Raw genomic sequence first — 55,249 nt, forward strand, 5'->3', positions numbered from 1 at the left:
GTCCGGCTGATCGCCCTGCTCAACATGGACTACGACACGGGGTTCTGGGTCAGCCCCGAGGGCCTCGACCGGCTGCGCCTGATCACCGGCGCGTATCCGCCCGGCCTGCCGCAGGCCTGTCGGATGCCCGGCTCCCTCACGGTGTTCGCCACGATCCTCGCCGGCGATCCGGAGCGGATGCGCATGGCCATCGAGGCCAACGTCGACACCTGCCGGCACCTCGGCTACGACTGGGAGCTGGCCAACGCGCTCCAGACGCGGGCCAATCTGCTCGCCAACCGCGCCGCGTCGGCCGTCCGTGCGGAAGCCGACGCCGACGAGGCCCTCGCGCTCTTCATCCGGCTCGACGACGCCTGGGGCATCGCCGAGGCGCTGTCCTCGCGGGCCGAGGCGCGCGAGCGGAGGCTCGAATTCGCGGGCGCCGCCGAGGACTTCGAGGCCGCGATGGAGTACGCGCGGCGGATCGGGGCCCAGTCCCAGATGGGGGTGCTGCGTGCCCGCCACGCCGACATGCTGGCCGAGACCGGCCGGCGGGACGAGGCCGAACGCATCCTGCGCGAGCTGGTGGAGGCCGACCACCGGCGCAGCCATCCGCCGACACTGGCCGCCCGGATCTTCCTGGCGATCCTCCTCGGCCGCTCGGGCCGTACCGCCGAGGCCCGCGTGTATCTGGGGGAACTGCTCGACGAGTTCAGGACGGAGGTGTTCTCCCTCTTCGAGGGGTTCACCATCGGCAGCCTGGCTTGGCTGGACAACCTCGACGGCGCGTACGCCTGCGGATTCGCCCGGGCCCGGCAGGCGTACGGCAAGGCCCTGGACAACCTGTCGCGGACGGTGACCCCGGAGATGCCGGCGACCCATCTGCTGACCGCGGCCTGGGCGCTCGCCGGGCTCGCCGGACCGGGTGGTCAGGGGCCTGATGGCCAGGGGCCTGGCGGGGAGGGGGCCGGCGAACCGGGGCCCGGCGCGACAGGGGTGGCCCGGAGCGCCGCGATGCTCCTCGGCGCGTCCGAGAAGCTGCTGCCGCCGCACCATCTGGCGTCTCCGTTCGAGCGGGAGAACCGGGAGCGGGCGACCGCGCTGATCCGGGCCGCGTTCGCCGGCGATCCGGCCGCGTTCGAGGCCGCGCGCGCCGAAGGCGGCGCCCTCACTCTGGAGGACGCCGCCGTCTTGCTCGAACGCGCCGCCGACGCGATTCAGGAGTGATCCGGGAGGATCCGGCGCGCCGAGTCCATGGTCCCCCGTTTCCCGTATCCGTCCCGTGCCTGCCCGGTGCCCGGTGCCCGTGGTCCGCGCGTTCCCGTGCTCCCGCGCTCCCGCGCTTCCCGGGCCGGGCAGGGCCGGACCGGGAAGCTCAGGTCTTCTTACGGAACTTGGCGACCGCGAGCGGTGCCATGAGGACGGTGATGGCGACCGACCAGGCCAGCGTCATGCTCACCGAGTGGCCGACGGGGCCGCCGTTGATCAGGCCGCGGGACGCGTCGGCCAGGTTGGACAGCGGGTTGTAGTCGGTGAAGGACTTCAGCCAGCCGGGCATCGTGCTCGTCGGAGCGAAGATCGACGAGCCGAACTGGAGCGGCATCAGCACGATCATGGCCATGCCCTGGACGGCCTGGGCCGTCTTCATGGTGAGACCGAGCAGGATGAAGATCCACATCAGGGCCGCGCCGAACACCATCGACAGACCGATGGCGGCGAGCAGGCCGAGGACCGAGGTGTGGATCGTCAGGCCGAGCAGGAAGCCCATGCCGAGGAGGATCGCGGTGGCGATCATCATGCGGCCGATCTCGACCACGATCTTCGCGATGAGGACGGAGGAGCGGGCGATCGGCATGGTCCGGAACCGGTCCATGACGCCCTTCTTGAAGTCGTCATTGACGCCGGTGCCGACGCCCATCGCGATGTTCATGCCCATCATGGCCATCAGGCCGGGCACGACGTAGTTCACGTACTCCTGGTTGTTGCCCTTGCCGGCGATCGCGCCGCCGAAGACGTACACGAAGAGCAGCACGAAGATGATCGGCATGAAGACGGCGTCGAACATCGACTCCGGGTCCTGCTTGATCTGGAGCATGTTGCGCCGGGCGAGGGCGCCGATGTGGCGGAGGTTGGCCCGCAGGCCGATCCGGCCGTCGTCGGCGCCGGTCGCGGCGGACGCGCCACGCCCCGCGGGCGCGGGGCTCTGAGAGTTCCCGGGAGACCGGGTGTCCGTGGGGGACTGGTGAAGCGTGCCGGCGCTCATGCGGCGACCTCCTCGTGCGTCGCGGTGGAAGGGGAGTCGGAGCCGGAGTCGGCGTCGGAGTCGGAACCGGACGCCTTCGCGCCGGTGATGGCGAGGAACACCTCGTCGAGGCTGGGCAGATGGGTGCCGATGTCGGCGATGGCGAAGCAACGGGCGCCGAACAGGCCCACGACAGCGGTCAGTTGCTCGTCGGCCAGGATCGGTACGAACAGCGTGCCCTCGTCGGGGACGACGGTGACACCGGACACCCCGTCGAGCCCCGTCTCACGCAACGCCGCGGCCATGGCGGGCAGATCGGCCGGGTCGGACGGGCGGATCTGGAGGGTGCGGCCGCCGACCCGCTTCTTCAGCTCGTCGACCTCGCCGCGGGCGACGACCTGGCCGCGGTCGATGACGGTGAGCTCGGAGGCCAGTTGCTCGGCCTCCTCCATGTACTGGGTGGTGAGCAGAACGGTCGCGCCGTCGGTGACCATCCGCTTGACCTCCGCCCAGACCTCGTTGCGGGTGCGCGGGTCCAGGCCCGTGGTGGGCTCGTCCAGGTAGAGGACGGCGGGGCTGCCGATCATGGAGGCGGCCAGGTCGAGCCGGCGGCGCATGCCGCCGGAGTACGTCATGGCCGGGCGCTTGGCGGCCTCGGTGAGCGAGAAGCGCTCCAGCATCTCGTCGGCGCGGCGGCGGGACTCGGCGCGGGAGAGATCGAGCAGCCGCCCGATCATGTAGAGGTTCTCCCGGCCGGACAGCTTCTCGTCGACGGAGGCGTACTGGCCGGTCAGGCCTATGGTGCGGCGCAGCTGGCGGGGCTGGCGCACCACGTCGTACCCGGCGACGACGGCGGTGCCGGCGTCCGGGACGAGCAGCGTGGACAGGCAGCGGACCAGGGTCGTCTTGCCGGCGCCGTTGGGGCCGAGGACCCCGAGGACGGTGCCCTCGCGGACGTCCAGGTCGACCCCGTCGACGGCCCTGGTCGAGCCGAAGTGCTTCACGAGGCCCCGTACCTCGATGGCGTTGGTGTGTGATCGCGTCATGTCCCCAAGGAAACCGGGGCCCACCGACAGGCCGCCGACAGCCGGCCGACACCGCGACCGACAGCCGCCGACAAGCACCCGCACGCGCAGACGCCTCCCGGTCGCCGGGCGGGACCGGGAGCCGGGGACGTGGTGGCCGAGGGGGCCCGGGGGGAGCCGCCTGCGGCGTACCCCCGCCCACGGGGACAGCCCGCCGACGGGGGACGGTCGGCGGGCTGTCGTGGTGCCGGAAGTGGTCAAGGTGCCCGCCGTGCCGTCCGACTGTCCGCGTCGGCCGGTACGGCGGGCAGGTGGCGCCGTACCGGCTAGTGGAAGGTGTGCTCCTCGGCGGGGAACGCCCCGCCGGCGACGTCCTCCGCGAAGGCCCGGGCGGCGTCGCCGAGGGTCTCGCGCAGGTTGGCGTACTGCTTGGTGAAGCGCGGCACCTTGCCACCGGTCAGCCCGGCCATGTCGGTCCAGACGAGGACCTGCGCGTCGGTGCCGGCGCCCGCGCCGATGCCGATGGTCGGGATGTCCAGCGAGCGGGTGACCTCGGCGGCGAGCTCGGCCGGGACCAGCTCCAGGACGACGGCGAAGGCGCCCGCGTCCTGCGCCGCCTTGGCGTCGCGCAGCAGCCGGTGCGCGGCCTCGTCGCCGCGGCCCTGCACCCGGTAGCCCATGGTGTTGACGGACTGCGGGGTCAGGCCGAGGTGGGACATGACCGGGATGCCGGCCTGGACCAGCAGCTCGGTCTGGGGCAGCGAGCGCTCGCCGCCCTCCAGCTTGATCGCGCCGACGCCCGCCTCCTTGACCAGCCGGGTGGCGTTGCGCAGGGCCTGGACGGGCCCTTCCTGGTACGAGCCGAAGGTGAGGTCGCCGACGACGAGCGCGCGGCGGGTGCCGCGGACGACGGCGGCGGAGAGCAGGGTCATCTCGTCCATGGTGACCGGCACGGTGGTCTCGTAGCCGAGATGACAGTTGCCCATGGAGTCGCCGACGAGGATCACCGGGATGCCGGCCTCGTCGAAGACGGAGGCGGTCATCGCGTCGTAGGCGGTGAGCATGGGCCACTTCTCGCCCCGCGTCTTCGCGGCGGCGATGTCGTGGACGGTGATACGGCGGGTGCCCTTTCCTCCGTACAGCGCCTTGCTGCTGTCGGCGGGCGGTTTCTGGGCAGCCTGAAGCGTCATGGTGAACGGCTCCTCTTGTCGTCATCTCGAGGCGCCCTGTGGCGTCCCCGGACCACATCCATGGTGGCACTTCGCCCGGTGGCCGGGGAAGCGGTGCGGCGGGGCCGGGTGGAGTGGCGCTGTTCACACGGAGGGCGGGCGCATTCCGGCCGGGTCCCGCCGATTCGGCCAGGCCCGGCCGGAGGCGGGGCGGGCGGGACTGGGGTGCTTCCCGAGGCGTCGTACCCCCGCCCACCAGGCAAAATCTCCGTCAGCAAGTTCATATACGAGACGGTCTCGTATCGTAAGCGCACTAGGGTGAGCGGCATGTCTCAGCCGACTTCCGACTCCGCCGCTTCCGGGGCGCCCCGCGTCCCGGAAGCCGTGCACCGCCGCCGCTGGGCGATCCTCGGTGTGCTCATGCTCAGCCTGCTGATCGTCGTCCTCGACAACTCGATCCTCAACGTCGCCGTCAAGACGATCGCGAGCCCCGCGCCCACCGGCATCGGCGCCACCCAGAGCGAGCTGGAGTGGGCCATCAACTCCTACACGCTCGTCTTCGCCGGCCTGCTCTTCACCTCCGGCCTCCTCGGCGACCGCCTCGGCCGCAAGAAGGTGCTGCTGTTCGGCATAGCCGTCTTCGGCATCGCCTCCGCGCTCGCCGCCCAGTCCGGCACCCCGGGCGAGCTGATCGGCTTCCGCGCCCTGATGGGCCTCGGCGCCGCGTTCGTGATGCCCGCCACCCTCGCCGTGCTCATGAACGTCTTCGAGCGCGACGAGCAGCCCAAGGCCATCGGCATCTGGGCCGGCAGCGTCGGTCTCGCCATCGCCATCGGCCCCATCACCGGCGGTCTGCTCCTGGAGCACTTCTGGTGGGGCTCGATCTTCCTCGTCAACGTGCCCGTGGTGATCGCCGCGCTCGCGCTGATGGCCTGGCTGGTGCCCGACTCCAGGGACCCGCGGCCCGGCCGGATCGACCTGCCCGGCGTCCTGCTGTCCGTCCTCGGTCTCGTGCTGCTGGTGTACGGCATCATCCGCGGCGGCGAGCTGGCCAGTTTCACGGATGTCACCGTGCTGCTCCCGGCGCTCGGCGGTCTCGCCGTCCTCGTCGCCTTCGTCCTGTACGAGCGGCGCGCCGACCACCCCGCGCTCGACGTCTCGTACTTCCGTAAGCCGGCGTTCTCGGCCGCCGTCGCCGCCATCGCGCTGGTGTTCTTCGCCCTCATGGGGGTGACCTTCTTCTCCGCGTTCTACCTGCAGAGCGTGCGCGGCTACAGCGCGCTCGAATCCGGTCTGCTGATCCTGCCGCTCGCCGTCGCCCAGATGATCTTCGCGCCGCGCGCCCGGCACGTCGTCGACCGCTTCGGCGCCAAGGCCGTGTGCACGGTGGGCATGCTCGCCGTCGCCGTCGGTCTGGCCGCCTTCGCCTTCTTCGGCGCCGACACGCCGGTCTGGATCATGGAGGTCGTCTTCTTCGTCCAGGGCGCCGGCATGGCGCACATCATGCCGCCGGTCACCGTCACCGTGATGCAGGCGCTGCCGCGCGAGAAGGCCGGCTCCGGCTCCGCGATCAACAACACCTTCCGCCAGGTCGGCGGCGCGCTCGGGGTGGCCGTCCTCGGCTCCGTCCTGTCCACCACGTACCGGGGCGAGATCGACGAGCATCTCGCCGGGCTCCCGGCGGGGCTGCGCGAGACGGCGGGCGAGTCCATCGAGGCGACGCTCGGCGTCGCCGCGAAGATCGGCCCGGCCGGCCGCGACCTGGTCGCGCCCGCGTACGACGCCTTCCTCGACGCCATGCACGTCACCGCCCTCGGTTCGGCCGCCGTCGCCGTCCTCGGCGCGATCGTCGTCGCCCTCTTCCTGCCCGGCCGCGCCCCGGCGGGGGCCGCGCCGGACGCCGCCGTTCCGGGCGCCCGGGCGGAAGCGGGAGAATCGGTTCCGAGGTAGGCCAGGGCGAAGGAGGCGGAACGGACGTGTCGTACGAGACGACAGGGGCGAGGACCACCGACCCGGAGCGGGTGGCGGCACGGGGCGCGGCGCCGGGCGGGCCGGTGGCCGGCGGGCCGGGGCCCTCCGGGACGGGGAACGCGGGCCGGAGTACGGGGGCGGGGGCCCCGGCGGCCGCCTCCGACGCATCCCTCACGCCCGTCCCGTCCGCCGCCTCCGCCCCGTGTACCGGGCGCCGGGGACGGCCGCGCAGCGAGGCGGCGGAGGCCGCCATCTTCGACGCGGCGATCGGGATGCTGGAGCACGGGGTCCCGCTCGCCGATCTGTCCATCGAGAAGATCGCCCGCACCGCCGGGGTCGGCAAGGCCACCATCTACCGCCGCTGGCCCGGCAAGGAAGCCCTCCTCATCGACCTGCTGCGCTCCGTCGAACCCCCGGAGCCGGACCTGCCGGGCACCTCCGCCCGGGACGACCTCGTCATGCTCCTGGAGACCCTGCGGCAGCGCGGCATGGTCAAGCGGTCCTCCGCGCTGCTGCACAACGTGTACTCCCAGATGCGGATGTATCCCAAGCTCTGGGAGGCCTACCACCGCACGGTCATAGAGCCGCGCCGCCGGCTGTCCCTCGACGCCATCCGGCGCGGCATGGCGGCCGGCGAGATCCGCCCCGACCTCGACGTCGAGCTCGTCAACGACCTCTTCACCGGCCCCCTGCTGCTCCGTACGGTCATCCGGCCCGACGCGCCCCTGGAGCCCGGCCTCGCCGAGAGAATCGTCGACACCGTCCTGGAAGGCGTCCGGCCGCGGGTCTGACGGGGTGGCGGGTCCGGACGAATGTGCGCGTTCTGTCACAGGCGTACGCCCCGCATCACCTGCAGGAACCCGCCACGCGCGTCAGTCGTCCCTCGATGAGTACGACTGGCGCGGTATCACCTAGGGTCGGGACCGGGTCGGACAGCAAGGCAGTGAGGACGGCGGCGATGACGCGCGTGGACATGACGGGCACCGAGAACGGCGGCACACCGGACCATCACGACACCACCTTCCCGCCCGCCGAACCCCCCGGAAGGGGCGGCCGTCTGGCACGGCTGCGCCACGACCGGGGCATCTGGCGCCGGGGCGCGATCCTGGCCGGATGGGCGGTCCTGATCGCGCTGGTGATGGCCTTTCACTCCAGCATCCCCAACCGGATCGGCAACCTCGGCAGCCTGACCGAGACCTTCCTGCCCTGGTTCGGCGCGCTCGTCCCGGTGCTCTTCGTCCTCGCCCTGCTCCGCCGTTCCGCGACCGCGCTGATCGCGCTGGTCCTGCCCTGCGTGGTCTGGCTCAACCTCTTCGGCGGCCTCGTCGTCGACAAGTCGGCCGACGGCGGCGACCTCACCGTGGTCAGCCACAACGTCAACGCCGCCAACCCCGACCCCGAGGGAACGGCCCGTCAGATCGCGGACTCCGGCCTCGACGTGGTGGCCCTGGAGGAGCTCAAGAGCGACATGGTCCCGGTGTACGAGAAGGGCCTGGCCGCCGCGTACCCGCACCACTCCGTCCAGGGCACCGTCGGCGTGTGGAGCAAGCACCCGCTGCGCGGCGTCCGGCCGGTCGACATCCGCCTCGGCTGGACCCGCGCCCTGCGCGCCACCGTCGTCGCGCCGTCCGGCGACATCGCCGTCTACGTCGCCCATCTGCCGTCCGTACGGGTCAAGATGAACGCCGGTTTCACCGCCACCCAGCGCGACGACAGCGCCGACGCCCTCGGCGCGGCCATCTCCCGCGACCCGAACCCGCGCGTCGTCCTCCTCGGCGACCTCAACGGCACCATGAACGACCGCGCCCTGACCGCCGTCACCTCCCAGCTCCGCTCCACCCAGGGCGCGGCGGGCGACGGCTTCGGCTTCAGCTGGCCGGCCTCGTTCCCGATGGCACGCATCGACCAGATCCTCGTCCGGGGCGTCGAACCGCTGTCCTCCTGGACCTTGCCGGAAACCCGCAGCGACCACCTTCCGGTGGCCGCGCGGCTCCGCTTCCAGCCTTCGCCCGACCAGCCCTGACTTTGCGTCAGTTCACCGAGTCGAGCTTCTTCCGCTGCTCCTCGGTCAGTTCGAGGTCGACCGCGCCCAGGTTCTCCTCCAGCTGGGCGAGCGACGAGGCGCCGATGAGCGGGACGACCGGTACGGCGCCGCCCATCAGCCAGGACAGCACCACCTGGTTGACGGTGGCGCCGGTCTCCGCAGCCACCTCGCGGACCGCCGCCAGCCGGGGCTGGGTGCCCGCGTGCTCGAAGCCGGGGCCGAGCGGCTTGTCGTCCCGTACGTACGCGCCCGCGATGAGCGGTGAGTACGCGACCTGCGTCAGCTCCGGGGTGGCCCGCAGATAGCTGAGCAGGTCGCCGCTCACCAGGCCCTGGTTGCCGTCGGGGGAGCGCAGGGTCGGGATGTCGGTGCGCTGGCGCAGATAGCTGTGGTGGTGCTGGAGCACCTCATATCCGGGTACGCCCGCCGCGGCGGCCAGGGCACGGGCCCGTTCGACGCGCCAGGCCCAGTGGTTGCTCGCGCCGAGCAGCCCGGCGACCCCGTCCGCCACCACGTCGGCGAAACCGTGGACGGTCTCCTCCAGCGGGGTGTGCTCGTCCATGACGTGCGCGTAGAGCAGGTGGATCCGCTCGATGCCGAGCCGTTCGCGGCTCTGCTCGGAGGACTCCCGGATCGCCCGGGCGGACAGGCCCTCCACGTCCAGGCCGAAGGTGGTGGCGGGCTGGTTGGGGCGGGCGCCGAGCTTGGTGGCGATGGTCATCTCGTCCCCGGCGCCCCGGCTCTTCAGCCAGCGGCCGAGCAGCTCCTCGCTCTCGCCGCCCTGCGTTCCGTTCACCCAGAACGCGTAGTTGTTGGAGGTGTCGAGGAAGGTGCCGCCGGCCTCGGCGAACCGGTCGAGCAGTGCGAAGGAGGTGTCCTCGTCGACGAGGGTGCCGAAGTTCATGGTCCCGAGGCTCAGCACGCTGACCTCACGGCGGGTTTCGGGGGAGCTTCCGATGACGCGGTACTTCATGGCGGGTACGGCCTTTCGGGGTGGGTCGCTCGACTCGTGCGCGTGAAGGCCGTCCGCGGGGCGTGAGCCCGGGGCCCGGCCGGGGCGGCGGCCGGCGAAGGGGCACCGCCACCGAGGGGTGGTCAACGCGACGTGGGGGCGAATACTTCCCTCCGGGACGTGTGAACCGACAAGTTCTTCCGGTCAACTCGTCTGGCCGGCAGGTGCGTTGCCTGGCAGGCCGGCCCGGCGGACCTGCCTGGTGGACCTGGGCGGTGGCCGGGTCGTGGGGCCTACACGGGTTCGGTCTGGTGATCCGCCCAGACGTAGCTCTCGGGCAGCAGCTCGGCGATCGGGACGGCGCGTCGGCCGTCGCCGTTGCCGACGACGACCCGGACGCCCGGGTAGTAGTCGAGGAGGGCCTGCCGGCACCGGCCGCAGGGCGGGACGACACCGCGCTCCCGGTCGCCCACGGCGACGATCGTGACCAGGTCGTACGCGCCCTGGGCGGCCGCCGCGCCGATGAGGACGAGCTCGGCGCAGGGTCCGCCCGTGAAGTGGTAGGCGTTCACCGCGGTGACGATCCGGCCGTCCCGGTTACGGCCCGCGGCCGCCATGGTGTGGTTCTCGCCCCGGCAACGGGTGCGGGCGATGTGCGCGGCGGTTTCGACGAGTTCGTGGTCGACGGGGTGCGTGGAGGTGTTCATCGGGCGACTCTGTCTCGTGTGCGGGTGGTCGCGCAATCGAGTTCGGGCGGCCTAGGGGCAGCCCCTAACTCCAGCCTTCCCGCCACTGGTTGACGATGGGTAGGCGCCGGTCCTTGCCGAAGCCCTTCGCGGAGATCTTGGTGCCCGGCGGATACTGGCGGCGCTTGTACTCGGCGGTGTCGACCATTCGCAGCGTGCGGGTGACCAACTCCTCGGCGAAGCCCGCCGCGACGATCTCCGCGTGCCCTTGGTCGCGGTCGACGTACAGCTCCAGGATCCGGTCGAGGACGTCGTAGTCGGGCAGCGAGTCCGTGTCGACCTGACCGGGCCGGAGTTCGGCGCTCGGCGGCTTGGTGAGGGTGTGCTCCGGGATGGGCGGGGTCTCGCCGCGCGCCTCGGCGGCGCCGTTGCGCCAGCGGGCAAGGCGGTAGACGTCCGACTTGTAGACGTCCTTGATGGGCCCGAACGCGCCGACCGCGTCGCCGTAGAGCGTTGAATACCCCACCGCCAGCTCGGACTTGTTGCCCGGCGCCAGGACGAGATGGCCCTCCTGGTTGGACAGCCCCATCAGCAGCGTGCCGCGCAGCCGGGCCTGGAGATTCTCCTCGGCGAGTCCGGTGAGGCCGAGCGCACCCATGTAGGCGTCGAACATCGGCTCGATGGAGACGGTGCGGAAGCGGAGCCCGGTGCGGCGGGCCAGTTCGGCGGCGTCGTCGCGCGAGTGGCCGGAGGAGTACGCCGACGGCATCGACACCGCGTGCACCTGCTCGGGTCCGAGTGCGTCGCAGGCGATCGCGGCGACGAGGGCCGAGTCGATGCCGCCGGACAGACCGACGAGGACGGACCGGAAACCGCTCTTGGTCACATACGCGCGCAGCCCCGTCACCAGCGCCGCGTACACCTCCGCGAGGTCGTCCAGCGGTTCGGCCCGGCCACCGCTCTCCGTCGGCTCGTACGCGGCCGGCGGCTCGCCCGGCAGGACGGCCCGCTCGATCCGCAGCCCGTCGTCGACGACGCTCCCGGACTCCGGCGCCGCCGGGTCGGCGGCCGGCAGGTCCAGGTCGATCAGCAGGCAGGTCTCGGTGAACTGCGCGGCGCGCGCGAGGACTTCGCCCCGCGCGTCGACCACGATCGAGTCACCGTCGAAGACCAGCTCGTCCTGGCCGCCCGTCATCGCCACGTACGCCGTGACGCAGCCGGCCTCCCGGGCCCGGTCGCTCACGAGGGCGAGCCGGGTGTCGTCCTTGTTCCGTTCGTACGGGGAGGCGTTGACCGACAGGAGCAGCCCGGCGCGGGCGGCTCGCGCGGCCGGCACCCGGCCGCCGTCCTGCCACAGGTCCTCGCAGATCGCGAGCGCGACATCGACGCCGTGCACGCGCAGGACGGGCAGGGTGTCACCGCGCACGAAGTAGCGGTACTCGTCGAACACGCCGTAGTTGGGCAGGTGGTGCTTGGCGAACCGCAGCACCGCCTCGCCCCGGTGCAGCACCGCCGCCGCGTTCAGCGGCGCCCCGGCGGGCCGCCCGAGGCGCGGCTGGGCCCGCTCGGAACGGTCGAGGTATCCCACGACCACCGGCACCTCGCCGAGCCCCTCGGCGTCGAGCCGCCCCGCGAGCGCCCGCAGGGCGGCCCGGGAGGCCTCGACGAACGAGGGGCGCAGCGCCAGGTCCTCGACCGGGTAGCCGGTCAGGGCCATCTCGGGGAACGCGACGAGATGCGCACCGCGTTCGGCGGCCTGCCGGGTCCGGCGGAGCACGGCCTCCGCGTTCCCGTCGAGGTCCCCGACGGTCGAGTCGATCTGCTGGAGCGCGAGTCGTAGCTGTCGTCGCTGAGGCACGGGTCCACTCTAATCGTCACCTCGACGGTATGGGGCCCGACGCGTCGTTCCCGCCGGTCCGGGAGACTGGAGGTCTCCGGTCCGCTTGTGGCGGAGGGGAATACCGCCCGCCGGCGGCGCGACCGGAAGTCTTGACGTGCAGGGGAAACGATTCGGCAGGACGAGGGGGCGGGCGAGACGTGAGGAAGTGGGCTGTCCGGCTGGGGTGGGGGATTCCGCTGGGGGTCCTCATCGTCCTGGTCACCCGACTGGCCAGGGAGTGGGGCGGCCTCTACGAGGTGCTGATCCCTCCCGCGTTCGCGATCGGCTCCGGCGCGCTGATCGGGAGCTGGGTCAAGTGGCGGCGCTCGCGGGCGGGTGAAGACCGTTGAACGGAGGGGCCGTGGAACAAGACGCGGTGAAGAAAGTGGTGTTGCGACGGGTCTCCTGGCTGGTGATCGCCTGGGTGCTCATCGTGGGCCTGGGAACCCTTGCGATTGCGGCGGTGCTCAATGTCACCTCCGTCCATGGGTTCCGGAGGGGCTGGCAAGGGATACCGGTATTTCTGCTGCTCGCCGGCATCGCCGGGAGAGTCGCGAACTGCAAGGTGATGTTGGGCAAGGACTTGCTCACGGTGGTGGGGCCTCTGCGTACCCACCGCATCCCGAAGGCGGCGATCCGTGGTGTCCCGGTCGACAGTCAGGGATCGCTCGATATCGACCTTGGCAAGGAGTCGAAGGTCTGGGTATTCGCTTTCGGTGGGTCGCTTGTCGATCACTACGTCGGTTCGACCCGCAAGGCACAGCAGGAGATCAAGGCGTGGCTGAGGTCCTCCCCTGCAGGGGGCGCGCCGCAAGCCACCGCAGAGCCGCAGACTCAGTGGACGCGATGCTGGAGTGCTGACGCGTCTCTTGCCTTGGGTCTCGGAACTGTGATGATCGGTGTGATCTGGATGGCCCTCACCGGCGGTTTCTGACAGCGAACGACGGCGGCCACTGCGGCGGCCGCCGTCTCCGTCCGGCTCCGCCGTGCGGTCCGGTGGTCCGGTGGTCCGGTGGGGCGAAATGAGGGGGGCGCTCTTTCGGGGGCGTCCACGGCGAGAGTTCATCCAGTCGGAGTGAAGCGCTTCGGCCGGTCGATGGGGGTTCGTATGGTGGTGCATGTGGTCGCGTCGGAGACGGCGGCGTCTGGTGGTGGTGTCGACGCCGTGTCCCTGATCGCTTTCCTGCTCTTCGGGACATTCGGGGTAGCCATGCTTCTGAACATCAGGGGTGCTGCTGACGAATTCTTTCGACTCGTCTCCTATCTGATGTTCGGGAAGGTCGGTCTCGCCACGGTGGGGACGCTGAGGATCGTAGGCGGTGTGATGGCCGTGGTGTCGATCGCCAATCTCGCCGCCAGGATCGGTCCGCTGTTCATCTAGCCTTACCGCTTCGGTCGGGTGGAGTCCGGTGCGGCCGTGGCGAGAGGCCTTTGTGTTTCCGCGCCGCAGCGTGAGTGATATGCGGGCGGAATGGCGTGTGTGGGGGGTTGTCGAGCGTGGTGCCGGAAGTCGATTGGCTGCTCGCCGTGGGCGAAGGGGGCTCTCTTCGCGTGGTGTGGCAGGGGGGCGCGGCTGTCGTAGGGATCGCCCTGGCGGTCAATGTGAAGGATTGCGCCTATCGAATGCACGCGTTCTTCATGAACCACGGCACGGTCGGTCCAGGCCCGGGATTCTCGCCGAACCTGATCAGATTCCTGGGCGTTTTTCTCGCCGTCGGTTTCGGACTGACTTGCCTCGTGAATCTCGCCTCTGGCTGAGCCTCGGACCAGTCCCCTTCGTGTCGCCTCCGCGCCTTATGCGGAGGCGACACGTCGCGGTGTGGCGGGTGCGGCGGGTGTGGGGCGGACCGCCGCCGGGAAAGCGGCCCCCTATTCCGCCCGGTAGCCCAGGGTCGTCATCATCCCGGACTCCGAGTGGTAGACGTTGTGGCAGTGGATCATCCACAGGCCCGGGTTGTCGGCGTCGAAGTCCATCGTCAGCTTGCGGCCCGGCAGGATGACCGCCGTGTCCTTGCGGACACCGCTGCCCAACGCGAACGTGTGGCCGTGCAGATGGAGCGGGTGCCACATGGACGTGCCGTTGGTGAACTCGATCCTGACCCGCTCGCCCGCCGAGACGTCGTAACGCCGGGCCGGGTCGTACGGCCGGCCGTCGAAGCCCCAGTCGTACTTCATCATTCCGCCGGTGAGCCGGATCCGGATCGTCCGGTCCGGGGTGCGGGCCGCGAGGGCCGTGCCGGGGGCGGGCTTGAGGCGGTCGGCGGTGAGGACGCGGCCGTCCAGTTCCTTCGGCCGGATGATCGGGGCGGGCGCGGCGCCCTTGCCGGTGCGCAGCAGGGCGAGGCCGGTGGCGCGCTTGCCCTCGGCGAGCGCGGTGAGCGGGAAGACGCCGTCCTTGACGGTGACGAGGACGTCGTAGCGCTCGCCCATGCCGAGCAGCAGCGCGTCGGTCTTCGCGTGGGTGACGGGGAAGCCGTCGGTGTGGGTCACCGTCATCTCGTGGCCGCCGAGCGCGACCCGGAAGGCGGTGTCGCCGCCCGCGTTGACGAACCGGATCCGCACCCGGTCGCCGGGCTTGGCCCTGAACTCGCTCGGGGCGTCCGGGATCCGGCCGTTGATCAGGTAGTACGGGTAGTTCACATCGCCGGCGTCACCGCCGAGGAGCTCACTGGTGGCACCCATCATCATGCGGGACGGCCCGGTCGGCGGCGCGGACGTCGCCGACCCGCCGGCGGCCGAACCACCGGCAGCGCTCCCGGACCGGGTCATGGACATCGAGTGGCCGGAGTGGCCGCTGCCATGGTCCATCCCCGGCATGTCCCCCATGTCATGCCCCTCGCCGCCGTCCATGCCACCCATGCCCTGGCGCAGTTCGGCGAGTACGGCCTCCGGCGTCGAGCCGTCCACCCCGTCGACCCAGTCGTCGAGGACGACGACCCACTCCTTGTCGTACTTCAGCGGCTCCTTCGGGTCCTCGACGATCAGCGGGGCGTACAGCCCCCGGTCCTGCTGGGTGCCGGAGTGCGGGTGGAACCAGTATGTGCCGGGGTGCGCGACCGTGAAGCGGTACGCGAACTCCGCACCCGCCTTGATCTCCGGCTGCGTGACGCCCGGCACCCCGTCCATGTCGTTGCGCAGGGCGAGTCCGTGCCAGTGCAGCGAGGTGGTCTGGGGGAGGTGGTTGGCGAGGGTGAGGGCCAGGGTGTCGCCGGCCGTGACCCGTACCTCCTTGCCGGGCAGGTCGTCCCCGTACGCCCAGGTCCGGACCGTACGGCCGGCGCCGAGGTCCACGGTGGCGGGGGTGGCGGTGAGCTTGACCGTACGGACCGGGCCCCCCTTGCCCGGGGTGCGCTTGGCCTCGGCGGCGGCGACCTCGGGGCCGTGCGGGGAGACGTACGCCGCGCCCGGCGACGGAGCGGGATCGCTGGAACATGCGGCCAGCAGACCGGTCCCGGCGACGGCCAGCCCGGCACCGAGCGCGGACCGGCGGCTGAACCCGCCGGAGGAGAAGAAGGAGGCGGAAGAGGCGGGGGAGGTGGAAGGGGTGGAAGAAGACATGACGGAACGCGGCCTCTCGTATCAAAGAGGAAGAAGGAAACGGGGATGCTTCTGCTGCCCGTTCCGTCTAGATCCGCAGGACCGCCACCCGGTCGAGGACCGCGAGCCCCGGAGGCGGCTGCGGCCGCGCGATCCGCCGCACACCTGTCGGGCCCGCCCCGAGCCGCCCGGCACGGCGGCGCGCCCGCAGCAGCGCCGCGCCGCCGAGGACCACGACGAGCGCGCCGAGCACCGCGAGGCAGACGGCCAGCGGGCCGCCGTTTCCGTGGGCGGGCGGCATCGAGGGGTGGTTGTGCGGGGCGGCGTTCACGATGGCGGGGGCGGCCTGAGCGACCGGTGCGTTGGGGGAGTGGACGGCGGAATCGGCCTCCATGTCGGCCGTCGCCCCCCGCGCCAAGCCGTGGTGGCTGTGTCCGGCGGTGCCGGGCTCCTGCCCGGCGGTTGCCGGGGCCGCCATCCGTGTGAGCGCCGACGCGTTGTGGCCGGTCGGCCCGTGCCCCAGCGTGTGCATCGTGACCAGGCCGAACAGCAGGGCCGCGAGCAGCAGCAGCCGCTCCACGCCTCTGGTCCGCCTCGACTCCGACATACCGCGCAGCATACCCCCGCCCCGTATAGCGCGGACAAGCCCCCGCCCCGGTCGCGCGAACTCGGCGGCCGGGGTCGGTGGGCGTAGGGGGAGGAGGAGGGGAGAGGAGTGGGCGTCAGTGCGTGGCGTAGACGGTCTCGACGAACTTCGCCAGCTGCCCGTCCGACAGATGCTGTGCCAGATCGGCCTCACTGATCATGCCGACGAGCCTCTTGTTCTCGTCGATGACCGGCAGCCGCTTGATCCGGTGTCCCTGCATCTCGTCGAGCACCGCGCCCACATCCGCGCCGGTCTCGATCCAGCGCGGGGTGCCCTGCGCCAGCTCCCCGCAGGTGACCTTCGCGGGGTCGTGGCCCTCGGCCACGCAGCGGACCACGATGTCGCGGTCGGTGACGATCCCGCAGAGCCGCTCGTTTCCGTCGGCGATGGGCAGGGCGCCCACGTCGAGGTCGCGCATCTTCTGGGCGGCACGGTCGAGCGTCTCGTGAGCCGGGATCCACTGGGCCCCCGGATGCATGATGTCCTTCGCCGTGGTCATGGACTTCGCGCCCCTTTCGTCGAACGTGGTACGTCGTACGTCGTCGAACGCCGTGGTACGCGGCGGTGCCCTCGCCTCAAGCGATCAGGTCCGGTCCGATCAGGTCCGGTCTGAACTGGTCCGGTCCGGTCAGGTCCGATTCGACTCGTTGCGATCCGGACCGGCCCGCACACCGCCGTACGCACGCCCCCGGGTGCCCTTTCATTGTCCGCGCGCGACGCGGCCCCCGCGACCTCGGCGCGAGCCGGGGCCACGGGGGCCGTCATCCGCCGGAACGGGCGGGAACCGGAGAGTACGGCGCGGGCCGCGCTACGCGCCCCGCGCCTTCAACATGTCCGCCATCAGCTTGATCTCGGCGGTCTGCCCGTCGACCATGCCCTGCGCGAGATCCCGCTCGACCCCGGGCTCGCACGTGTCGACACAGCCCTCGGCCATGTGGACACCGCCCTTGTGGTGCGCGGTCATCAGCTTCAGATAGAGGACCTCGGCCTCGCGCCCCGACGCCTTGCGCAGCTGGTCCAGCTGCGCGCGGGTGGCCATGCCGGGCATCAGCGCGCCGTCCTCGGCGGCCGACTCGTCGTGCATGTCGCCCATGTCCATCCAGGCCATCGGCGCCTGGTCCGCCTGCACCTTCGGCAGCTGCCACAGGTCGAGCCAGCCCAGCATCATGCCGCGCTGGTTGGCCTGGGTGTTGGCGATGTCGTACGCGAGGCGGCGCACCTCCTCGTTCGTCGTCCGGTCGCGGACGATGAACGACATCTCGACGGCCTGCTGATGATGGACCGACATGTCACGGGCGAAACCCGCGTCCGCCGACAGGGTCGTCGGTGTGTGGCTCCTGGGGGAGCGGTCCGCGGAGGCGAAGGTGACCGCGCCGCCGGCGAACAGCAGCGCGAGGACCACGGCGGTGACGGACGCCCACTGCGTCCGGTTCAGCTTCACTGGCCCATCGCCTTGCCGCCCTTGCCGGCGGCGTCGATGCCGCCGGTGCAGGCGGCACCCGGCTCGGGCGTCTGCGGGCCGTTGACGTACTTGGTGAAGAAGGCGTCGACGCGCGGGTCGTCCGCGCCGTCCACGGTCACCTGCTTGCCCCAGGCGCTCAGCATGATCGCGCCGGACTGGTCGTCGATCGGGCTCATCAGCGAGTACGGGGTCTTCTTGACCTTCGTGCTCAGCTTGTCGAGGTCGCCCTTGTCGGCCTTCTTGTTGTACGTCACCCATACGGCGCCGTGCTCCAGGGAGTGCACGGCGTGGACCTTGTCCAGCGGCTTGTCGTAGACGTCGCCGTTGCAGTTCTGCCAGATCGGGTGGTGGTCACCGCCGACGGGCGGGTTCATCTTGTACGTGACGGGGGTCTCGACGTGGTTGCGGGTCAGCTTCTTGGGGTCCCAGTCCTTCTCGCCCTCGATGGGGCCCTTGGCGACGGCCTCCTGCTGATCCTGCTTGTCGCTCTGCTTGTTGATGGCCCAGCCGCCGACGCCTACGAGGGCGAGGACGACGACGGCCGAGACGCCGATCGTCAGGACGCGGTTGCGGCGCTCGCGGGCCTGCTCGGCGCGGCGCATCTCCTCTATTCGGGCGCGGCGGTCGTTGTTCGAGGGGTGGTTCGCGGCCATGGCGGATGTCGTCCTTTGGAAAGTTCGGAAGCGGGAAGATAAAGCGAACTGAGGTGCGAACGGGATGTGTGGTCCGCGCCGGGCGTGAGCCCCGCGCGAGACGGCACCCCGGTGACTCACGTCCGCAGTACTTGAAGGACGTGGAGATCCGGCGCACGGGGCTGCGCGCCGGACCGGGGCATCCGGCCGGAAAGGTGCGGCGCGGCGAACAGGGGGAGCCGGTCCGCGGAGTGCGGGGGCGCGTCGTGCGGAGGCGCGCCGAGCACGGCGGGGGAGAAGGCGGGGAAGAGCGAGCAGCCGCCGGATTCGTACGGACAGCTGTACCGCTGCTCGCCCCGGAAGGCCGACGGGGTCACTCCCCCGGTCGTGGCGTACGGCGGGTACGCCGCGTGAGGCGCGTACGCCGTGTGGGCCGTCGCCGACCCCGTCGCGGGGATGGCCGCCGGGACGGTTGCTCGCGAGGCCGCCGCCCACCGGTCGTACGGGGCCCCGTGGTGCCCCTGTCCGGCCGGGGCGCCGAACAGCCCCGTCAGCCCCAGACAGAGCGAGAGCGCGCCGAGGAGCGTCGCCACGGCACTCGCCAGTGCCAGGGGACGCGCGTGTCGCGGCGGGCCGCCCAGCCGGAAGGCTCCCATGGGCGCGATCGTAGTGGCAGAAGGGCCCTTGTGGGCCGAACGGGTGAGCAAGGAGGCCGGTACGGAGCCCGTCCCGCGTTACCCGGGCCGCGCCCGAGCGGGCACTATGGGGGTGCGACACGAGGCGACATGAGCGCGCAACACACGGGTGCGATCGGCCGAAACCATGTGGTGGGATTGTCCACATGCCCCCGACGCATGCGAGGCGGTGGGTGCGGGCGGCCTGACCAGCGAGGATGGGTGTGAGAATGGACAAGCAGCAGGAGTTTGTGCTCCGTACGCTCGAGGAGCGTGACATCCGCTTCGTGCGGCTGTGGTTCACGGACGTACTGGGCTTCCTGAAGTCGGTCGCCGTGGCACCCGCCGAGCTGGAGCAGGCCTTCGACGAGGGCATCGGCTTCGACGGCTCGGCGATCGAGGGCTTCGCCCGTGTCTACGAGTCCGACATGATCGCCAAGCCGGACCCGGGCACCTTCCAGATCCTGCCGTGGCGCGCGGAGGCCCCGGGCACCGCCCGGATGTTCTGCGACATCCTCATGCCGGACGGCTCGCCGTCCTTCGCCGACCCGCGCTACGTCCTCAAGCGCGCCCTCGCCAAGACCTCGGACCTGGGCTTCACCTTCTACACCCACCCCGAGATCGAGTTCTTCCTGCTGAAGGACAAGCCGCTGGACGGCTCCCGGCCCACCCCGGCCGACAACTCCGGCTACTTCGACCACACTCCGCAGAACGTCGGCATGGACTTCCGCCGGCAGGCCATCACCATGCTGGAGTCGATGGGCATCTCGGTGGAGTTCAGCCACCACGAGGGCGCGCCGGGCCAGCAGGAGATCGATCTGCGCTACGCGGACGCCCTGTCCACGGCCGACAACATCATGACCTTCCGGCTGATCATGAAGCAGGTCGCGCTCGAACAGGGCGTGCAGGCCACCTTCATGCCGAAGCCGTTCTCCGAGTTCCCGGGCTCGGGCATGCACACCCACCTCTCCCTCTTCGAGGGCGACCGCAACGCGTTCTACGAGTCGGGCGCCGAGTACCAGCTCTCCAAGGTCGGCCGCTCCTTCATCGCGGGTCTGCTGCGGCACGCGGCGGAGACGGCCGCCGTCACCAACCAGTGGGTCAACTCCTACAAGCGCATCTGGGGCGGCTCCGGCCGCACCGCCGGCTCGGGCGGCGAGGCCCCCGCGTACATCTGCTGGGGCCACAACAACCGCTCCGCGCTGATCCGGGTCCCCATGTACAAGCCCGGCAAGACGGGTTCCTCGCGGGTCGAGGTCCGCTCCATCGACTCGGGCGCCAACCCGTATCTGACGTATGCCGTCCTGCTCGCCGCCGGTCTGAAGGGCATCGAGGAGGGATACGAACTCCCGGCGGGCGCCGACGACGACGTCTGGGCGCTCAGCGACGCCGAGCGCCGCGCGATGGGTATCGAGCCGCTGCCGCAGAACCTGGGCGAGTCGATCGCCCTGATGGAGCGCAGCGAACTGGTCGCGGAGACCCTCGGCGAGCACGTCTTCGACTTCTTCCTGCGCAACAAGAAGCAGGAGTGGGAGGAGTACCGCTCCGAGGTCACCGCCTTCGAGCGCCGCAAGAACCTGCCGGTGCTGTAGAGGCTGTCCGGCGGATCAGGACCGGGGCGCGGCGAGCCCGGAACCGACACACAGGGCCGGCGGCCGCGAACCGCGGCCCTGACGCGTCTCCCGGGCCGTCCGTGTCTCTGGGCCGGTCCTGGGCCCGTCCGCGAGCTGGTCCGCGAGGCGCCTTCGGGTCGTCAGGCGCCGAATCGGGCGCGCAGTTCCTCGACGCACTCGTCGACCTGCGCGCGGTCGTAGCCCCGCCACGCGATGCGGAAGGCCGGCGGGGCGGCGGGCGACTTCGTCGCGCACAGCTCACTGATGTACTGATCGACCTGATGGCGGTCGTAGCCGCGCCGCACCAGTTCGAAGCCGAAGATTTCCACCGCGCGGATCCCTCCCAAGGTTCCGGGGCCATCGGCCATCGCCCGCGTATGCGATCCGGGGATCCGGCGGTGGCCACGGTTCGCAGCCTAGCTCCCGCCGGTTCTGCGGAAAGTGTCCGGGGGCGAGGGGAGGCCGGTTACGTCCGCCGCGCTGCCGCCCCCCGACCCCGCCGACCGGCGGAAGGTCATCGTCGAACCGGTCGACCGGCCCGGCGGCCTCGACCTGGCGCTCGCCCCCGCCCGCCGCCGGACCGCCAAGCTTCTCGGGTCGTACTCTCCCGAGCAAATCGTGGTCCTCTTCGACTACTTCACCCACGCCGCCGAGGCATACCAGGAGGCCACCGGGGAACTCCAGGGCAGCCCAGGCCAGTCGGGCTGAGCGGGCGATCAAATCCGTTGCGCGGCAGGCCCGGAGGGTCCGACACTGCCCCGCGTGAACGACTCCACCGACACCACCGAAGCAAGTGACTCCACCGGCTCCACCGATGGGGCCGGTTCCGCCGAAGCGGCCGCCACCGCAGCCGATTTGAAAGCCCCGGCCGACGGCGTACCGCCCCTCGTGACCGCCCGGCTGCTGCTGCATCCGCTCACCGCCACCGAAGCCGGCCGCGTCGTCGAGTCGGCCCCCGCGCCCGGCGACCGCTGGGCCGAGGGCTATCCGGCCCCCGGCGACGTCCGCGGGGCCCGAGGCTTCCTCAACGGGGTCGCCGAGCGCGGTGACCCCGGGGTCTGGCGCGCGTACGAGATCCGGCAGCCGGCCGACGGGCTCGCCATCGGCGGCATCGGCTTCCACGGCCCGCCGGACGCCGACGGCGTCGTCACCATCGGCTACGGCCTGGTCCCCGCCGTGCGCGGCCGGGGCTACGCCTCCGAATCCCTGCGCGCCCTGATCGCCCGCGCCCGCGCGGCGGGCGCCACGGCAGTCCGGGGCGACGCCGACCTCGACAACCTCGCCTCCCAGCGGGTGATGGAGGCCGCGGGCATGACGTACGAGGGCGAGGACGAACAGGTGCGCAACTACCGGGTCGTGTTCGCGGAGCGCGGCGCGGCCGAGGACCCGTCCGGGCTCTGACGCCCCGCCCCTGCCCCGGCCCCTGCCCCGGCCCCTGACCGGCCCCACCCCTCAGCGCTCCGACAGCTCCGACGGCGCCTCCTGCACCGCCCAGCCGTTGCCGTCCGGGTCCGTGAAGGTCAGGAACGCGTTCCAGACGCCGCCCCGGCCCGGCGCCCAGCCTCCCGCGCCCATGTGCATCACCGGCGACACCGCGACCCCGGTCGACAGCAGCCGTTCGCGCGCCGCCTCGATGTCGGTGACGCACATCTGGAGGCCCTGCAGACTGCCCGGGGTCATCTCGCGGGTGCCGGGGAACGGGGGCATGCCCTGGACCAGGGCGAGCGAACAGCGCGAGCCCGGCGGGGTGATCTGGACGATCCGTACGCCCGGGGTGATCTCCTGGTCCAGGTCCACCGTGAAGCCGAGCTTCGTCTCGTAGAACTCCTTGGCCCGGTCCACATCGGCGACGGGCACGGGGACCACTTCCAGAGTCCAGTGCACGGTCACACCCCTCGTCCCCTCGGTCGTCCACGGCTTCCCTGCCACCTGCCACCTGCCACCTGCCACCTGCCACCTGCCACCTGCCACCCTCACGCACGTCCCGCCCACCCGCACCCGGAACACCCCCGCCCGCGCGCCCCCGCCACCCCCACACGCCCCGCCCGCGCGCCTCCGCCACCTCCACCACACCCACCACCTCCACACGCCCCCGCCTCACCTTTCTCACCCCCGCTCCGCCTCCCACCCCGCCCGCACGCCCCCGCACGCCCCCACCCCCACCCACGCCGCCACGAGCCCCCGCGCCGTCACGTGCACCTGGCACGCCCGCGTGCATCCGGAACGCCCCCGCACCCGAAGCCCCCTGTCGGTACTAGGCTCGTCCGCGAACTCGGATCAAACGGTTTCGGATCAAACGGTTTCGGCCGGTGGAGGGAGCGGCGGGATGACGGCGCCGGGACGCAGGAGCAGTACGTTCACCCGGCTGCTGCGGCACGGGTTCACGGACCCGTCCGCCGCCGAGCGGCTGCTCGAACTCGACGGACTCGACGCCCTGCGCGGCGACGCCGTCCTCCTCGACGCTCTCGGCGCCACCGCCGACCCGGACCTCGCCCTGCGCGGCCTGGTCCGCCTGGTCGAGGCCCAGACGGACGTCGAACGGCCCGCGTTCACCACCACCCTGCTCACCGCGAAGCCGTTTCGCGACCGGCTGCTCGGCGTCCTCGGCACCTCCGAAGCGCTCGCCGACCACCTCGCCCGCCACCCCCGCGACTGGCAGGCCCTGGTCACCTACGAGGCCGCCGACCTGCACCCGGGCCTCCCCGAATTCGAGCGCGGGCTCGCCGAGGCGACCGACCCGGTCTCGCTGCGCGTCGCCTACCGCCGCTGCCTGCTCGGGATCGCCGCCCGCGACGTGTGCGGCACCACCGACGTCGCCCAGGCCGCCGCCGAACTCGCCGACCTCGCCACCGCCACCCTGCGCGCCGCGCTCGCGCAGGCGCGGGCGGCCGCGCCCGAGGACGCCGCCCAGTGCCGGCTGGCCGTGATCGCCATGGGCAAGTGCGGCGGGCTCGAACTGAACTACGTCTCCGACGTCGACGTCATCTTCGTCGGCGAGCCCACCGACGAGGCCCGCGAGCACGAGGGCGGCGAGGCCCGCGCGCTCCAGGCCGCGACCCGGCTCGCCTCCCACCTCATGCGGATCTGCTCGGAGACCACCGTCGAGGGCGTCATCTGGCCCGTCGACGCCAACCTCCGCCCCGAGGGCCGCAACGGCCCGCTGGTGCGCACCCTCTCCTCCCATCTCGCCTACTACCAGCGCTGGGCCAAGACCTGGGAGTTCCAGGCCCTTCTGAAGGCCCGCGCGGTGGCCGGCGACCAGGAGCTCGGGGCCGCCTACCTGGACGCCGTCTCGCCGCTCGTCTGGCAGGCGGCGGAGCGCGAGAACTTCGTCGCCGACGTGCAGAAGATGCGCCGCCGGGTCGTCGACAACATCCCGCCCGGCCAGGTCGAACGCGAACTCAAGCTGGGCCCCGGGGGCCTGCGCGACGTCGAGTTCGCCGTCCAGCTCCTCCAGCTGGTGCACGGCCGCAGCGACTCCACCCTGCACAGCCCCACCACGCTCGTCGCGCTCGCCGCCCTCGCCGACGGCGGGTACGTGGGCCGCGCCGACGCCGCCCAGCTCGACGACGCCTACCGCTTCCTGCGCACCCTGGAACACCGCATCCAGCTCTTCCGGCTGCGCCGCACCCACCTCGTCCCCGAGGGCGAGGAGGATCTGCGCCGGCTCGGCCGCTCCCTCGGCCTGCGCACCGACCCGGTGTCCGCGCTCGGCCGCGAGTGGAAGCGGCACGCGGCCGTGGTCCGCCGACTGCACGAGAAAATTTTCTACCGGCCGCTGCTCGACGCCGTCGCCCAGCTCGCCCCCGGCGAGATCCGGCTCAGCCCGAAGGCCGCCGGACAGCGCCTCGAAGCGCTCGGATACGCCGACCCGGCCGCCGCCCTGCGCCACCTGGAGGCGCTGTCCTCCGGCGTCAGCCGCAAGGCCGCCATCCAGCGCACCCTGCTGCCCGTCCTGCTCGGCTGGTTCGCCGACTCCGCCGACCCGGACGCGGGTCTGCTCGGCTTCCGCAAGGTGTCCGACGCGCTCGGCAAGACCCCCTGGTACCTGCGGCTGCTGCGCGACGAGGGCGCCGCCGCCGAGAACCTCGCCCGGGTCCTGTCCGCCGGCCGGCTCGCCCCCGACCTGCTGCTGCGCGCCCCCGAGGCCGTCGCCATCCTCGGCGACCCCGAGGGCCTGGCCCCGCGCGGCCGCGAGCACCTGGAGCAGGAGGTGCTCGCCGCGGTGGGCCGCGCCGACGGTGCCGAGCAGGCGGTGGCCGCGGCTCGTGGGGTGCGGCGCCGGGAACTGTTCCGTACCACCGCGGCCGACCTCATCGGCTCGTACGGCACCGAGGACAACCCCCGCGAACCCGACCCCGGCGCCCTTGTCGACCGGGTCGGGCAGGCCGTCACCGACCTCAACGCGGCCACCCTCGCGGGCGCGCTGCGCGCCGCCGTCCGCGCCGAGTGGGGTGACGAGCTGCCGACCCGGTTCGCCGTCATCGGCATGGGCCGCTTCGGCGGTCACGAGCTCGGCTACGGCTCCGACGCCGACGTGCTCTTCGTCCACGAACCGCGCGAGGGCGTGGACGAGCAGGAGGCCGCCCGGGCCGCGAACCGGGTCGTCGCCGAGATGCGCCGGCTGCTCCAGCTGCCGACCGCCGACCCGCCGCTGCTCATCGACGCCGATCTGCGCCCCGAGGGCAAGAGCGGCCCGCTGGTGCGCACCCTGAAGTCGTACCAGGCGTACTACCGCCGCTGGTCGCTGGTCTGGGAGAGCCAGGCCCTGCTGCGCGCCGCGCCGATGGCGGGCGACCACGACCTCGGGCGGCGCTTCATCGAGCTGGTCGACCCGCTGCGCTACCCGGCGGAGGGGCTCGGCGAGGACGCCGCGCGGGAGATCCGCCGGCTGAAGGCCCGGATGGAGAACGAGCGGCTGCCGCGCGGCGCCGACCCGACGCTCCACGCCAAGCTGGGCCGGGGCGGGCTGAGCGATGTCGAGTGGACGGTGCAGCTGCTCCAGATGCGCTACGGCTGGTCCGAACCGGGCCTGCGTACCACCCGGACCCGCGAGGCGCTGGCCGCCGCGCACGCGGCGGGCCTGATGACCACGGAGGAGGCCCAGACGCTGGACGACGCGTGGGTGCTCGCCACCCGGGTGCGCAACGCGGTGATGCTGGTCCGCGGCCGCCCCGGCGACACCTTCCCGTCCGAGCCGCGCGAGCTGGCGGCGGTGGGCCGCTACCTCGGGTACGGGCCGGGGCACGTGGGCGAGATGGTCGACGACTACCGCCGGATCACGCGCCGGGCGCGGGCGGTGATGGAGGAGCTGTTCTACGGGGCCTGACGGCCGCGCGGGCCCTGGGGTACGGGGGTACGGGGCGACCTGAGGTCGACGTACGAGAGTGACGGGGCCTGCGGCCCGCGCCCGGCGCCCGCCCCCGCCCCGGCGCCTTCCCGCCCGGCGCCTTCCTGCCCCGCGCCGACCCGCCCGGCAGCCCCCGTACCGCCGGCGGTCCTCCTCGGTACGAGCGAGCCGAGCACCGCCACCGCGACGACCAGGGCGAGCGAGGGCAGCGGGAGCAGCGCGCCGGGCGCGTCGTCGATCGTGTCGAGGCCGCGCCACACCGCCACCATCCAGGCGACGGACGCCACGAGCACCGGGATCCCGACCTTCCGCTCGCCCGCGATCCGCAGGCCCGCCCACAGCACCAGCGGGAGGACGAGCGCGGTGTTGACGAGCGCGGTGGTGAACGCCTGGTCCGACCCGTATCCCTGCGGGCTGCCGAGGGTGGCCGAGGCCTCGGCGCTGAAGCCCAGGCGCAGGGTGTCGGACAGGATCAGATGCGCGGCGGCGACGGCGAGCATGGCGACGGCGAGGGTCTTCAGCGCCCGGGGGACGAAAGTCATGGCCGCGACTATACGCGTGGTGTATACATCGCGTGCATAGTGGGGGGTGAACAAGGCCCGCCTTCCTGATCCGTGTCAGGGGACGGGCCTGGGCGGCTGTCGGGCCGCGGTGACCGTCGGGCGGCCGACGCCCCGGCTACCGGCCGGATCCCACCCGTTCCGCCTCCGGGGAGTTCCCCGGCGAGTGGGGTATGCCGGGGCCGGCCGGATCGGCGCCGCCGTCGACGCCCACACCGCCGTCGGCGTCCGCGCCGGCCTCGGGGCCGGCGCCGGTCTCTGTACCCGGGTCGGCCGCCGCTACCGCTACCGCTACCGGCGCCGGCCGGGCCGGCACCGCACCGCGCACCGTGGCCGCAGCGGGCTCCACCAGCTTCGGCAGCTGGTGCGGATGCGAGCCGTACCAGAAGTACGAGACCGCGAAGCCGAACGTCAGGCAGAGCGCGCCGCCCGCCGCGTCCATCCAGAAGTGGTTGGCGGTGGCCACGATGACGACGAGGGTCGCCGTCGGGTAGAGAAGCCCCAGGATCCGCGCCCACGGCGCCCTCGTCAGCAGGAAGAGGGTCAGCCCGCACCACAGCGACCAGCCGATGTGCATCGACGGCATCGCCGCGTACTGGTTCGACATGTGCTTGAGGTTGCCCGAGGCCATCGAACCCCAGGTGTGGTGGACGAGGACGGTGTCGACGAACCCGCCGCCGTCCATCAGCCGGGGCGGCGCGAGCGGGAACAGGTAGTAGCCGACCAGGGCCACGGCGGTGGTCGCGAACAGGGCCGTGCGGAACGCCGCGTAACGGCCCGGATGCCACCGGTACAGCCACACCAGCACACCGATCGTCACGATGAAGTGCAGCGTGGCGTAGTAGTAGTTCATGCCGACGATCAGCCAGGTCACCGAATTGACGGCATGATTGACGGCGTGTTCGAAGGCGAGACCGAGCGTGTGCTCGGTCTGCCAGACCCAGTCGGCGTTGCGCAGGGCCTGGGCCTTCTGCTCGGGTACCGCGTTGCGGATGAGCGAGTACGTCCAGTAGCTCACCGCGATGAGCAGGATCTCGAACCAGATGCGCGGGCGCCGGGGTATCCGGGTCGTCCACGAGGAACGCGGGGACCGGTCGCCGGCCACGATGGGTGACGACGACGGGGTCGTCCGACAATCCGAGGTCTTCACGGTCGTTTCACCCATGAGAGGAGAGTCTGCCAGATCGCGTCCACTCGACCGATCATCCCTCGGTCGGGTGAGCGGCGCACCCTCTCCACCTTCCGGAGTAGGGGCTCTGGTGGGGCTGTCCCCAGGACCCCGGCCCGTGGTGTGTGTCCGGCCGTAACCTCCGGCCTCGGCCCCCGACCTCAAGCCTCAGCCCCCGACCTCAAGCCGCAGCCCGCACCCCCGGCCCGCGCCCGCGCCGCCGGAGCCTACCCGCGCCCCGCCGGAGCCGACGCCGTCGACCCCCGTACCACCAGCTCCGGCATGAAGACGAACTCGGTGTGCGGAGCCGGCGTCCCGCCGATCTCCTCCAGCAGGGCCCGTACCGCCGCCTGGCCCATCGCCTGCACCGGCTGCCGGATGGTGGTGAGTGGCGGATCGGTGAACGCTATGAGAGGGGAGTCGTCGAAGCCGACCACCGACACGTCGCCCGGCACCGAAAGGCCCTGCTCGCGGGCGGCCCGGATCGCGCCGAGCGCCATCATGTCGCTGGCGCACACCACCGCGGTGCAGCCCTTCTCGATGAGCGCGCCGGCCGCGGCCTGCCCGCCCTCCAGGCTGTAGAGGGAGTGCTGGATCAGCTCCGCGATCTCGGCGGGGGAGAGGCCGAACCGCTCCCGCATGCCCTTGGTGAACCCCTCGATCTTGCGCAGGACGGGCACGAACCGCACGGGGCCGACCGCGAGGCCGATCCGGGTGTGCCCGAGCGCCGCCAGGTGCGTCACCGCGAGCACCATCGCGGCGCGGTCGTCGGGGGAGACGAAGGGGGCCCGTACACGCGGCGAGAAGCCGTTGATCAGGACGAACGGGACGCCCTTGCCGCGCAGCCGGTCGTAGCGGGAGGTGTCGGCGGTGGTGTCGGCGTGCAGACCGGAGACGAAGATGACGCCCGCGACGCCCCGTTCCACCAGCATGTCGGTGAGCTCGTCCTCCGTGGACCCGCCGGGGGTCTGGGTGGCGAGCACCGGGGTGTATCCCTGCCGGGTGAGGGCCTGCCCGATGACCTGCGCGAGCGCGGGGAAGATCGGGTTGTCCAGCTCGGGGATGATCAGCCCGACGAGGCCCGCGCTGCGCCGGGTCAGCCGGCCGGGGCGCTCGTAGCCGAGGACGTCGAGTGCGGCAAGCACGGATTCGCGGGTGGCAGCGGCCACACCGGGCTTGCCGTTGAGCACGCGGCTGACTGTGGCTTCACTGACCCCCGCCTGGGCTGCGATGTCGGAGAGCCGCGCGGTCATGGAAGGGGACTGTACCGGGTGCGGATCGCCGATGCCCATCGCCCGCCCGCCGTGCGGACGGCCGGTCGGCTCCGCGCGGGCCGCCGGCCGGCGGAGGGCGGCGGTCCGGATGGCCCTTGCGCAAGTTCTTGCAGAACCTGATACGGAACCGCCCCTGTCAAGCGGCATGTAGGCAACCTTCGGGACACGCGGATGTAACGATCGTTCCTTCTTGCAGAAAATTCCAGCAAGGTCTTTCGGACGGTTTTCAAGCCTGTTACGTTCCTGCCAGCCCGGCGCGCCGCGAGGGAGCGGTCGCATGAGGAACGTCAAGCCCCTCGTCCAACCGGGACCATCTGAAGGAGTTCACATGCGGCGTGGCATAGCGGCCACCGCGCTGGTCGCGGCCCTGGGCGTGACCCTGGCGGCGTGCGGAAGCGACGACAAGGGTTCGACCGACGGCGGCTCGAAGGGCTCCGGCGAGCTCGCCGGCACTGTCACCTGGTGGGACACCTCCACGGTCGGCTCCGAGGACAAGGTCTTCAAGAAGCTCGCCGAGGGCTTCACCAAGAAGCACCCCAAGGTGAAGATCCAGTACGTCAACGTTCCGTTCGGCGACGCGCAGAACAAGTTCAAGAACGCCGCCCAGTCCGGCTCCGGCGCTCCCGACGTGATCCGCTCCGAGGTCGCCTGGACCCCGGACTTCGCGAACCTCGGCTACCTCGCGCCGCTCGACGGCACGCCGGCGCTGAAGGACCCGGAGGACTTCCTCAAGCAGGCCGCGGCCTCCACCCGGTTCAACAACAAGACCTACGCCGTGCCGCAGGTCATCGACTCCATGGGCATCTTCTACAACAAGAAGATCTTCAAGGACGCCGGTGTCGAGGTCCCGAAGACCGTCGACGACCTCAAGGCCGTCTCCGCCAAGATCAAGGAGAAGACCGGCAAGACCGGTCTCTACCTGCGCGGCGACGACGCCTACTGGTTCCTGTCCTTCCTCTACGGTGAGGGCGGCGACCTGGTCTCGGCCGGCGACAAGACCGTCACGATCGACAACGCCGCCGGTGTCAAGGCGCTGAAGGTCGTCAAGGACCTCGTCGAGTCGGGTGCCGCCAAGACGGACGCCACCGACGGCTGGAACAACATGCAGACGGCCTTCAAGGACGGCAAGGTCGCCATGATGATCAACGGCCCGTGGGCCGTGGCCGACACCTACGCCGGCAAGGAGTTCAAGGACAAGGGCAACCTGGGCATCGCCCCGGTCCCGGCCGGTTCCGCCGGTCAGGGCGCCCCGCAGGGCGGCCACAACCTCGCCGTCTACGCCGGTTCCAAGAACCTGGACGCCTCCTACGCCTTCGTCGAGTACATGAGCTCGCCCGAGGTCCAGACCGAGGTCGCCAAGGAGCTGAGCCTGCTCCCGACCCGTACCTCCGTCTACGGCGAGCCGGACGTGGCCGCCAACGAGATGATCGGCTTCTTCAAGCCGGTCGTGGACAAGGCCGTCGAGCGTCCCTGGATCCCGGAGACCGGCAGCCTCTTCGCCCCGCTCGTCACCGAGTACACCAAGGTCCTCACCGACCAGACGAGCCCCGAGGCGGGTGCCAAGTCCACGGGCGAGGCCTACCGCAAGCTCCTCAAGGGCTGGAAGTAGCGAAAGCGCCGGGGGGGGGGGGGGGGGGGGGGGGGGGGGGGGCGGGGCGGCGCGCCGCCCCCCCGGGGGGGGGGGGCGCCGGGGGGCGGGGGGCGGCCGCCGGCTCGGGGGGCTGCGCAGCGTCGGGCGCGGGGTGGGNNNTACGTACCACCCCCCCCCCCCCCCCCCCCCCCCCCCCCCCCCCCCCCCCCCCCCCCCCCCCCCCCCCCCCCCCGCCCCCCCCCCCCCCCCCCCCCCCCCCCCCCCCCCCCCCCCCCCCCGCTCCAGCGGTGAACGGCATGAAGGAAGAGGGAAGGCGGACCGGCTGATGGCTGTGGATTCCAGCGGCCAGTCGGTGGTGAAGGTCGCGAGCGACGATGTCGCGCGCGGCCGGAGCCGCGGAACTGGCAAGCGGCGGAGGAGTGCCAAGAGCTCCCTCGCCACCCACTGGTACGCCGGGGCGATGGTCGCACCGGTCGTACTCGTGATCGGTGTGATCATCGGATATCCGCTGGTCCGCGGTATCTGGCTGTCGCTCACCGACGCCAACGAGCGCAATGTCGAGCGCTCCATCGGTGTCAACCACATCCCCGCGACTTACGAGTTCGTGGGACTCGACAACTACGCCGACGCGCTCACCGGCGACCAGTTCCTCGGCACGCTCGGCTGGACGCTGCTGTGGACGGTGTCCTGCGTCTCGGTCACCTTCTGCCTCGGCCTCGGCCTCGCCGTCCTGCTCAACCGCAAGATCGCCGGCCGCTCCGTCTACCGGACGCTGCTGATCCTGCCCTGGGCCGTTCCCGGCTTCGTCTCGGTCTTCTCCTGGCGTTTCCTTTACAACAAGGACAACGGCCTGCTGAACAAGATCCTGGCGGGCGGCGGCATCGACGCGATCCCGTGGCTCAACGACCCGACCTGGGCCAAGTTCTCGGTCATCGCGGTCAACGTCTGGATCGGCATCCCGTTCATGATGGTCGCCCTCCTCGGCGGGCTCCAGTCCATCCCCGGCGAGCTGTACGAGGCCGCCGAGATGGACGGCGCGAACGCCTTCCAGCGGTTCCGCCACATCACCCTGCCCGGACTGCGCTCGGTGTCCTCCACGGTGACCCTGCTCTCCGTCATCTGGACCTTCAACCAGTTCCCGGTGATCTTCCTGCTCACCCGGGGCGGACCGGGCGAGGCCACCCAGATCCTGGTGACCCAGGCGTTCAAGTTCTCCTTCGAGATCAGCCCCCGCGACTTCGCCCAGTCCTCCACCTGGGGCGTTCTGATCCTGATCCTCCTGATGGCCTTCGCCGCGGTCTACCGCCGGGTCCTCCGCAAGCAGGGAGAAGTCTGGTGACCACCGCCTCCGCCCCCACCGACCGCCGCGGCACCCGCGCCGCGCGCGCGGGCGCCGCCCCGGCCGGCCGGGCCAGGCCCCGCCGCCGCGGCGAGCGTTCGCCGCTCGCGTCGATCGCGCTGCACCTCACCCTGATCGTCGCCTCGGTGATCGCGGTCTTCCCGGCCCTGTGGGTCCTGCTGACCTCGCTCAAGCCCGCGTCGTACGCGACGACCACGGACTTCTTCAAGGAGCCGACGCTCGAGAACTACACGAGCCTGCTGAGGGACACCCCGTTCCTCACCTGGTTCGGCAACTCGATGCTGATCGCCTTCTTCACCACCCTGCTCGGCGTCTTCATCTCCTGCACCACTGGCTACGCCGTCAGCCGCTTCCGTTTCGCCGGCAAGCGCGGACTGATGTGGGTCCTGCTGATCACCCAGATGTTCCCGGTCGCCGTCCTCATCGTGCCGATCTACAACATCCTGTCGTCGATGGGCCTGCTCAACAACGCCACCGGCCTGGTCGTCACCTACATGACGATCGCCGTGCCATTCTGCGCGTGGATGATGAAGGGCTTCTTCGACAGCATCCCGCGCGAGATCGACGAGTCGGGGTACGTCGACGGCCTCAACCCGTTCGGCACCTTCTGGCGGCTGATCCTGCCGCTGGCCAAGCCGGGCATCGCCGTGACCGCCTTCTACTCCTTCATCACGGCCTGGGGCGAGGTCGCCTACGCCTCCGCCTTCATGGTCGGCGACGAGAACCTCACCCTCGCCGGCGGTCTGCAGAAGTTCGTGAACCAGTACAGCGCCCAGTGGGGCCCGATGTCCGCGGCCTCCGTGCTCATCGCCGTCCCCGCCGCGCTGGTGTTCCTCTTCGCCCAGCGCCACCTGGTGACCGGCATGTCCGCCGGCGCCGTCAAGGGCTGAGCCCACCCGGCCGGGACCGGGAGCCGGCGGTGCGTCACTCCGTACGGATGTACGGGACGGACGCGCCGCCCGGCCCCCGCCCCGCCGCCGGCGGCCCCGCCCGCCCCGCCAGACGCCCCACCTCCCGCCGCCGTCCCGTGTCCGCACGGCTCCTCCCACGACGCTAGGAAGACATGACCCAGCACCTCACCACCGCCACCGACGCCGCCCCCGCCACCGGCACGCAGTCGGACTGGTGGAGAGACGCGGTGATCTACCAGGTCTATCCGCGCAGCTTCGCCGACGGAGACGGCGACGGCATGGGCGACCTCCCGGGCATCCGCAGCCGGCTGCCGTACCTCAGGGACCTCGGTGTCGACGCCGTCTGGCTCTCCCCCTTCTACGCCTCCCCGCAGGCCGACGCCGGTTACGACGTCTCCGACTACCGGACCATCGACCCGATGTTCGGCACGCTCGCCGACGCCGACGCCCTCGTCCGCGAGGCCCACGACCTGGGCCTGAAGATCATCGTGGACCTGGTCCCCAATCACTCCTCGGACAAGCACGAGTGGTTCCAGCGCGCCCTGGCGGAGGGCCCCGGCTCCCCGCTGCGCGCCCGCTACCACTTCCGTGCCGGCAAGGGCGACAGCGGCGAACTCCCGCCCAACGACTGGGAGTCCATCTTCGGCGGCCCCGCGTGGACCCGCACCGAGAACCCGGACGGCACTCCCGGCGACTGGTACCTGCACCTCTTCGCGCCCGAGCAGCCCGACTTCAACTGGGAACACCCGGCCGTCCGCGACGAGTTCCGCTCCATCCTGCGCTTCTGGCTGGACACCGGTGTCGACGGCTTCCGCGTCGACGTCGCCCACGGTCTCGTCAAGGCCGAGGGCCTGCCCGACATCGGCGGCCACGACCAGCTCAAGCTGCTCGGCAACGACGTCATGCCGTTCTTCGACCAGGACGGCGTGCACGAGATCTACCGCTCCTGGCGCACCGTCCTCGCCGAGTACGGCGACGACCGCGTCCTGGTCGCCGAGGCGTGGACCCCGACCGTCGAGCGCACCGCCAACTACGTGCGCCCCGACGAGATGCACCAGGCCTTCAACTTCCAGTACCTGGGCACCTATTGGGACGCGGCCGAGCTGCGGGCCGTGATCGACACCTCGCTCGCCGCGATGCTCCCGGTCGGCGCCCCCACCACCTGGGTGCTGTCCAACCACGACGTCACCCGGCACGCCACCCGCTTCGCCAACCCGGCCGGCCTCGGCACCCAGATGCGCACCCCCGGCGACCGCGAACTCGGTCTGCGCCGGGCCCGCGCCGCGACCCTGCTGATGCTGGCGCTGCCCGGCTCCGCGTACGTCTACCAGGGCGAGGAGCTCGGCCTGCCGGACGTCACCGACCTGCCCGACGAGGTCCGCCAGGACCCGTCGTTCTTCCGGGCCACCGGCCAGGACGGCTTCCGCGACGGCTGCCGGGTGCCGATCCCGTGGACCATCGAGGGCTCCTCGTACGGCTTCGGCGACGGCGGCTCCTGGCTGCCGCAGCCCGCCACCTGGGGCGGCCTCAGCGTCGAGGCGCAGACCGGCGACCCGACGTCCACCCTGGAGCTGTACCGCTCCGCGCTCGCCGTGCGGCGCGCGGAGCCCGGACTCGGTGCGGGCACGTCCGTGGAGTGGCTGGAGGCCCCCGAGGGCGTCCTCGCCTTCCGTCGCGACGGCTTCGTCTGCACCGCCAACACCACCGGCCGGGAGATCACAGTCCCGCGTCCCGGCCGGTTCCTGCTCGCCAGCGAGTCCCTGGACTCGTCCGGTGAGGAGAACGTCGCACTGCCCGCCGACACCACGGTCTGGTGGGCGGTGTGACGATCCCGCTGTCGCGGGGCGCAGGAGGGGGCGCCCCGCGGCTCGCGGACATCGCCGCGCAGTCAGGGGTGAGCGAGGCCACCGTCAGCCGGGTCCTCAACGGCAAGGCGGGGGTGGCCGGTGCGACCCGGCACCGGGTCCTCGCCGCGCTCGACGTGCTCGGCTACGAGCGGCCGGTACGGCTGAAACGGCGCAGCGCGGGGCTGATCGGTCTGGTCATCCCCGAGCTGACCAACCCGATCTTCCCGGCGTTCGCGCAGGTCATCGAGCAGGTCCTGGCCGGGCACGGCTACACCCCGGTGCTGTGTACCCAGATGCCCGGCGGCGCCACCGAGGACGAGCTGGTCGACCAGCTCGTGGAGCGCGGGGTGGCCGGCATCGTCTTCCTGTCCGGGCTGCACGCGGACGCCTCCGCCGACCCGGCCCGCTACACCCGGCTCGCCACGCGCGGGGTGCCGTTCGTCCTCATCAACGGCTTCAACGAGCGGGTGGACGCCAACTTCGTCTCGCCCGACGACCGGGCGGCGGCCCGGATGGCCGTCCGTCATCTCGTCGAACTCGGCCATGAACGCATCGGGTTGGCCATCGGGCCGGTCCGGTACGTCCCCTCGCGCCGCAAGGCCGAGGGGTTCGCCGCCGAGCTCCACGAACGGCTCGGCATCGGCCGGGCCGACGCGGAACGCTTCATCCGGCCCACCCTGTTCGGTGTCGAAGGCGGGCACGCCGCCGCCGATCCGCTGCTCGCGGACGGCTGCACGGGCATCGTCTGCGGCTCCGACCTGATGGCGCTCGGCGTGGTCCGGGCCGCCCGCGCCCGCGGGCTCGACGTCCCCGGGGACGTCTCCGTGGTCGGCTTCGACGACTCCCCGCTGATCGCCTTCACCGACCCGCCGCTGACCACCATCCGCCAGCCGGTGCAGGCGATGGCGACGGCCGCCGTCGGCACGCTCCTGGAGGAGATCGAGGGAAACCCGGTCCAGCGCACGGAGTTCGTCTTCCAGCCGGAACTGGTGGTGCGCGGCTCGACCGCGCAGTGCCGCACGGCGCTCTGACCTCGTCACAGAGCCTTCCGACGGCCCCTGGCGTCCTGCCGGGGCCGCGCTGTTTTCCGGCCCTGTTCCCGACGGGCATGCCCCCGGTGTCTTCCTTTGTGCGGAAAGGGTTGACCGCACACCTGTACGCCCCTACGGTCGCGCTGAAATCCGTTGCTGTCGCTTGCGGAAATTTCTTGCGAACCGCTGGTGACGGGGAACCGCACAGGAGGAACCATGGCCAGAAAGACCGTGTCCGCAGCGCTCGCCCTCACGGCGGGCGCCGCCCTGGCCGTCACGGCACCCGCGCCCGTCGCCCAGGCGACACCCCCCGGCACCAAGGACGTCACCGCCGTGATGTTCGAGTGGAACTTCGCCTCGGTCGCCAAGGCGTGCACCACCCAACTCGGCCCCGCCGGTTACGGCTACGTCCAGGTCTCGCCGCCGCAGGAGCGCATCCAGGGCTCGCAGTGGTGGACCGGCTACCAGCCGGTCAGCTACAAGATCGCCGGCCCCCTTGGCGACCGCACCGCCTTCAAGTCGATGATCGACACCTGCCACACCGCCGGTGTGAAGGTCGTCGCCGACTCCGTCATCAACCACATGACCGCCGGATCCGGTGTCGGCACGGGCGGCAGCAGCTACTCCAAGTACGACTACCCCGGCACCTATTCGGGCTGGGACATGGACGACTGCCGCGCCGAGATCACCAACTACCAGGACCGCGCCAACGTCCAGAACTGCGAACTCGTCGGCCTCGCCGACCTCGACACCGGCGAGGACTACGTGCGCGGCCGGATCGCCGCGTACCTCAACGACCTGCTCTCCCTTGGCATCGACGGCTTCCGCATCGACGCCGCCAAGCACATGCCGGCGGCCGACCTCGCCAACATCAAGTCCCGGCTGACCAAGCCCTCCGTCTACTGGAAGCAGGAGGCCATCTACGCGGCGGGCGAGCCCATCTCCCCGACCGAGTACCTGGGCAACGGCGATGTCCAGGAGTTCCGTTACGCCCGCGACCTCAAGCGGGTCTTCCAGAACGAGAAGCTGGCCTACCTCAACAACTTCGGCGAGGGCTGGGCCTACATGCCCTCCGCCCAGTCCGCCGTCTTCGTCGACAACCACGACACCGAGCGCGGCGGCGACACCCTCAACTACAAGAACGGCGCCGACTACACCCTCGCGAACGTCTTCATGCTCGCCTGGCCGTACGGTTCCCCGGACGTCCACTCCGGCTACGAGTGGACGAACAAGGACGCCGGCGCCCCCGCCAACCACCAGGTGGACGCCTGTTACCAGAACGGCTGGAAGTGCCAGCACGCCTGGCGCGAGATCTCCTCGATGGTCGGCTTCCGCAACACCGCGCGCGGCCAGTCCGTCGCCAACTGGTGGGACAACGGCAACAACGCCATAGCCTTCGGCCGGGGTTCGGCCGCGTACGTCGCGATCAACCACGAGACCTCGACCCTCACCCGCACCTTCCAGACCTCCCTGCCCGCCGGCAACTACTGCGACGTGCAGCGCGACAACACCCGGGTGACGGTGGACTCGACGGGCAAGTTCACCGCGACGCTGGCCCCCAACACGGCGGTGGCCCTGCACACGGGCGCGCGTAGCTGCTGAGCCTGATCCCCCTCCCTCCCTTCACCCACCCCCCTCACTCAAGCGGGAGGGGTGCGGGGTGGTGCGCCACGACGCGGACGGGAGCGGGGGCCGGGGAGGGGGTCGTGTTCGGAACGTAAAGCGTGATTTGTGGCGCGGAAACAGCAACGCCTCACGCACAAGTCAGGCGACCGCGCCGTAAATCATGCAGTGCGGAACACGAGCCCCCGGACCGGCCCACGCGCACCACCCACGAACCCCAGCGCACCGCCCCAGCACCCCGAACGCGCCCCCACGCCCCGCCACCCCCGCACTTCCTGGGAGCAACCCCCGTGATACGCAAGAGAACGTCGGTCGCACTGGCCGCCGCCCTATGCGCGGCCCTCGTGCCCGCCACCGCCGCCACCGCGGCCCCCGCGGCCCTCGTGCCCGCGCTGCCCGCAACCGCGGCCCCCGCCGCCCCCGCTCCACCGACAGACCGCGCCCTCGCCGCGACGCCCGCCCGCCATGAACTGACCCGCGAGCAGTTCTACTTCGTGCTGCCCGACCGCTTCGCCAACGGCAGCACCGCCAACGACCGAGGCGGACTGACCGGCAGCCGCACCCAGACCGGCTTCGACCCGACCGACAAGGGCTTCTATCAGGGCGGCGACCTCAAGGGCCTGACCGACCGGCTCGACTACATCAAGGGCCTCGGCACCACCGCCATCTGGATGGCACCGATCTTCAAGAACCGCCCGGTGCAGGGCGAGGGCAAGGACGCCAGCGCCGGCTACCACGGCTACTGGATCACCGACTTCACCCAGGTCGACCCGCACTTCGGCACCAACGACGACCTGAAGAAGCTCATCAAGGCCGCCCACGCCAAGGGCATGAAGGTCTTCTTCGACGTCATCACCAACCACACCGCCGACACCGTCGACTACGCCGAGAAGAAGTACGGCTACCGCTCGAAGGGCGCCTACCCGTACCTGGACACCACCGGCCGCCCCTTCGATGACCGCGAGGGCGTCCCGGCGAAGGCGGTGGACGCCCGCTCCTTCCCGTACACCCCGGTCGCCACCTCCCGGGACAAGGTCCCGGCCTGGCTCAACGACCCCACGATGTACCACAATCGGGGCGACTCCACCTGGGCCGGCGAGTCCGCCGAGTACGGCGACTTCGTCGGCCTGGACGACCTGTGGACCGAACGCCCCGAGGTCGTCGAGGGCATGAAGAAGATCTACGAGAAGTGGGTCCACGACTTCGACGTCGACGGCTTCCGTCTCGACACCGTCAAGCACGTGAACCTCGGCTTCTGGACCCAGTGGGCCACCGCGCTCGACGCGTACGCCAAGAAGCAGGGCCGGGACGACTTCTTCATGTTCGGCGAGGTCTACTCCGCCGACCCGGCCGTCACCGCGCCGTACGTCACCCGGGGCCGGATCGACGCCACGCTCGACTTCCCCTTCCAGGACGCCGCCCGCGCCTACGCCTCCCAGGGCGCCGGCGCCGACAAGCTGTCCAAGCTCTACGCCGAGGACTACCGCTACACGACCGACAAGGCCAACGCCTACGAGCAGGTCACCTTCCTCGGCAACCACGACATGGGCCGCGTCGGCGCCTTTCTCAAGCAGGACCACCCGGACGCCTCCGACGCCGAACTCCTCCAGCGGGCCCGTCTCGCCGACGAGTTGATGTTCCTGACCCGTGGTAACCCGGTGGTCTACTACGGCGACGAGCAGGGCTTCACCGGCGCCGGCGGCGACAAGGACGCCCGCCAGACCCTCTTCGCGTCGAAGGTCGCTGACTACCTGGACGACGATGAGATCGGCACCGACCGCACCCACGCCTCCGACGCCTACGACACCGGCCATCCGCTCTACAAGACGATCGCCGCCCTGTCGAAGCTGACCCGCGAACACCCCGCCCTGCGCGACGGAGTGCAGCGTGAGCGGTACGCCGAGGGATCGGTCTACGCCTTCACCCGGACCGACCCGAAGCAGCGCACCGAATATCTCGTCGCCACCAACAGCGCGACCACGGCGAAGACGGTCACCGTGCCCGTCGACTCGGCCACGTTCCATACCCTGTACGGCGGTCAGGGCACCGTCACGGCCAAGAACGGGGCCGTCACGGTCACCGTCCCGGCCCTGTCCAGCCTCGTCCTCGCGGCCGACGCCCCGCTCCCCGCACCGGCCGCCGCGCCGACCGTCTCACTCAAGGCCCCGGCCGCCGGAGCCACCGGGACCGTCGAGATCAGCGCCGACGTCACCGGCGGCGGCTTGAACCGGGTCGTCTTCGCCGCCCAGACCGGCGACGGCCCCTGGCGGACCCTCGGCACCGCCGACCACGCCCCGTACAAGGTCACCCAGCACGTCACCGCCCCCGCCGGCACCCCGCTGCGCTACAAGGCCGTCGCCGTCGACTCCGCGGGCCGCACCGCGAGCGCCCTCGCCAACACCACCGCGGGCCAGGTCCCGGCACCCGAGAAGCCCGTCGCCGTCGAGCGCACCTGGGGCGTCGTCCACTACCAGCGCGACGACAAGAACTACACCGGCTGGACCCTGAAGTCGGCCGGCCAGAGCGTCCCGTTCAGCGGCCGCGACGCGTACGGCGCCTTCGCCTGGGTCCGGGTACCCGAGGGCGAGTCCACCCTCCCGTACACCGTCGAGAAGGACGGCACCGCCGACGGCCCCGAGCGGAGCATCGCACTCGCCCGCACCGGCGAGGTCTGGATCACGGCGGGCGACCCCGGCCAGTCGGACACCGCCCCCGCGACCGCCCCCCAGGACAAGACCAAGGCCGTCCTGCACTACCAGCGCGCCGACGGCGACTACGACGGCTGGGGCCTGCACCTGTGGACCGGCGCCGCCCAGCCCACCGACTGGTCCAAGCCGCTGATGCCGGCCCGCTTCGACGCCTACGGCGCCGTCTACGAGGTGCCGCTCACCGACGGCGCCACGAACCTCTCCTACATCGTCCACAAGGGCGACCAGAAGGACCTGCCCACCGACCAGTCCCTCGACCTCGGCACCTACGGCCACGAGGTCTGGATGCTCGGCGGCGAGCCCCGCTATCTGCTCCCGCAGACCGGTGGCACCCCCGACCTCGACCTCGGCAAGGCCGAGGCCCAGTGGATCGACCGCGACACCGTCGTCTGGAAGGTGAAGGCCACCGACGCGACCAGCCAGCAGCTGGTGTACGCGCCGGGCACGGCGAGCGGCGGCATCACCGTCACCGACGGCGCCCTCAGTGACGAGGGCCGCTGGCTCCGCCTCGCCCCCACCGCGCTCACCGACGCCCAGAAGGCGAAGTTCCCGCACCTGCGGGACTACCCCGCCTTCCGTGTCGACCCGCGCGACACCGCCCGGGTCCGCGACTCGCTGCGCGGCCAGCTCCTCGCCACCCAGCGCGCGGCTGGGGGCACCTCCCAGGCCGGAGGCTCTGGGGGAGGCGCGCTGCTCGCCGCCACCGGTGTCCAGACCGCCGGAATCCTCGACGACCTGTACGCGAAGCAGGCGGGCAGCGCCGCGCTCGGCCCGGTGTTCCAGGGCGGCAAGCCGACCCTGTCCGTCTGGGCCCCGACCGCCCAGTCCGTCGCCCTCGAGCTCGACGGCAGGACCGTCGCGATGCACCGCGACGACGCCTCCGGAGTCTGGTCCGTCACCGGTACGAAGGCGTGGACCGGCAAGCCGTACCGCTACGTCGTGAAGGTCTGGGCGCCGAGCGTCCAAAAGACCGTCGAGAACCGGGTCACCGACCCGTACGCGACCGCCCTCACCACCGACTCGGCCCGCGGTCTCGTCGTCGACCTCGCAGACCCGGCGCTCGCGCCGAAGGGCTGGCAGAACCTGAAGAAGCCCGCCGCCGTCCCGCTGCGCGACGCGCAGATCCAGGAACTGCACATCCGTGACTTCTCCGTCGCGGACTCCACCGTCCCCGCCGCCCACCGAGGCACCTACCTCGCCTTCACCGACACCGGCAGCGCGGGCTCGCGCCACCTCAAGGACCTCGCCGCCGCCGGCACCTCGTACGTCCACCTGATGCCCGCCTTCGACATCGGCACCATCCCCGAGAAGAAGAGCGACCAGACCACCCCCGCCTGCGACTTGAAGGTCTACGCCCCCGACTCCGAGGAGCAGCAGGCCTGCGTCATGGCCGCCGCGGCCAAGGACGCCTACAACTGGGGCTACGACCCGCTGCACTACACCGTGCCCGAGGGCTCGTACAGCACCGACCCCGAAGGAACCCGCCGCACCACCGAGTTCCGGAACATGGTCCAGGCCCTCAACGGCGAGGGACTGCGCACGGTCATGGACGTCGTCTACAACCACACAGTGGCGGCCGGGCAGTCCGACAAGTCCGTGCTCGACCGCATCGTGCCCGGCTACTACCAGCGCCTGGCGGCCGACGGCTCCGTCACCACCTCCACCTGCTGCGCCAACACCGCGCCCGAGAACGCCATGATGGGCAAGCTCGTCGTGGACTCGGTCGTCACCTGGGCCAAGCAGTACAAGGTCGACGGCTTCCGCTTCGACCTCATGGGCCACCACCCGAAGGAGAACATCCTCGCGGTGCGCCGCGCCCTCGACGCCCTGACCGTGGCGAAGGACGGCGTCGACGGCAAGGCGATCATCCTGTACGGCGAGGGCTGGAACTTCGGCGAGGTCGCCGACGACGCCCGCTTCGTCCAGGCCACCCAGAAGAACATGGCCGGCACCGGCATCGCCACCTTCTCCGACCGCGCCCGCGACGCCGTGCGCGGCGGCAGCCCCTTCGACGACGACCCCGGCGTCCAGGGCTTCGCCTCCGGCCTGTACACCGACCCCAACTCCTCGCCCGCGAACGGCACTCCGGAGCAGCAGAAGGCCCGCCTCCTGCACGAGCAGGACCTGATCAAGGTCGGCCTGACCGGCAACCTCGCCGGATACACCTTCACCGACACCTCCGGGCGTACGGTCAAGGGCTCCGAGGTCGACTACAACGGCGCCCCGGCCGGCTACGCGGACGCGCCCGGAGATGCCCTCGCCTACGCGGACGCCCACGACAACGAGTCCCTGTTCGACGCCCTGGCCTTCAAGCTGCCGGCATCGACCCCGGCCGCCGACCGGGCCAGGACGCAGGTCCTCGCCATGGCCACCGCCACCCTGTCCCAGGGCCCGTCGCTCTCCCAGGCGGGCAGCGACCTGCTGCGCTCCAAGTCCCTGGACCGCAACTCCTACGACAGCGGCGACTGGTTCAACGCCCTCCACTGGGACTGCCGCGACGGCAACGGCTTCGGCATCGGACTCCCGCAGGCCGCCGACAACAAGTCCAAGTGGGGTTACCAGAAGCCCCTGTTGGCCAACCCCGCGATCAAGCCCGGCTGCGCCGAGATCGACGGCGCCTCGGCCGCCTACCGCGACCTGCTGAAGATCCGCACGACCGAGCCCGCCTTCTCGCTCGCCACCACCCGGCGGGTCCAGGACACCCTGTCCTTCCCGCTGTCCGGCCGCGACGAGACGCCCGGCGTCATCACCATGCGTCTCGGCGACCTGGTCGTCGTCTTCAACGCCACACCGAAGGAGCAGCGCCAGACCGTCGCGGCCCTGGCCGGCTCGGGCTACCGACTGCACCCGGTGCAGTCGGGCGGTACCGACAAGGCCGTGAAGTCGGCCTCGTACGAGACCGGTTCGGGCACCTTCACCGTCCCGGCGCGCACGGTGGCGGTGTTCACCGCGCGGTAGTCGCGTTCCCCGCTTCGACATACACGTGCGGCCGTGCCCTGGAGATGACAGGGGCGCGGCCGCGCGTTCGTGTGGGAGGGGGTGCCGGGCAGGAGGCAGGCGGTGACTCCGGCGACGAAGGCCGCCCAGGCCGTCCGGGCCGCCGTCGGGACGGCCGGCGCGGGGCCGTCCGGGCTCTCGCCGTCCCGGACCGGTGCCCCGCTCAGCCCAGTGCCTTCTCCATCAGCGCCACGGTGTACGCGCGCCCGTCCGCCGCCATCTTCTCCAGCCGCCCGGTCACCGTGTACCCCGCGCCCTCGTAGTACGTCCGCAGCCGGGGATCGCCCTCCTCGCAGTCCAGCCGGGCCAGCCTCCGTCCCGCCGCCGCCATCCGCTCCTCCGCGTGCGCGAGCAGCACCCGCCCGGTCCCGGCGGGCGCCACCGCCCGGTCGGTCATCAGCCGGTGGACATAGCCCGCGACCGGCGGCTGCGTGCCCCACACCGACGCGTCCTCCCACCACAATTCGTACGCCCCGGCCTCCCGCCCCTCGTACAGCGCCAGCCATACCTCGCCCTCGGCGATCCGCGCCGCGAAGTGCCCGGGCCCGCGCGTCCCCGGCCGCCACTGGTCGATCCGGCTGCGCAGCATCCAGCGCGCCGCGTCGTCGTGCAGCCGCACCAGAACGTCGAGGTCCCGGTCGTCGGCCCGCCGGAAGGTCACTTGTACCGTCATGGCGATCACCGTAAGGGTGAGACCAGCACATCCGTACCAGCAGGAGCGTTCCCCGCCATGCCGCACATCACCGTCGACTACTCCGCGCCGCTCGACCGGCGCGGCTTCGCCCTCGCGCTGCACCCGATCGTCGTCGAGACGGTCGGCGCGCGCCTCGCCGCCTGCGTGACCAGCTTCCGCGAGGTGGAGGAGACGGTGAGCGGCGACGGCACGGGAGCGGACGCCCTCGTCCACGTCGACATCGCCCTGCTCGCGGGCCGCAGCCCCGAGGCCAAGGCCCGGCTCTCGGCGGCCGTGCTCGACCTGCTGCCCGGGTACGTGAAGGGCGCCGAGGGTGTCACCCTGAGCGCCGAGGTACGCGACCTCGACCCGTCCTACGCCAAGAGCTGACCGGCCACCAGCCACCGGGCCGCCGTCGAAGCCGCCGGCCCCGCCGGGCCTTTCCGTCAGGCAGGAGACGGCAGCTCCGGCGCGAGCGCCACGAGCCGGCCCACCAGGTCGCCGAACGGCCCGTCGGCCGGCTCGTCGGCGAGGATCCGGATCAGGACGTCCGCCATCTCCTTGTCGTACGCGGCACTCACCGCCGACAGCGCCGCGAAGTCGTGCACGAGCTGCAACTCCAGCTCCTCGCGCGGCACCCGGCGCCCGTCCAGCCACAGCAGCGCCGTCGACTCGGCGAGCGACACCCAGGAACGGACGACCAGTTCGAGCCGCGCCGAGGGCCGGTCGACGGCCAGGTGCGTCAGTATCTGCTCGTACGCGGCCTGCCGTACCTCGTCGATCATGGCGCTGGCCTTCGACGAACCGGCCGCCGGGCCGCCGCGCATCAGCGCCGCGAATCCCGGGCCGTGCTCGTCGACGAAGTCGAAGAACCGGCCCATGACCCGCAGCAGTCGCGCCCCGAGCGGGCCGCTCGGCGGCTCGACGAAGCGCGCCGCGAGCTCGTCGGCCGCGCGGCGCAGGGCCGCTTCGTAGAGGGACTGCTTGCCGGGAAAGTAGTGGTAGACCAGCGGCCGCGAGATGCCCGCGGCCGCCGCGATCTCGTCGATGGAGACCTCGTCGGGGGAGCGGTGGCTGAACAGCTCCAGGGCCACCCCGATCAGTTGCTGCTTGCGCTCCTCGACGCCCATCCTGCGGCGTACCCCGGTCGTCATGCGAACAGCCTATCGGGAGTCCGTTACGCTCCCGGCACATGAGCGCTTCCGAGCAGGACACCCAGGAGACCAAGGACCGTCAGGACCCGGGGGATCCCAAGGGGACCCCGGACGCCACCCCGGCCACCCCGATCGGCGAGGCGGCCGAGGCGATCGAGACGATCGGGGCCGAGGGTGCCGAGGAGGCGGTGGACGAGGCGACCGGCCTCACCCCCCGGCAGGCCCGGCTGGCGCGCATAGCCGCCGGGTCGGTCGTCCTGGTGGCGATGGCCGTGGTCCTGGTGATCCGGCTCGCGGCCCATACGTCCGTCCTCGTCGTCGGCGTGTACGGGCTCGCCATGATCCTGTGCGGGATCGTCATCGAACTCTCCCGCAACGGGCGTACCAGGCTGGCCACTTGGCTGCTCGGCGCGGGTCTGGTCGCGACCCTGTCGATGGACTGGCTGCTGCCCTGATCCCGAAGCCGGCCGGATCCGGAGCTGGGGCCCGGACCGGTGCCGGCCCTACGGTCAGAGGTCGAGCACCAGCCGCTCGCCCGCGCAGCGCGAGACGCAGATCAGCATGGAACCGGCCCGTTCCTCGTCCGTGAGCAGCTCGTCTTGATGGTCCACCTCGCCGGCCAGGACGTCCTGCCGGCAGGTGCCGCAGAAGCCCTGCTGGCAGGAGTAGAGCAGGCCCGGCACCACTTCCCGTACGGCCGAGAGCACCGACTGGTCGGCGGCCACCGCCACCGTCCGCTCGCTGCGCCGCAGTTCGACCTCGAAGGCCGTTCCGCCTTCCGCCCGCGCGGCCGAGAATCGCTCCAGGTGCGGTGAACGGCCCTCCGGCAGCGCGGCGGTGACGGCGTCCATCAGGCCGTCCGGGCCGCAGCAGTAGACCTCGGTCCCGGCGGGCAGTCGAGCGAGGAAGGACAGATCGGGCCGGCCGTCGGTGTCCTCGGCGGCGATCGTCGTACGGTCACCGTCCTGCCCGAGCTTCTCCGCCTCTTCGGCGTACGGCATGGTGGCGCGGCTGCGCCCGCAGTACAGCAGCCGCCACTCGGCCCCGGCCGCCTCGGCGGCGCGCACCATCGGCAGGACGGGCGTGATGCCGATGCCGCCGGCGACGAAGACGTACGCGGGAGCCGGGGCCAGCGGGAAGCGGTTGCGCGGCCCGCGGATCTCGATCTCCGTTCCCACGGCCAGCTGTTCGTGCACCTCGCGCGAACCGCCGCGTCCGCCCGCGGCCTCCTCGATCAGCCGGGTGGCGATCGTGTAGGCGCCGCCGTCGGCCGGATCGCCGCACAGCGAGTACTGCCGTACGGTCCCGGAGGGCAACACCAGATCGATGTGCGCACCCGGCTTCCAGGCGGGCAACCCGGTGCCCTCCAGGCGGAGTTGGACCACTCCCTCGGCGGGCTCGGTGCGCCGGGCGACCCGCACCCGCCGGGTCACGGTGGCCAACCGGCCGTAACCGGAGACGGGTTCGTCGAGCGTGGGCATCGGCCACAGCGGCGAGTTCTCGATCCGGCGGCTCACCGCCCGCTTGACGAGCAGCGCGGCACCGGCGACGAGGACGACGGTACGCAGGCGCGGGAGCGCGCGGTTCAGAGCGCGGGCGGAGGCAAGAGTGGAGGCCCGGGCCATCAGCGGTGGCCTCCGTTCGCGCCGGGGGAGGTGGCGAGATAGGCGGCGGCCTGCACGGTCGAACCCTCCGACGAAGGGTGGTAGTTGGGGCTCAGATAGCGGGGGATGGAGCGCAGCATGTCGGGTGTCGACGGCAGGACGCCCTCGCGGCCCTTGCGGACGAACTGTCCGACGCTCGGCTTCGCTTCGAGAAGCGTCGGGTCGTGCTCCATGAAGAAGCGGACCCCGCGCTGCCACAGGAAGACGAGCGCCGAGAACGCGGCGGCCCAGGTACGGGCGCGCCGCCGGTAGCCGCCGTCGAGGTGCAGGAAGAGTTCGTAGGCGACCGAGCGGTGCTCGACCTCCTCGGCGCCGTGCCAGCGCAGCAGGTCGAGCATGACGGGGTCGGCGCCGACCCGGTCGAGTTCGTCGGCGTTGAGCACCCAGTTGCCGAGGAAGGCGGTGTAGTGCTCGATGGCGGCGATCAGCGCGACCCGCTCCATCAGCCACCAGCGGCGCGGCCGGCCGGGCGGCAGGGTCCGGTCGCCGAGCAGCTTCTCGAAGAACCAGTCGACCTGTGCGGTGTACGGGGTGGGGTCGAGCCCGAGCCGCTTGAGGTGGGGCAGGACGTCGTCGTGGGCCTGAGAGTGGACGGCCTCCTGCCCGATGAAGCCGATGACGTCCGCGCGCAGCCGCTCGTCGGTGATGTACGGCAGCACCTGCTTGTACACGTGCACGAACCAGCGCTCGCCCGCGGGGAGCAGCAGGTGCAGCACGTTGATCGTGTGCGTGGTGAACGGGTCGCCGGGAACCCAGTGGAGCGGGGTCTCCTCCCAGTCGAAGGCGACCTTGCGGGCCTTGAGCTCGATGTGCTCGGACCCGGGCTCGGCCTTCGACTGAGTCCCGGGCCCCGACCGAGAACCGGACCCCGACCGAGGCCCGGACGGGGACGCCACCGGTGCGGGCTGCGTATTAGACATGGCGTCAATGTACTGAGGGGTAAGCCGAGGTGCCAGGGGTCGCGCACCGACTTTTCGCCGGAGAGGGGTGGTTCGTCGGTTCGGACAGGGGGCCGCCACGAGGCCCGTGCGCCTGGCGGGGCTCAGGCCTCGTGCACCGTCAGGCGCTCCCGCAGCACGGTCACGGCCTCGTCCGGGACGCCGAGCCCCTCCTGTACGTACCGCTCCATCGACCCGTACCGCGCCTGGACCTCCTCCAGCGCCGCCTCCAGATACTCCGGCAGCACGCCGACCAGCGAGAGCGCCAGCTCGGGGTCGCCACCCTGGGCCGTGAACCCCTCGATGAGCGGCGCGAACGCCGCCCGCACCCCCGCGTTGACCGACAGATATTCGGCCATCGTCGTCTCCTCGTCCGCGCCGAGCAGCGCGAGCACGAGCGTCGCCGCCCAGCCGGTGCGGTCCTTGCCCGCCGTGCAGTGGAAGAGCAGCGGCCCGCCGAACGGATCGCCCAGCTCGGTCAGGAAGGCCCGGTAGGAGGCCCGCGCCGACGCGCTGTGCACGAAGGCCCGGTACGTCCGCTCGAACGACGCCCGCACCCGGCCCCCGCCCAGCAACTGCTCGGCCAGCGCCGGATCGGCGAGCAGTGTCCTCATCCGCGCGGCCGGCGGCAGTCCGCTGCTCGCCAGCTGGTCGGCGAGCACGTCCGCGACGAGCGGCCGCGCACCCGCCGGGACATGATCGGGGTGCTCGGCCCGCTCCAGCGTGGTGCGGAAGTCGACGACCGTACGGATGCCCAGCGCGGCCACCGCCGGCTCGGCCGGATCGAGCCGGTCGAGCTGCCCGGAACGGAACACCAGACCCGCGCGCACACTGCGCCCGCCGCCGAGCGGGAGCGCGCCGAGATCACGGAGATTGGCGACGGTGGCTGCGGGGATGGCGGGCATGCGTCGGCTCCTCGGCCAGCAGGCGTGCTTTGTGGCACTCTGGCGCCCTTCACGGCGATTCCCCGCACCGTAGCCGAAGGTCAGGGCAGGTACTTGTAACCGACCCGCCGCACGGTCTGGATCGTGTGCCGGTGCTCGGCGCCGAGCTTGCGGCGCAGCCGCGCCACATGCACGTCGACGGTGCGGCCGTCGCCCACGTGCCCGTATCCCCACACCGTCCGGACCAACTGGTCCCGGGTGTGCACCCGGTGCGGATGGGCGACCAGATGGGCGAGCAGCTCGAACTCGAGATACGTGAGGTCGAGCGCCCGCCCGTCGACGCGGGCGATCCGCCGCGCGCCGTCGATCGCCACCGCGCCCGCCTCGGCGAGCGGCGCGGCGGCCGTCTCGGGGCCGGCCGGCAGCATCACCAGATAGCCGACCATCGGCGGGCGGCCGGGCAGGGCGGGAAGCGTGTGCTGCGGGGCGGGCAGCAGGGTGGCACCGGGCGGCAGGAACTCGGCGACCTCCGCGAGCCGGCCCCACGTGGCGTCAGGCGGGATCGGGGCCTGGGGCTGCGCGGGGGCAGGGGCGGGCGCGGGCGCCGGGGCGGGTGCGACGGAACTCTGCGCCGGGGCGGGTGCGACGGCGCGCAGCCGGGGGCGGAGAAGAGGGTGTGACGGGGCGACGGCACGGATGTGGGCCATGGGAAAGTCAGCTCTTTCGCGCGAGGGCGGGCGAACGGTAGTCGTACGTACGCGATGCGCGGCGGCCGAAGGCCGGGGCCGGATGCGGATCCGGCGGGGCTTTAGAGGGCCGGCGCGTTCCTCATGCGCCGACAGCACCGGTCGTAGTCGTGGTGCTGACGGGAAGGCCAGAACGGCTCGAGGTCGTGACGCCCCGACGCGGTGTCGTTCCCGATGCTGGCCATATCCCTATTAAAGCAGCAGGGAAGTCCTGCGGTCAGTACCTGTGTTCGGCCACACACCGGCCGACGGGCCGTCCCGGCGCGCCACTTGGGGCGCGGGGACGAGCCGGGGGCGGGAAGGAGGCGGGGAGGGGGTGGGGAGGGGGTGGGGACGAGGGCGGGCGCGGGCACGTGTGGCGGGACGCCGAAGGGGCGCCGGCCGTACACGCGGTACGGCGGGCGCCCCTTCGGCGTCGTCGGAGACGTGGCGGATCAGACCTGGCCGGCCTTCTCCAGGGCCTCGCAGCAGGTGTCGACGATCAGACGGGTCACCGTGTACGGGTCCACGTTGGCGTTCGGCCGGCGGTCCTCGATGTAACCCTTCTGGTCCCGCGCGACCTGCCACGGGATGCGGACCGAGGCACCGCGGTCGGAGACGCCGTACTTGTACTCGTCCCACGGAGCGGTCTCGTGCAGACCGGTCAGCCGGTCGTCGATGCCCGCGCCGTAGTTCTTGACGTGGTCGAGCGGCTTCGAGCCCTCGCCCAGCGACTCGCAGGCGGTGATGATCGCGTCGTAACCCTCGCGCATCGCCTTGGTGGAGAAGTTGGTGTGCGCGCCCGCGCCGTTCCAGTCGCCCTTCACCGGCTTCGGGTCCAGGGTCGCGGTGACGTCGAAGTCCTCGGCCGTGCGGTAGAGCAGCCAGCGGGCCACCCACAGCTGGTCGGCGACCTCCAGCGGCGCCAGCGGGCCGACCTGGAACTCCCACTGGCCCGGCATGACCTCGGCGTTGATGCCGGAGATGCCGAGACCGGCGGCCAGGCAGTTCTCCAGGTGCGCCTCGACGATCGGACGGCCGTGGATCTCGTCCGCGCCGACGCCGCAGTAGTAGCCGCCCTGCGGGGCCGGGAAGCCGTTCTCGGGGAAGCCGAGCGGGCGGGTGCCCTCGAAGAAGGTGTACTCCTGCTCGATGCCGAAGATCGGCTCCTGGGCGGCGTGCTTCGCGTAGACCTCGGCGAGCGCGGCACGGGTGTTGGTGTCGTGCGGCGTCATGTCCGTGTTGAGGACCTCGCACAGCACCAGGATGTCGCCGCCGCCGCGGATCGGGTCCGGGCAGGCGTAGACCGGCTTCAGGACGAGGTCGGAGGCGTGACCGCGGGCCTGGTTGGTGCTGGACCCGTCGAAGCCCCACAGCGGCAGCTCCTCCAGCGGCAGACCGGCACCCGCGATGATCTTCGTCTTGGAACGGAGCTTCGCGGTCGGCTCGGTGCCGTCGATCCAGATGTACTCGGCCTTGAAGGTCACGGGAACGTCATCCTTAGAGGGTGGTGCGAGTGCTCGGCGGCTCGCCGTGAGGCGGGCGCTGGGCGGGGCGGTGTCTGGCCAAAGCTTCGCAGGGCGGCATTTCCCACCCGTTGCCCGATTGTGAACCCCGTGTTAACGGGCCCGGGGTTCCGGGGATCGGGGCCGGAGCCGAGGGCGGGAATCGAGAGGCCGGACCCGAGAGGCCGGACCCGAGGGGTGCGGAGCTGTCCCTCCCGGAGCCCGTCCCCCGAATGGGCCCAGGGGCGAATCGGGGCCGCGACCGGGGCCGGATCAGGGGAATCCCGCATCCCTGCGCCGCACCCGACCGGCAGACTGGTGCGCATGACGACACTCCCCGGTACGAAGCCCCGCATCGGTCTCCTCGGCACCGGCCCCTGGGCCGAACGCACCCACGCGCCCGCGCTCGCGGCCCACCCGGGCGTGGAGTTCGCCGGGGTCTGGGGCAGGCGCCCCGAGGCCGCCGAAGCGCTGGCGGCAGCTCATGGCATCACGGCGTACGAGGACGTGGACGCCCTCTTCGCGGCCTGCGACGCCGTCGCGTTCGCCCTGCCGCCGGACGTCCAGGCCCCGCTCGCCGAGCGGGCCGCCGCCGCGGGCTGCCACCTGCTCCTCGACAAGCCGGTCGCCACCTCCGCGCCGGTGGCCCGGAAGACGGCGGACGCGGTGACGGCGGCCGACGTCGCGTCCGTCGTGTTCTGCACCCTGCGCTTCGCCGGGCCGACCGCCCGCTGGATCGAGGAACAGCGGGCGGCCGGAGACTGGTTCCTGGGCGAGGCGCACTGGCTGGGCGCGCTCTTCTCCCCCGAGGCGGGCAGCCCGTACGCGGCCTCGCCCTGGCGCCGCGAGAAGGGCGGCCTGTGGGACGTCGGCCCGCACGTCCTCTCCGTCTACCTGCCCATCCTCGGCGACGTCACCTCCGTCACCTGCGCCGCGGGCCGGGCCGATACCCGCCACCTGATCCTGCGCCACACCTCGGGCGCGAGCACCACCACGACCCTCACCCTCAGCGCCCCGCCCGCCACCTCCGAGGCCGCGCTGTCGCTGTACGGCGAGCGGGGCCGCTCGACGATGCCCGGCTGGGACGGCGCCGTGGACGCCTTCGCGAACGCGGTGGACGCCCTCCTGGAATCCATACGGACGGGCCGCCCGCACGCCTGCGACATCCGCTTCGGCGCGCGGCTGACCGAGATCCTGGCGGAGGCGGAACGACAGGTGGAGGAGGCACAGGCGGAGGTGCGGTCCGCTGGAGAGCAGGCGCACTGAGGACGGCCCGGCGGGGGTCCGGTGCCAAGGAACGGCCGCCGGGAGGGCCGGTAAGGGGAGACCCGGCGCCGGCCGGGCCCGGAACCCCGCGCGGCTCAGGCCCGGACCCTCCCGACCGGCCAGGCCCAGACCAGCGAGGCCCAGCCCCCCCGGCGCCCCGGCGGGGTCAGCGGGACAGCGCGTCCCGTACGGCCTCCTCGGACCGCCCCACGACGGCCGTGCCGTCCTCTGCGGTGATGAGGGGCCGCTGGATCAGCTTCGGGTGGGCGGAGAGCGCCTCCACCCACCGGTCCCGGCTCGCCGCGTCCTTCGGCCAGTCCTTCAGGCCGAGCTCCTTCGCGTCCGCTTCCTGTGTCCGCGTGATGTCCCACGGCTCCAGGCCCAGCCGCTCCAGCACGGCGCGGATCTCGTCCGGGGAGGGCACGTCCTCCAGGTAGCGGCGCACGGTGTAGTCGGCGCCCTCGGCGTCCAGCAGGGTCAGTGCGCTGCGGCACTTGGAACAGGCGGGATTGATCCAGATCTCCATGGCTCCAACGTACCGCCGAAACCACCGCCGAATTCCCTGGCAAAGCCGTTCTGGCCAGGGGCGATTGTCAGTGGTCCCCACTAAAATCGGGGGTGAAGGCGAGGGCCCCGGGGAGGGCTCTTGCCCACCGTTCGCCAGGAGGTCGCCCATGGCTGTCGCCATGATCCGGACACCGTCCCTCGAACCCTGGAAGCCGCTCCAGAAAAAGGCGCTCCCCGCGGGCCGCCCGCGGGAGTGGTACGTCGCCCACAACCGCCGGCTGAAGGCCATGCGCCTCGCGATAGCCCTGCTGGACGCGGGGGTCTACCTCCCGTCCCGGGCCACGAACGCCCGCATCCGCACCACCGCGTCCCAGGTCGGCATCCACCCGCCGTCCGACACCACCTGCCACATGGTCCGCGCCCTGATCCGCTACAGCCGCTGACCGCGCCCCGTCCCGGTCCCTGACGCACGACGGCCGTGCCTTCCCCGCGAGGGAAGGCACGGCCGGCAAGAACACGGTGCCGAGGGCACCGCACGCTCCTAGAGGTCGAAGTAGAGCTCGAACTCGTGCGGGTGCGGGCGGAGCTGGATGGGGGCGATCTCCTGGGTGCGCTTGTAGTCGATCCAGGTCTCGATCAGGTCGGAGGTGAAGACACCGCCGGCCTGGAGGTACTCGTTGTCCTCCTCCAGCGCCTTCAGGACGGAGGAGAGGTCGGTCGGGACCTGGGCGACGTTCGCGTGCTCCTCGGGAGCCAGCTCGTAGAGGTCCTTGTCGATCGGGTCGGCCGGCTCGATCTTGTTCTTGACACCGTCGAGGCCGGCCATGAGCAGGGCCGAGAAGGCGAGGTACGGGTTCGAGGACGGGTCCGGCGCGCGGAACTCGACGCGCTTGGCCTTCGGGTTCGAGCCCGTGATCGGGATGCGCATGGCGGCGGAGCGGTTGCGCTGCGAGTAGACCAGGTTGACCGGGGCCTCGAAGCCGGGCACCAGACGGTGGTAGGAGTTCACCGTCGGGTTGGTGAAGGCCAGCAGCGACGGGGCGTGCTTCAGGATGCCGCCGATGTAGTGGCGGGCCATGTCCGACAGGCCCGCGTAGCCGGCCTCGTCGTAGAACAGCGGCGCGCCGGCCTCCCACAGCGACATGTGGACGTGCATGCCCGAGCCGTTGTCACCGAAGATCGGCTTCGGCATGAAGGTCGCGGTCTTGTTGTTGCGCCAGGCGACGTTCTTCACGATGTACTTGAAGAGCATCAGGTCGTCGGCCGCGGCGAGCAGCGTGTTGAATTTGTAGTTGATCTCGGCCTGGCCGGCGGTGCCGACCTCGTGGTGCTGGCGCTCGACCTGGAGGCCGACCTTCTCCAGCTCCAGGGAGATCTCCGACCGCAGGTCGGCGAAGTGGTCGACCGGCGGGGCCGGGAAGTAGCCGCCCTTGTAGCGGACCTTGTAGCCCCGGTTGTCCTCCTCCTTGCCGGTGTTCCAGGCACCGGCCTCGGAGTCGATGTGGTAGAAGCCCTGGTTCGCCGAGGTCTCGAAGCGGACCGAGTCGAACACGTAGAACTCGGCCTCGGGGCCGAAGAACGCGGTGTCGGCGATGCCGGTGGAGGCCAGGTACGCCTCCGCCTTGCGGGCGATGTTGCGCGGGTCGCGGCTGTACTGCTCGCCCGTGATCGGGTCGTGGATGAAGAAGTTGATGTTCAGCGTCTTGTCGCGACGGAACGGGTCGAGGCGGGCCGTCGACAGGTCGGCGCGCAGCGCCATGTCCGACTCGTGGATGGCCTGGAAGCCGCGGATCGACGAACCGTCGAAGGCCAGCTCCTCGGCCGGGTCGAACGCCGTCGCCGGGATCGTGAAGTGCTGCATGACGCCGGGCAGGTCGCAGAAGCGGATGTCGACCATCTTGACGTCATTGTCCTGAATGTACTTCTTGGCCTCGTCGGCGTTCTGGAACATCCCACTCCTCCTACGCCCCGGCCCGGGAGGGCGGGGCTGCGGCTCGGTGTGTCGGCCCGTGTGGTGGCCCACGCTGGACCCGACCTTAGGCAGACCGGATTTCTCCAGCATGACCCATTTGTTTCGACGAAGTTAACCGAGCTGGTGGCACGGCCGGGGTATGACGGGCTGTTCTCGGCCTCGCGTCGCGCGGCGCGGACGCCCCCGGCCGGAAGTGATCGAAATCGGGCACAGTACCGTGGTCGGGTGGACAACAGGCAAGCACTTGGATCGTGGCTCTCCGGCCCCCGCGCCGCGGCCGAAGAAGCGGGCGTCGACTTCGGCTACCGCGGGCAGCAGCTCGGCCTGCCCGAGGAGGGCCCTGGCTCCATCGCCCGGCCCGGCCGCCGCCTCGGCGCCCTCGCCGTCGACTGGGCGCTGTGCATGCTGATCGCGTACGGCCTGATCACCCACCGCTACACCCAGGCCACCGGGAACTGGGCCGTGCTCATCCTCTTCGTCCTGAGCGTGCTCACGGTCGGCACCGTCGGCTTCACCCCCGGCAAGCGTCTTTTCGGCCTGCGGGTCGTCTCCGTCCGCGGTGGCCGCCTCGGCGTCCTCCGTGTCGCCCTGCGCAGCGCCCTCGTCTGCCTCGCCCTCCCGGCCCTCATCTGGGACCGCGACGGCCGCGGCCTGCACGACCGCTTCTCCGGCGCGGTCCAGGTCCGCATCTGAGGCGGCCTGATCCAGACTGATCCGGCCTGATTTCTTCGGGTCCGGACCGGCTCCGCGAAGGTTCCGGCCCGAAACGATCCGCCCCGTTCGGCATGCGATCAGGGAGCGGCTGTGATCCGGTCGTGATCGACCGCGATCCGATCCCGACCGGTAGTCCGTCATCTACGTGGGCCGGTACGCGTGTGGGTACGTGCGCGCACGTGAAAGAGGGGTGGCCCCGGCCCCGCGGGGGGGGGGGGCCCCCCCGGTGGGGGTGGGGGGGGGGGGAAGGCACCCGGGGGGGGGCGGGGCGCACGGGCCCCCCCCGGGCGGGGGCCCATCGGCAGCGGCCTGTTTG

49 protein-coding genes and 1 pseudogene (1 of these 50 only partly in view) are annotated in these 55,249 nt (G+C 71.7%); 24 read left to right on the plus strand and 26 right to left on the minus strand.

The window, feature by feature from the left end; all coding sequences use genetic code 11:
- Positions 1 to 1,206: the 3' end of a BTAD domain-containing putative transcriptional regulator gene (locus ACGFRB_RS06860; protein ID WP_393239990.1), read on the plus strand. 2,187 nt of this gene lie to the left of the window's left edge; the window shows 1,206 of its 3,393 coding nt (coding positions 2,188-3,393); its start codon lies off the left edge, out of view; it ends in the stop codon at positions 1,204 to 1,206.
- A 148-nt stretch (positions 1,207 to 1,354) separates the two neighbouring features.
- Here ACGFRB_RS06860 and ACGFRB_RS06865 read toward each other — a convergent pair whose 3' ends face one another.
- The 3 genes from ACGFRB_RS06865 to panB form a co-directional block, all read right to left on the minus strand.
- On the minus strand, positions 1,355 to 2,242 hold the full coding sequence (locus ACGFRB_RS06865) for an ABC transporter permease (protein ID WP_393239993.1): 888 nt from the start codon (positions 2,240 to 2,242) through the stop codon (positions 1,355 to 1,357).
- On the minus strand, positions 2,239 to 3,267 hold the full coding sequence (locus ACGFRB_RS06870; protein WP_393239995.1) for an ATP-binding cassette domain-containing protein: 1,029 nt from the start codon (positions 3,265 to 3,267) through the stop codon (positions 2,239 to 2,241). The genes ACGFRB_RS06865 and ACGFRB_RS06870 overlap by 4 nt, the downstream gene beginning before the upstream one ends.
- A gap of 305 nt (positions 3,268 to 3,572) precedes the next feature.
- On the minus strand, positions 3,573 to 4,436 hold the full coding sequence (gene panB / locus ACGFRB_RS06875) for a 3-methyl-2-oxobutanoate hydroxymethyltransferase (protein ID WP_363004846.1): 864 nt from the start codon (positions 4,434 to 4,436) through the stop codon (positions 3,573 to 3,575).
- A 306-nt stretch (positions 4,437 to 4,742) separates the two neighbouring features.
- On the opposite strand from panB, the gene ACGFRB_RS06880 reads away from it, so the two are divergent.
- The 3 genes from ACGFRB_RS06880 (at position 4,743) to ACGFRB_RS06890 (ending at position 8,409) form a co-directional block, all read left to right on the plus strand.
- A complete protein-coding gene (locus ACGFRB_RS06880; RefSeq protein ID WP_363004844.1) occupies positions 4,743 to 6,365 on the plus strand; it encodes an MFS transporter in 1,623 nt (540 codons plus the stop codon).
- A gap of 104 nt (positions 6,366 to 6,469) precedes the next feature.
- Complete coding sequence (locus tag ACGFRB_RS06885; RefSeq protein ID WP_393240587.1) at positions 6,470 to 7,177, plus strand: TetR/AcrR family transcriptional regulator; 708 nt, start codon at positions 6,470 to 6,472, stop codon at positions 7,175 to 7,177.
- A 167-nt stretch (positions 7,178 to 7,344) separates the two neighbouring features.
- The gene (locus ACGFRB_RS06890; RefSeq protein ID WP_393239997.1) at positions 7,345 to 8,409 is read left to right on the plus strand and encodes an endonuclease/exonuclease/phosphatase family protein; all 1,065 of its coding nucleotides are present in this window, start codon (positions 7,345 to 7,347) and stop codon (positions 8,407 to 8,409) included.
- Between the two features lie 7 nt (positions 8,410 to 8,416).
- Here ACGFRB_RS06890 and ACGFRB_RS06895 read toward each other — a convergent pair whose 3' ends face one another.
- From ACGFRB_RS06895 to ACGFRB_RS06905, 3 genes are all read right to left on the minus strand, one after another.
- Complete coding sequence (locus tag ACGFRB_RS06895; RefSeq protein WP_393240000.1) at positions 8,417 to 9,403, minus strand: aldo/keto reductase; 987 nt, start codon at positions 9,401 to 9,403, stop codon at positions 8,417 to 8,419.
- Between the two features lie 272 nt (positions 9,404 to 9,675).
- Entirely contained in the window at positions 9,676 to 10,089 is a 414-nt protein-coding gene (locus ACGFRB_RS06900) for a cytidine deaminase (RefSeq protein ID WP_393240002.1), read from the minus strand.
- A gap of 64 nt (positions 10,090 to 10,153) precedes the next feature.
- Positions 10,154 to 11,926 carry an NAD+ synthase gene (locus ACGFRB_RS06905; RefSeq protein WP_393240005.1) on the minus strand — a complete coding sequence of 591 codons (1,773 nt, stop codon included), beginning with the start codon at positions 11,924 to 11,926 and terminating at the stop codon, positions 10,154 to 10,156.
- Positions 11,927 to 12,105: 179 nt separating this feature from the next.
- Between ACGFRB_RS06905 and ACGFRB_RS06910 the strand changes: the two genes are divergently transcribed.
- The 4 genes from ACGFRB_RS06910 (at position 12,106) to ACGFRB_RS06925 (ending at position 13,705) form a co-directional block, all read left to right on the plus strand.
- Complete coding sequence (locus tag ACGFRB_RS06910; RefSeq protein WP_393240007.1) at positions 12,106 to 12,297, plus strand: hypothetical protein; 192 nt, start codon at positions 12,106 to 12,108, stop codon at positions 12,295 to 12,297.
- Positions 12,298 to 12,308: 11 nt separating this feature from the next.
- Positions 12,309 to 12,881: a hypothetical protein gene (locus ACGFRB_RS06915; protein ID WP_393240010.1), complete on the plus strand. Its 573-nt coding sequence runs from the start codon at positions 12,309 to 12,311 to the stop codon at positions 12,879 to 12,881.
- Between the two features lie 141 nt (positions 12,882 to 13,022).
- Entirely contained in the window at positions 13,023 to 13,328 is a 306-nt protein-coding gene (locus ACGFRB_RS06920; protein ID WP_393240012.1) for a hypothetical protein, read from the plus strand.
- Between the two features lie 116 nt (positions 13,329 to 13,444).
- Positions 13,445 to 13,705 carry a hypothetical protein gene (locus ACGFRB_RS06925; protein ID WP_393240015.1) on the plus strand — a complete coding sequence of 87 codons (261 nt, stop codon included), beginning with the start codon at positions 13,445 to 13,447 and terminating at the stop codon, positions 13,703 to 13,705.
- Positions 13,706 to 13,816: 111 nt separating this feature from the next.
- Here ACGFRB_RS06925 and ACGFRB_RS06930 read toward each other — a convergent pair whose 3' ends face one another.
- The 6 genes from ACGFRB_RS06930 to ACGFRB_RS06955 form a co-directional block, all read right to left on the minus strand.
- Positions 13,817 to 15,505 carry a multicopper oxidase family protein gene (locus ACGFRB_RS06930; RefSeq protein WP_393240018.1) on the minus strand — a complete coding sequence of 563 codons (1,689 nt, stop codon included), beginning with the start codon at positions 15,503 to 15,505 and terminating at the stop codon, positions 13,817 to 13,819.
- A gap of 67 nt (positions 15,506 to 15,572) precedes the next feature.
- Positions 15,573 to 16,091 carry a hypothetical protein gene (locus tag ACGFRB_RS06935; protein ID WP_393240020.1) on the minus strand — a complete coding sequence of 173 codons (519 nt, stop codon included), beginning with the start codon at positions 16,089 to 16,091 and terminating at the stop codon, positions 15,573 to 15,575.
- Between the two features lie 115 nt (positions 16,092 to 16,206).
- Positions 16,207 to 16,629 (minus strand): CBS domain-containing protein, encoded by a 423-nt coding sequence (locus tag ACGFRB_RS06940; RefSeq protein WP_393240023.1) that lies wholly within the window; start codon positions 16,627 to 16,629, stop codon positions 16,207 to 16,209.
- Between the two features lie 309 nt (positions 16,630 to 16,938).
- The gene (locus ACGFRB_RS06945) at positions 16,939 to 17,565 is read right to left on the minus strand and encodes a DUF305 domain-containing protein (RefSeq protein WP_363005344.1); all 627 of its coding nucleotides are present in this window, start codon (positions 17,563 to 17,565) and stop codon (positions 16,939 to 16,941) included.
- A gap of 2 nt (positions 17,566 to 17,567) precedes the next feature.
- Entirely contained in the window at positions 17,568 to 18,245 is a 678-nt protein-coding gene (locus tag ACGFRB_RS06950; protein WP_393240026.1) for a DUF3105 domain-containing protein, read from the minus strand.
- 116 nt (positions 18,246 to 18,361) lie between these two features.
- Positions 18,362 to 18,880, minus strand: coding sequence for a hypothetical protein (locus tag ACGFRB_RS06955; protein WP_393240029.1), 519 nt, complete (start codon positions 18,878 to 18,880; stop codon positions 18,362 to 18,364).
- Between the two features lie 248 nt (positions 18,881 to 19,128).
- On the opposite strand from ACGFRB_RS06955, the gene ACGFRB_RS06960 reads away from it, so the two are divergent.
- Positions 19,129 to 20,490 carry a glutamine synthetase family protein gene (locus tag ACGFRB_RS06960; protein WP_359874684.1) on the plus strand — a complete coding sequence of 454 codons (1,362 nt, stop codon included), beginning with the start codon at positions 19,129 to 19,131 and terminating at the stop codon, positions 20,488 to 20,490.
- Between the two features lie 161 nt (positions 20,491 to 20,651).
- On the opposite strand, the gene ACGFRB_RS06965 is transcribed toward ACGFRB_RS06960, so the two are convergent.
- A complete protein-coding gene (locus ACGFRB_RS06965) occupies positions 20,652 to 20,840 on the minus strand; it encodes a hypothetical protein (RefSeq protein WP_363004818.1) in 189 nt (62 codons plus the stop codon).
- A gap of 112 nt (positions 20,841 to 20,952) precedes the next feature.
- Here ACGFRB_RS06965 and ACGFRB_RS06970 point away from each other — a divergent pair, with 112 nt between their 5' ends.
- Positions 20,953 to 21,219 (plus strand): hypothetical protein, encoded by a 267-nt coding sequence (locus ACGFRB_RS06970; RefSeq protein WP_393240032.1) that lies wholly within the window; start codon positions 20,953 to 20,955, stop codon positions 21,217 to 21,219.
- Positions 21,220 to 21,273: 54 nt separating this feature from the next.
- Positions 21,274 to 21,912 (plus strand): GNAT family N-acetyltransferase, encoded by a 639-nt coding sequence (locus tag ACGFRB_RS06975; protein ID WP_393240035.1) that lies wholly within the window; start codon positions 21,274 to 21,276, stop codon positions 21,910 to 21,912.
- Positions 21,913 to 21,963: 51 nt separating this feature from the next.
- Here the strand turns inward: ACGFRB_RS06975 and ACGFRB_RS06980 are convergent, their stop codons facing one another.
- On the minus strand, positions 21,964 to 22,395 hold the full coding sequence (locus ACGFRB_RS06980) for a VOC family protein (protein WP_363004812.1): 432 nt from the start codon (positions 22,393 to 22,395) through the stop codon (positions 21,964 to 21,966).
- A 442-nt stretch (positions 22,396 to 22,837) separates the two neighbouring features.
- Between ACGFRB_RS06980 and ACGFRB_RS06985 the strand changes: the two genes are divergently transcribed.
- Positions 22,838 to 25,840: a bifunctional [glutamine synthetase] adenylyltransferase/[glutamine synthetase]-adenylyl-L-tyrosine phosphorylase gene (locus tag ACGFRB_RS06985; RefSeq protein ID WP_393240038.1), complete on the plus strand. Its 3,003-nt coding sequence runs from the start codon at positions 22,838 to 22,840 to the stop codon at positions 25,838 to 25,840.
- Here ACGFRB_RS06985 and ACGFRB_RS06990 read toward each other — a convergent pair.
- From ACGFRB_RS06990 to ACGFRB_RS07000, 3 genes are all read right to left on the minus strand, one after another.
- Positions 25,828 to 26,403: a hypothetical protein gene (locus tag ACGFRB_RS06990; RefSeq protein WP_393240041.1), complete on the minus strand. Its 576-nt coding sequence runs from the start codon at positions 26,401 to 26,403 to the stop codon at positions 25,828 to 25,830. The genes ACGFRB_RS06985 and ACGFRB_RS06990 overlap by 13 nt on opposite strands.
- A 136-nt stretch (positions 26,404 to 26,539) precedes the next feature.
- Positions 26,540 to 27,586, minus strand: a complete 1,047-nt coding sequence (locus ACGFRB_RS06995; RefSeq protein WP_393240044.1) for a phosphatase PAP2 family protein — start codon at positions 27,584 to 27,586, stop codon at positions 26,540 to 26,542.
- Positions 27,587 to 27,816: 230 nt separating this feature from the next.
- The gene (locus tag ACGFRB_RS07000; RefSeq protein WP_363004804.1) at positions 27,817 to 28,842 is read right to left on the minus strand and encodes a LacI family DNA-binding transcriptional regulator; all 1,026 of its coding nucleotides are present in this window, start codon (positions 28,840 to 28,842) and stop codon (positions 27,817 to 27,819) included.
- A gap of 349 nt (positions 28,843 to 29,191) precedes the next feature.
- On the opposite strand from ACGFRB_RS07000, the gene ACGFRB_RS07005 reads away from it, so the two are divergent.
- The 7 genes and pseudogenes from ACGFRB_RS07005 to pulA all read left to right on the plus strand — a co-directional run bounded on the left by ACGFRB_RS07005 (position 29,192) and on the right by pulA (position 42,892).
- Entirely contained in the window at positions 29,192 to 30,472 is a 1,281-nt protein-coding gene (locus ACGFRB_RS07005; RefSeq protein WP_393240048.1) for an extracellular solute-binding protein, read from the plus strand.
- 307 nt (positions 30,473 to 30,779) lie between these two features.
- Complete coding sequence (locus ACGFRB_RS07010; protein ID WP_363012515.1) at positions 30,780 to 31,793, plus strand: sugar ABC transporter permease; 1,014 nt, start codon at positions 30,780 to 30,782, stop codon at positions 31,791 to 31,793.
- Complete coding sequence (locus tag ACGFRB_RS07015) at positions 31,790 to 32,704, plus strand: sugar ABC transporter permease (protein ID WP_393240051.1); 915 nt, start codon at positions 31,790 to 31,792, stop codon at positions 32,702 to 32,704. Before ACGFRB_RS07010 ends, ACGFRB_RS07015 begins: the two co-directional genes overlap by 4 nt.
- A 173-nt stretch (positions 32,705 to 32,877) precedes the next feature.
- Positions 32,878 to 34,551, plus strand: a complete 1,674-nt coding sequence (locus ACGFRB_RS07020; protein ID WP_393240054.1) for an alpha-amylase family glycosyl hydrolase — start codon at positions 32,878 to 32,880, stop codon at positions 34,549 to 34,551.
- The gene (locus ACGFRB_RS07025) at positions 34,539 to 35,603 is read left to right on the plus strand and encodes a LacI family DNA-binding transcriptional regulator (protein WP_363012513.1); all 1,065 of its coding nucleotides are present in this window, start codon (positions 34,539 to 34,541) and stop codon (positions 35,601 to 35,603) included. The genes ACGFRB_RS07020 and ACGFRB_RS07025 overlap by 13 nt, the downstream gene beginning before the upstream one ends.
- Before the next feature lie 216 nt (positions 35,604 to 35,819).
- Positions 35,820 to 37,202 (plus strand): annotated as a pseudogene (locus tag ACGFRB_RS07030) (alpha-amylase family protein); the annotation flags it as partial.
- Positions 37,203 to 37,516: 314 nt separating this feature from the next.
- Positions 37,517 to 42,892 (plus strand): pullulanase-type alpha-1,6-glucosidase, encoded by a 5,376-nt coding sequence (gene pulA, locus ACGFRB_RS07035; protein WP_393240057.1) that lies wholly within the window; start codon positions 37,517 to 37,519, stop codon positions 42,890 to 42,892.
- A 202-nt stretch (positions 42,893 to 43,094) separates the two neighbouring features.
- On the opposite strand, the gene ACGFRB_RS07040 is transcribed toward pulA, so the two are convergent.
- The gene (locus tag ACGFRB_RS07040) at positions 43,095 to 43,604 is read right to left on the minus strand and encodes a GNAT family N-acetyltransferase (protein WP_393240060.1); all 510 of its coding nucleotides are present in this window, start codon (positions 43,602 to 43,604) and stop codon (positions 43,095 to 43,097) included.
- Between the two features lie 57 nt (positions 43,605 to 43,661).
- Here ACGFRB_RS07040 and ACGFRB_RS07045 point away from each other — a divergent pair, with 57 nt between their 5' ends.
- A complete protein-coding gene (locus tag ACGFRB_RS07045; RefSeq protein ID WP_393240062.1) occupies positions 43,662 to 43,994 on the plus strand; it encodes a 5-carboxymethyl-2-hydroxymuconate Delta-isomerase in 333 nt (110 codons plus the stop codon).
- Between the two features lie 56 nt (positions 43,995 to 44,050).
- Here the strand turns inward: ACGFRB_RS07045 and ACGFRB_RS07050 are convergent, their stop codons facing one another.
- The gene (locus ACGFRB_RS07050; protein WP_363012510.1) at positions 44,051 to 44,758 is read right to left on the minus strand and encodes a TetR/AcrR family transcriptional regulator; all 708 of its coding nucleotides are present in this window, start codon (positions 44,756 to 44,758) and stop codon (positions 44,051 to 44,053) included.
- A 38-nt stretch (positions 44,759 to 44,796) separates the two neighbouring features.
- Between ACGFRB_RS07050 and ACGFRB_RS07055 the strand changes: the two genes are divergently transcribed.
- Complete coding sequence (locus ACGFRB_RS07055; protein ID WP_393240065.1) at positions 44,797 to 45,213, plus strand: hypothetical protein; 417 nt, start codon at positions 44,797 to 44,799, stop codon at positions 45,211 to 45,213.
- Positions 45,214 to 45,267: 54 nt separating this feature from the next.
- Here the strand turns inward: ACGFRB_RS07055 and ACGFRB_RS07060 are convergent, their stop codons facing one another.
- The 5 genes from ACGFRB_RS07060 to glnII form a co-directional block, all read right to left on the minus strand.
- A complete protein-coding gene (locus tag ACGFRB_RS07060) occupies positions 45,268 to 46,383 on the minus strand; it encodes a PDR/VanB family oxidoreductase (protein WP_393240068.1) in 1,116 nt (371 codons plus the stop codon).
- A complete protein-coding gene (locus ACGFRB_RS07065) occupies positions 46,383 to 47,342 on the minus strand; it encodes a metal-dependent hydrolase (protein ID WP_393240071.1) in 960 nt (319 codons plus the stop codon). Before ACGFRB_RS07065 ends, ACGFRB_RS07060 begins: the two co-directional genes overlap by 1 nt.
- A gap of 122 nt (positions 47,343 to 47,464) precedes the next feature.
- Positions 47,465 to 48,265: a tyrosine-protein phosphatase gene (locus tag ACGFRB_RS07070; RefSeq protein ID WP_393240073.1), complete on the minus strand. Its 801-nt coding sequence runs from the start codon at positions 48,263 to 48,265 to the stop codon at positions 47,465 to 47,467.
- Between the two features lie 80 nt (positions 48,266 to 48,345).
- Complete coding sequence (locus tag ACGFRB_RS07075; protein WP_393240076.1) at positions 48,346 to 48,951, minus strand: winged helix-turn-helix domain-containing protein; 606 nt, start codon at positions 48,949 to 48,951, stop codon at positions 48,346 to 48,348.
- Between the two features lie 473 nt (positions 48,952 to 49,424).
- Positions 49,425 to 50,456 (minus strand): glutamine synthetase, encoded by a 1,032-nt coding sequence (gene glnII / locus ACGFRB_RS07080; RefSeq protein ID WP_363012504.1) that lies wholly within the window; start codon positions 50,454 to 50,456, stop codon positions 49,425 to 49,427.
- Positions 50,457 to 50,798: 342 nt separating this feature from the next.
- Here glnII and ACGFRB_RS07085 point away from each other — a divergent pair, with 342 nt between their 5' ends.
- Positions 50,799 to 51,740: a Gfo/Idh/MocA family protein gene (locus tag ACGFRB_RS07085; RefSeq protein ID WP_393240079.1), complete on the plus strand. Its 942-nt coding sequence runs from the start codon at positions 50,799 to 50,801 to the stop codon at positions 51,738 to 51,740.
- Between the two features lie 166 nt (positions 51,741 to 51,906).
- Here the strand turns inward: ACGFRB_RS07085 and ACGFRB_RS07090 are convergent, their stop codons facing one another.
- Entirely contained in the window at positions 51,907 to 52,266 is a 360-nt protein-coding gene (locus ACGFRB_RS07090) for an arsenate reductase family protein (protein WP_363012502.1), read from the minus strand.
- Positions 52,267 to 52,414: 148 nt separating this feature from the next.
- Here ACGFRB_RS07090 and ACGFRB_RS07095 point away from each other — a divergent pair, with 148 nt between their 5' ends.
- Positions 52,415 to 52,690: a hypothetical protein gene (locus tag ACGFRB_RS07095; protein WP_393240082.1), complete on the plus strand. Its 276-nt coding sequence runs from the start codon at positions 52,415 to 52,417 to the stop codon at positions 52,688 to 52,690.
- Positions 52,691 to 52,788: 98 nt separating this feature from the next.
- Here ACGFRB_RS07095 and glnA read toward each other — a convergent pair whose 3' ends face one another.
- Entirely contained in the window at positions 52,789 to 54,198 is a 1,410-nt protein-coding gene (glnA, locus tag ACGFRB_RS07100; RefSeq protein WP_361237324.1) for a type I glutamate--ammonia ligase, read from the minus strand.
- A 246-nt stretch (positions 54,199 to 54,444) separates the two neighbouring features.
- Here glnA and ACGFRB_RS07105 point away from each other — a divergent pair, with 246 nt between their 5' ends.
- Entirely contained in the window at positions 54,445 to 54,912 is a 468-nt protein-coding gene (locus ACGFRB_RS07105; protein ID WP_363012499.1) for an RDD family protein, read from the plus strand.
- The last annotated feature ends 337 nt before the right edge of the window (positions 54,913 to 55,249 follow it).

This window comes from Streptomyces sp. NPDC048718, assembly GCF_043198875.1.
Taxonomy (GTDB): Bacteria; Actinomycetota; Actinomycetes; order Streptomycetales; family Streptomycetaceae; genus Streptomyces.

Bases quoted from the DNA above. Each gene is read 5' to 3' on its own strand.
- ACGFRB_RS06900 (WP_393240002.1), bottom strand. From the start codon at position 10,089: ATGAACACCTCCACGCACCCCGTCGACCACGAACTCGTCGAAACCGCC.
- ACGFRB_RS06995 (WP_393240044.1), bottom strand. From the start codon at position 27,586: ATGGGTGAAACGACCGTGAAGACCTCGGATTGTCGGACGACCCCGTCG.
- glnA (WP_361237324.1), bottom strand. From the start codon at position 54,198: ATGTTCCAGAACGCCGACGAGGCCAAGAAGTACATTCAGGACAATGAC.
- ACGFRB_RS07045 (WP_393240062.1), top strand. From the start codon at position 43,662: ATGCCGCACATCACCGTCGACTACTCCGCGCCGCTCGACCGGCGCGGC.
- ACGFRB_RS06955 (WP_393240029.1), bottom strand. From the start codon at position 18,880: ATGGGAGCCTTCCGGCTGGGCGGCCCGCCGCGACACGCGCGTCCCCTG.
- ACGFRB_RS06890 (WP_393239997.1), top strand. From the start codon at position 7,345: ATGACGCGCGTGGACATGACGGGCACCGAGAACGGCGGCACACCGGAC.
- ACGFRB_RS06865 (WP_393239993.1), bottom strand. From the start codon at position 2,242: ATGAGCGCCGGCACGCTTCACCAGTCCCCCACGGACACCCGGTCTCCC.
- ACGFRB_RS07095 (WP_393240082.1), top strand. From the start codon at position 52,415: ATGGCTGTCGCCATGATCCGGACACCGTCCCTCGAACCCTGGAAGCCG.
- ACGFRB_RS06895 (WP_393240000.1), bottom strand. From the start codon at position 9,403: ATGAAGTACCGCGTCATCGGAAGCTCCCCCGAAACCCGCCGTGAGGTC.
- ACGFRB_RS07050 (WP_363012510.1), bottom strand. From the start codon at position 44,758: ATGACGACCGGGGTACGCCGCAGGATGGGCGTCGAGGAGCGCAAGCAG.
- ACGFRB_RS07075 (WP_393240076.1), bottom strand. From the start codon at position 48,951: ATGGCCCACATCCGTGCCGTCGCCCCGTCACACCCTCTTCTCCGCCCC.
- ACGFRB_RS06990 (WP_393240041.1), bottom strand. From the start codon at position 26,403: ATGACTTTCGTCCCCCGGGCGCTGAAGACCCTCGCCGTCGCCATGCTC.
- ACGFRB_RS07090 (WP_363012502.1), bottom strand. From the start codon at position 52,266: ATGGAGATCTGGATCAATCCCGCCTGTTCCAAGTGCCGCAGCGCACTG.
- ACGFRB_RS07000 (WP_363004804.1), bottom strand. From the start codon at position 28,842: ATGACCGCGCGGCTCTCCGACATCGCAGCCCAGGCGGGGGTCAGTGAA.
- ACGFRB_RS07055 (WP_393240065.1), top strand. From the start codon at position 44,797: ATGAGCGCTTCCGAGCAGGACACCCAGGAGACCAAGGACCGTCAGGAC.
- ACGFRB_RS06950 (WP_393240026.1), bottom strand. From the start codon at position 18,245: ATGGCCGCGAACCACCCCTCGAACAACGACCGCCGCGCCCGAATAGAG.
- ACGFRB_RS07040 (WP_393240060.1), bottom strand. From the start codon at position 43,604: ATGACGGTACAAGTGACCTTCCGGCGGGCCGACGACCGGGACCTCGAC.
- ACGFRB_RS07010 (WP_363012515.1), top strand. From the start codon at position 30,780: ATGGCTGTGGATTCCAGCGGCCAGTCGGTGGTGAAGGTCGCGAGCGAC.
- ACGFRB_RS06940 (WP_393240023.1), bottom strand. From the start codon at position 16,629: ATGACCACGGCGAAGGACATCATGCATCCGGGGGCCCAGTGGATCCCG.
- ACGFRB_RS06935 (WP_393240020.1), bottom strand. From the start codon at position 16,091: ATGTCGGAGTCGAGGCGGACCAGAGGCGTGGAGCGGCTGCTGCTGCTC.
- panB (WP_363004846.1), bottom strand. From the start codon at position 4,436: ATGACGCTTCAGGCTGCCCAGAAACCGCCCGCCGACAGCAGCAAGGCG.
- ACGFRB_RS07020 (WP_393240054.1), top strand. From the start codon at position 32,878: ATGACCCAGCACCTCACCACCGCCACCGACGCCGCCCCCGCCACCGGC.
- ACGFRB_RS07070 (WP_393240073.1), bottom strand. From the start codon at position 48,265: ATGCCCGCCATCCCCGCAGCCACCGTCGCCAATCTCCGTGATCTCGGC.
- ACGFRB_RS07005 (WP_393240048.1), top strand. From the start codon at position 29,192: ATGCGGCGTGGCATAGCGGCCACCGCGCTGGTCGCGGCCCTGGGCGTG.
- ACGFRB_RS06880 (WP_363004844.1), top strand. From the start codon at position 4,743: ATGTCTCAGCCGACTTCCGACTCCGCCGCTTCCGGGGCGCCCCGCGTC.
- ACGFRB_RS07085 (WP_393240079.1), top strand. From the start codon at position 50,799: ATGACGACACTCCCCGGTACGAAGCCCCGCATCGGTCTCCTCGGCACC.
- ACGFRB_RS07065 (WP_393240071.1), bottom strand. From the start codon at position 47,342: ATGTCTAATACGCAGCCCGCACCGGTGGCGTCCCCGTCCGGGCCTCGG.
- ACGFRB_RS06930 (WP_393240018.1), bottom strand. From the start codon at position 15,505: ATGTCTTCTTCCACCCCTTCCACCTCCCCCGCCTCTTCCGCCTCCTTC.
- ACGFRB_RS06960 (WP_359874684.1), top strand. From the start codon at position 19,129: ATGGACAAGCAGCAGGAGTTTGTGCTCCGTACGCTCGAGGAGCGTGAC.
- ACGFRB_RS06985 (WP_393240038.1), top strand. From the start codon at position 22,838: ATGACGGCGCCGGGACGCAGGAGCAGTACGTTCACCCGGCTGCTGCGG.
- ACGFRB_RS06870 (WP_393239995.1), bottom strand. From the start codon at position 3,267: ATGACGCGATCACACACCAACGCCATCGAGGTACGGGGCCTCGTGAAG.
- ACGFRB_RS07060 (WP_393240068.1), bottom strand. From the start codon at position 46,383: ATGGCCCGGGCCTCCACTCTTGCCTCCGCCCGCGCTCTGAACCGCGCG.